At 35.1% G+C, this 51,436-nt stretch carries 54 protein-coding genes and 1 pseudogene (1 of these 55 running past the window's edge); 37 read left to right on the top strand and 18 right to left on the bottom strand.

Annotation, left to right across the window (positions count from 1 at the left end; all coding sequences use genetic code 11):
- Positions 1-69: 69 nt before the first annotated feature.
- Positions 70-357 carry a transposase gene (locus DCS95_RS20485; protein WP_239986604.1) on the top strand — a complete coding sequence of 96 codons (288 nt, stop codon included), beginning with the start codon at positions 70-72 and terminating at the stop codon, positions 355-357.
- Complete coding sequence (locus DCS95_RS05425) at positions 255-1,250, top strand: IS3 family transposase (RefSeq protein WP_244178407.1); 996 nt, start codon at positions 255-257, stop codon at positions 1,248-1,250. The genes DCS95_RS20485 and DCS95_RS05425 overlap by 103 nt, the downstream gene beginning before the upstream one ends.
- Before the next feature lie 137 nt (positions 1,251-1,387).
- Here DCS95_RS05425 and DCS95_RS05420 read toward each other — a convergent pair whose 3' ends face one another.
- The gene (locus DCS95_RS05420) at positions 1,388-1,654 is read right to left on the bottom strand and encodes a transposase (protein WP_116769775.1); all 267 of its coding nucleotides are present in this window, start codon (positions 1,652-1,654) and stop codon (positions 1,388-1,390) included.
- Between the two features lie 47 nt (positions 1,655-1,701).
- Between DCS95_RS05420 and DCS95_RS05415 the strand changes: the two genes are divergently transcribed.
- The 4 genes from DCS95_RS05415 (at position 1,702) to DCS95_RS20475 (ending at position 5,698) form a co-directional block, all read left to right on the top strand.
- The gene (locus DCS95_RS05415; protein WP_116769774.1) at positions 1,702-2,574 is read left to right on the top strand and encodes an alpha/beta fold hydrolase; all 873 of its coding nucleotides are present in this window, start codon (positions 1,702-1,704) and stop codon (positions 2,572-2,574) included.
- A gap of 29 nt (positions 2,575-2,603) precedes the next feature.
- Positions 2,604-3,077, top strand: coding sequence for a DoxX family protein (locus DCS95_RS05410; RefSeq protein ID WP_116769773.1), 474 nt, complete (start codon positions 2,604-2,606; stop codon positions 3,075-3,077).
- A gap of 280 nt (positions 3,078-3,357) precedes the next feature.
- Complete coding sequence (locus DCS95_RS20480) at positions 3,358-4,515, top strand: patatin-like phospholipase family protein (RefSeq protein WP_244178391.1); 1,158 nt, start codon at positions 3,358-3,360, stop codon at positions 4,513-4,515.
- Positions 4,508-5,698: a BamA/TamA family outer membrane protein gene (locus DCS95_RS20475; protein WP_341865183.1), complete on the top strand. Its 1,191-nt coding sequence runs from the start codon at positions 4,508-4,510 to the stop codon at positions 5,696-5,698. Before DCS95_RS20480 ends, DCS95_RS20475 begins: the two co-directional genes overlap by 8 nt.
- Before the next feature lie 388 nt (positions 5,699-6,086).
- Here the strand turns inward: DCS95_RS20475 and DCS95_RS20470 are convergent, their stop codons facing one another.
- The 12 genes and pseudogenes from DCS95_RS20470 to DCS95_RS05355 form a co-directional block, all read right to left on the bottom strand.
- Positions 6,087-6,242: a hypothetical protein gene (locus DCS95_RS20470; RefSeq protein WP_244178390.1), complete on the bottom strand. Its 156-nt coding sequence runs from the start codon at positions 6,240-6,242 to the stop codon at positions 6,087-6,089.
- A 357-nt stretch (positions 6,243-6,599) separates the two neighbouring features.
- Positions 6,600-6,680 (bottom strand): hypothetical protein, encoded by an 81-nt coding sequence (locus DCS95_RS20585; protein ID WP_279629382.1) that lies wholly within the window; start codon positions 6,678-6,680, stop codon positions 6,600-6,602.
- Between the two features lie 145 nt (positions 6,681-6,825).
- Positions 6,826-6,972, bottom strand: a complete 147-nt coding sequence (locus DCS95_RS20580) for a 3-hydroxyacyl-CoA dehydrogenase NAD-binding domain-containing protein (protein ID WP_164674127.1) — start codon at positions 6,970-6,972, stop codon at positions 6,826-6,828.
- 82 nt (positions 6,973-7,054) lie between these two features.
- Complete coding sequence (locus tag DCS95_RS05395; RefSeq protein ID WP_116769772.1) at positions 7,055-8,989, bottom strand: oleate hydratase; 1,935 nt, start codon at positions 8,987-8,989, stop codon at positions 7,055-7,057.
- A gap of 578 nt (positions 8,990-9,567) precedes the next feature.
- Complete coding sequence (locus tag DCS95_RS05390; protein ID WP_116769771.1) at positions 9,568-10,152, bottom strand: DUF6134 family protein; 585 nt, start codon at positions 10,150-10,152, stop codon at positions 9,568-9,570.
- A 321-nt stretch (positions 10,153-10,473) separates the two neighbouring features.
- Positions 10,474-11,487 (bottom strand): alpha/beta fold hydrolase, encoded by a 1,014-nt coding sequence (locus tag DCS95_RS05385; protein WP_116769770.1) that lies wholly within the window; start codon positions 11,485-11,487, stop codon positions 10,474-10,476.
- Between the two features lie 93 nt (positions 11,488-11,580).
- Entirely contained in the window at positions 11,581-12,450 is an 870-nt protein-coding gene (locus tag DCS95_RS05380) for a helix-turn-helix domain-containing protein (RefSeq protein WP_116769769.1), read from the bottom strand.
- A 94-nt stretch (positions 12,451-12,544) separates the two neighbouring features.
- Positions 12,545-12,988: pseudogene (locus DCS95_RS20680) on the bottom strand (transposase); the annotation flags it as partial.
- Positions 12,989-13,385: 397 nt separating this feature from the next.
- Entirely contained in the window at positions 13,386-14,156 is a 771-nt protein-coding gene (locus DCS95_RS05370; protein ID WP_116769767.1) for a hypothetical protein, read from the bottom strand.
- 33 nt (positions 14,157-14,189) lie between these two features.
- Complete coding sequence (locus tag DCS95_RS05365; protein ID WP_116769766.1) at positions 14,190-14,918, bottom strand: MIP/aquaporin family protein; 729 nt, start codon at positions 14,916-14,918, stop codon at positions 14,190-14,192.
- 26 nt (positions 14,919-14,944) lie between these two features.
- Positions 14,945-16,435, bottom strand: coding sequence for a glycerol kinase GlpK (gene glpK / locus DCS95_RS05360; protein WP_116769765.1), 1,491 nt, complete (start codon positions 16,433-16,435; stop codon positions 14,945-14,947).
- Between the two features lie 71 nt (positions 16,436-16,506).
- Complete coding sequence (locus DCS95_RS05355) at positions 16,507-18,120, bottom strand: glycerol-3-phosphate dehydrogenase/oxidase (RefSeq protein ID WP_116770169.1); 1,614 nt, start codon at positions 18,118-18,120, stop codon at positions 16,507-16,509.
- Between the two features lie 196 nt (positions 18,121-18,316).
- Here DCS95_RS05355 and DCS95_RS05350 point away from each other — a divergent pair, with 196 nt between their 5' ends.
- The 3 genes from DCS95_RS05350 (at position 18,317) to DCS95_RS20635 (ending at position 20,668) form a co-directional block, all read left to right on the top strand.
- Positions 18,317-19,090, top strand: coding sequence for a DeoR/GlpR family DNA-binding transcription regulator (locus DCS95_RS05350; RefSeq protein ID WP_116769764.1), 774 nt, complete (start codon positions 18,317-18,319; stop codon positions 19,088-19,090).
- 493 nt (positions 19,091-19,583) lie between these two features.
- A complete protein-coding gene (locus tag DCS95_RS05345) occupies positions 19,584-19,835 on the top strand; it encodes a hypothetical protein (protein ID WP_116769763.1) in 252 nt (83 codons plus the stop codon).
- Positions 19,836-20,452: 617 nt separating this feature from the next.
- Positions 20,453-20,668, top strand: coding sequence for a helix-turn-helix domain-containing protein (locus tag DCS95_RS20635; protein WP_341865177.1), 216 nt, complete (start codon positions 20,453-20,455; stop codon positions 20,666-20,668).
- 193 nt (positions 20,669-20,861) lie between these two features.
- On the opposite strand, the gene DCS95_RS05335 is transcribed toward DCS95_RS20635, so the two are convergent.
- The 5 genes from DCS95_RS05335 to aceB form a co-directional block, all read right to left on the bottom strand.
- Positions 20,862-21,530, bottom strand: coding sequence for a hypothetical protein (locus DCS95_RS05335; protein WP_341865176.1), 669 nt, complete (start codon positions 21,528-21,530; stop codon positions 20,862-20,864).
- A gap of 307 nt (positions 21,531-21,837) precedes the next feature.
- A complete protein-coding gene (locus DCS95_RS05330) occupies positions 21,838-23,010 on the bottom strand; it encodes a pyridoxal-phosphate-dependent aminotransferase family protein (protein WP_116769760.1) in 1,173 nt (390 codons plus the stop codon).
- 12 nt (positions 23,011-23,022) lie between these two features.
- Positions 23,023-23,502: a ribonuclease E activity regulator RraA gene (gene rraA, locus DCS95_RS05325; protein ID WP_116769759.1), complete on the bottom strand. Its 480-nt coding sequence runs from the start codon at positions 23,500-23,502 to the stop codon at positions 23,023-23,025.
- Positions 23,503-23,584: 82 nt separating this feature from the next.
- Positions 23,585-25,219: an isocitrate lyase gene (locus DCS95_RS05320; RefSeq protein WP_116769758.1), complete on the bottom strand. Its 1,635-nt coding sequence runs from the start codon at positions 25,217-25,219 to the stop codon at positions 23,585-23,587.
- A gap of 70 nt (positions 25,220-25,289) precedes the next feature.
- The gene (gene aceB / locus DCS95_RS05315) at positions 25,290-26,879 is read right to left on the bottom strand and encodes a malate synthase A (protein ID WP_116769757.1); all 1,590 of its coding nucleotides are present in this window, start codon (positions 26,877-26,879) and stop codon (positions 25,290-25,292) included.
- 119 nt (positions 26,880-26,998) lie between these two features.
- On the opposite strand from aceB, the gene DCS95_RS05310 reads away from it, so the two are divergent.
- From DCS95_RS05310 to DCS95_RS05175, 28 genes are all read left to right on the top strand, one after another.
- A complete protein-coding gene (locus DCS95_RS05310; protein ID WP_116769756.1) occupies positions 26,999-28,480 on the top strand; it encodes a helix-turn-helix domain-containing protein in 1,482 nt (493 codons plus the stop codon).
- A gap of 307 nt (positions 28,481-28,787) precedes the next feature.
- Complete coding sequence (locus DCS95_RS05305) at positions 28,788-29,174, top strand: DoxX family protein (RefSeq protein WP_116769755.1); 387 nt, start codon at positions 28,788-28,790, stop codon at positions 29,172-29,174.
- 11 nt (positions 29,175-29,185) lie between these two features.
- Positions 29,186-29,764, top strand: coding sequence for a TetR/AcrR family transcriptional regulator (locus DCS95_RS05300; RefSeq protein ID WP_116770168.1), 579 nt, complete (start codon positions 29,186-29,188; stop codon positions 29,762-29,764).
- A 49-nt stretch (positions 29,765-29,813) separates the two neighbouring features.
- Positions 29,814-30,269 (top strand): ferritin-like domain-containing protein, encoded by a 456-nt coding sequence (locus tag DCS95_RS05295; RefSeq protein WP_164674126.1) that lies wholly within the window; start codon positions 29,814-29,816, stop codon positions 30,267-30,269.
- 61 nt (positions 30,270-30,330) lie between these two features.
- Complete coding sequence (locus tag DCS95_RS05290) at positions 30,331-30,747, top strand: organic hydroperoxide resistance protein (protein WP_116769753.1); 417 nt, start codon at positions 30,331-30,333, stop codon at positions 30,745-30,747.
- 11 nt (positions 30,748-30,758) lie between these two features.
- Entirely contained in the window at positions 30,759-31,754 is a 996-nt protein-coding gene (locus DCS95_RS05285; protein WP_208630733.1) for an NADP-dependent oxidoreductase, read from the top strand.
- Positions 31,755-31,789: 35 nt separating this feature from the next.
- Positions 31,790-32,932: an NADH-dependent flavin oxidoreductase gene (locus DCS95_RS05280; protein ID WP_116769751.1), complete on the top strand. Its 1,143-nt coding sequence runs from the start codon at positions 31,790-31,792 to the stop codon at positions 32,930-32,932.
- Positions 32,933-32,959: 27 nt separating this feature from the next.
- On the top strand, positions 32,960-34,120 hold the full coding sequence (locus DCS95_RS05275; RefSeq protein WP_116769750.1) for an iron-containing alcohol dehydrogenase: 1,161 nt from the start codon (positions 32,960-32,962) through the stop codon (positions 34,118-34,120).
- 18 nt (positions 34,121-34,138) lie between these two features.
- Entirely contained in the window at positions 34,139-35,122 is a 984-nt protein-coding gene (locus DCS95_RS05270) for an aldo/keto reductase (protein WP_116769749.1), read from the top strand.
- Positions 35,123-35,145: 23 nt separating this feature from the next.
- The gene (locus DCS95_RS05265; protein ID WP_116769748.1) at positions 35,146-36,129 is read left to right on the top strand and encodes an aldo/keto reductase; all 984 of its coding nucleotides are present in this window, start codon (positions 35,146-35,148) and stop codon (positions 36,127-36,129) included.
- A 23-nt stretch (positions 36,130-36,152) separates the two neighbouring features.
- Positions 36,153-37,640: an aldehyde dehydrogenase family protein gene (locus tag DCS95_RS05260; protein ID WP_116769747.1), complete on the top strand. Its 1,488-nt coding sequence runs from the start codon at positions 36,153-36,155 to the stop codon at positions 37,638-37,640.
- 30 nt (positions 37,641-37,670) lie between these two features.
- Positions 37,671-38,420: an SDR family NAD(P)-dependent oxidoreductase gene (locus DCS95_RS05255; protein ID WP_116769746.1), complete on the top strand. Its 750-nt coding sequence runs from the start codon at positions 37,671-37,673 to the stop codon at positions 38,418-38,420.
- Positions 38,421-38,533: 113 nt separating this feature from the next.
- Positions 38,534-39,220, top strand: a complete 687-nt coding sequence (locus tag DCS95_RS05250) for a type 1 glutamine amidotransferase domain-containing protein (protein WP_116769745.1) — start codon at positions 38,534-38,536, stop codon at positions 39,218-39,220.
- A gap of 120 nt (positions 39,221-39,340) precedes the next feature.
- A complete protein-coding gene (locus DCS95_RS05245) occupies positions 39,341-39,628 on the top strand; it encodes a putative quinol monooxygenase (protein WP_116769744.1) in 288 nt (95 codons plus the stop codon).
- 315 nt (positions 39,629-39,943) lie between these two features.
- Positions 39,944-41,014, top strand: a complete 1,071-nt coding sequence (locus tag DCS95_RS05240) for an NADH:flavin oxidoreductase/NADH oxidase (protein WP_116769743.1) — start codon at positions 39,944-39,946, stop codon at positions 41,012-41,014.
- A gap of 18 nt (positions 41,015-41,032) precedes the next feature.
- Positions 41,033-41,671: an SDR family oxidoreductase gene (locus DCS95_RS05235; protein WP_116769742.1), complete on the top strand. Its 639-nt coding sequence runs from the start codon at positions 41,033-41,035 to the stop codon at positions 41,669-41,671.
- 264 nt (positions 41,672-41,935) lie between these two features.
- Entirely contained in the window at positions 41,936-42,805 is an 870-nt protein-coding gene (locus tag DCS95_RS05230; RefSeq protein ID WP_116769741.1) for a lysophospholipid acyltransferase family protein, read from the top strand.
- A 107-nt stretch (positions 42,806-42,912) separates the two neighbouring features.
- A complete protein-coding gene (locus DCS95_RS05225) occupies positions 42,913-43,356 on the top strand; it encodes a DMT family transporter (protein WP_116769740.1) in 444 nt (147 codons plus the stop codon).
- Between the two features lie 130 nt (positions 43,357-43,486).
- Entirely contained in the window at positions 43,487-44,065 is a 579-nt protein-coding gene (locus DCS95_RS05220) for a Crp/Fnr family transcriptional regulator (protein ID WP_116769739.1), read from the top strand.
- Positions 44,066-44,149: 84 nt separating this feature from the next.
- Positions 44,150-44,956, top strand: a complete 807-nt coding sequence (locus DCS95_RS05215) for an SDR family oxidoreductase (RefSeq protein ID WP_116769738.1) — start codon at positions 44,150-44,152, stop codon at positions 44,954-44,956.
- Between the two features lie 22 nt (positions 44,957-44,978).
- Positions 44,979-46,355: an aldehyde dehydrogenase gene (locus tag DCS95_RS05210; protein WP_116770167.1), complete on the top strand. Its 1,377-nt coding sequence runs from the start codon at positions 44,979-44,981 to the stop codon at positions 46,353-46,355.
- A 46-nt stretch (positions 46,356-46,401) separates the two neighbouring features.
- Positions 46,402-46,827, top strand: coding sequence for a DoxX family protein (locus tag DCS95_RS05205; RefSeq protein ID WP_116769737.1), 426 nt, complete (start codon positions 46,402-46,404; stop codon positions 46,825-46,827).
- 24 nt (positions 46,828-46,851) lie between these two features.
- Entirely contained in the window at positions 46,852-47,703 is an 852-nt protein-coding gene (locus DCS95_RS05200; protein WP_116769736.1) for a formate/nitrite transporter family protein, read from the top strand.
- A complete protein-coding gene (locus DCS95_RS05195; RefSeq protein ID WP_244178389.1) occupies positions 47,687-48,586 on the top strand; it encodes an alpha/beta hydrolase in 900 nt (299 codons plus the stop codon). Before DCS95_RS05200 ends, DCS95_RS05195 begins: the two co-directional genes overlap by 17 nt.
- Before the next feature lie 14 nt (positions 48,587-48,600).
- Positions 48,601-49,383, top strand: coding sequence for an acyl-[acyl-carrier-protein] thioesterase (locus DCS95_RS05190; protein WP_116769735.1), 783 nt, complete (start codon positions 48,601-48,603; stop codon positions 49,381-49,383).
- 168 nt (positions 49,384-49,551) lie between these two features.
- Positions 49,552-50,418 (top strand): SDR family oxidoreductase, encoded by an 867-nt coding sequence (locus tag DCS95_RS05185; RefSeq protein WP_116769734.1) that lies wholly within the window; start codon positions 49,552-49,554, stop codon positions 50,416-50,418.
- Between the two features lie 13 nt (positions 50,419-50,431).
- Positions 50,432-51,334, top strand: coding sequence for an NAD(P)H-binding protein (locus DCS95_RS05180; protein ID WP_116769733.1), 903 nt, complete (start codon positions 50,432-50,434; stop codon positions 51,332-51,334).
- Positions 51,335-51,354: 20 nt separating this feature from the next.
- A protein-coding gene (locus DCS95_RS05175) for an SDR family NAD(P)-dependent oxidoreductase (protein WP_116769732.1) crosses the window boundary here: on the top strand, positions 51,355-51,436 show its start. Its footprint extends 683 nt past the window's final position; 82 of the gene's 765 nt are visible here — the first part of the coding sequence; the start codon lies at positions 51,355-51,357; its stop codon lies off the right edge, out of view.

The following is a 51,436-nucleotide window of genomic DNA, read 5'->3' as shown; positions in this document are numbered from 1 at the left end:
TATGGACTTACTATATTTAACCGGACATAGAGTTAAGAGCGTTTTAGTTATTAAAATTAACTTTGAAAAATGTCAAGAGAAAAAAGAAATTACACTGCAGAGTTTAAGGAAAAAGCTGTAGAACTTAGTTACGCACGTGGTAGCGTTGTCGAGATTTGCAGGGAACTGGATATCCCTACATCTGTATTGAGCCGTTGGCGCAGGGAATCGGATGCCTATGGCAGGAACAGTTTCCCGGGCAAGGGAAACCCCAAATTAACGGACGAGCAACGGGAAATTGCAGAATTGAAGAAGAAGTTAAGGAATGCCGAACTAGAAAGAGATATCTTAAAAAAGGCGATAGCCATCTTCTCCTAGAGCGACAGGAAAAATATAGGTTCATAAAACACCATAAATTTAAATTTCCAGTCGGGAAGATGTGCAAAATGTTCAAGATAAGCAAAAGCGGGTATTACGATTGGTTGGGCAGGGTTCCTTCCAAAAGAGTGATGGAGAACGAGGCCATATCATCTACCATCCGAGATGTTTATGAGGATAGTTTTGGGAGTTACGGGGCACCGAGGATCAAAGCGGAGCTCTGGAAAAGGGGATATTGCATCTCAAGACCTAGGGTAGCTAGGATAATGAGGGCAAATAACCTGTTTGCCAAAAGAAAGCGTAAATTTCAAACTACGACCCACAGCAAGCACAACTATCCAGTTGCACCCAATATATTAGATCAGGATTTTACCGTCTATAGACCGAACCAGGTTTGGGTATCGGATATCACCTATATAAAGACCAAACAAGGCTGGATGTATTTAACAGTAATTATAGATCTGTTCCACCGGAAGGTCGTTGGATGGTCGATGGGCCAAACCTTAAGTACCGGCGACACTATAGTCCCTGCATGGAATATGGCCATTAAATCGAACAATATCACAAAAGAACTTATATTCCATTCCGATAGGGGGTCTCAATACGCCAGTTCCACTTTTACAGATATCCTGAAAAGATATAATGGATCGATAAAACAAAGTATGAGCAGAAAAGGTAATTGTTGGGACAATGCAGTAGCTGAATCGTTCTTTAAGAGCCTAAAGGTAGAATGGGTCTATGAACATAGCTATAACCTAAGGTCAGAAGCCGAACTATCTGTCTTCCAATGGATAGAGACCTGGTATAACAGAAGAAGAATACACTCCTCTTTGGGATATAAGACTATAGAGGAAATTGAAATAGAATTGTATAATCAAAAAATAGCAGCATGACTCTTATCTAATTGTCCACTTTTTTGTTGCAAGTCCACACATCGATCTGTTAAGACCTGTGACCTTACAGGCACGAACAATAGGAATCCCATATTCCTTGATCAGATACTTTACCCGAACTCTCTTGTCGGAAGGTCTTAGAACTTTTTTGACAATACGTCCTTTAGCATCTTATTGTCCAGACTCACATCCGCGTACATTTGTTTTAGTCTGTTATTCTCGTCCTCTAGCTCTTTTAAACGCTTGAGTTGCTGTTGTTCCATACCGCCGTACTTCTTGCGCCAGTAGTAGAATGTGCTCTTATCTATCCCTAATTCCCTAGAGACATCTCCAACGGATCTTCCTTGTTGATTCTCCTTTAGAGCCTTGATAATCTGGCTCTCGCTAAACTTGCTGTTTTTCATCGTGACAGTTTGAATTTAAAGTTAATAAATTCGAATTATCTACTGTCCTGTTTTTAGGGAAGCCTACACGTAGAAAATCAGATACGATAACCACTAAAGCTATCTTATACGTTCATGGTTTCAACGATTATTTCTTTCAGGACCAAATGGCGAAACGTTTTAACAAGGAAGGTTATAATTTTTACGCGCTGGATTTACGGAAGTACGGCCGTTCGTTATTGAATCATCAAAAATTGAATAATGTTCGTTCACTTTTGGAATATGATGAGGAAATAAGTAAGTCCCTGCAAATCATTAAATCAGAAAAGAACAAAGAAGTTATTTTAATGGGGCATTCTACAGGTGGGCTCATTGTAACAAATTATGCAGGGAATCATTTAAATAGCGACTTATTTCAGGGAATTATCTGTAACAGTCCCTTTTATGAATTTAATCTCAATTTCATTGAAAGAAAGATAGGGATTCCTATATTATCGTTTCTAAGCAAGTATTCTCCAAACAAGTTGATTTCAAGCGGCTTTTCAAAACTATATGGCCATAGCCTTCATATTGACAAATATGGTGAATGGAACTATTCGCTTGCTTGGAAACCTCATGACATTCCAAAAGTAAATCTGGGCTTTATCAATGCTATCCACAATGCTCAGAAAAACATTCAAAATAACCTAAGTTTAGATGTACCAGCGCTTGTATTACACAGCAGTAAATCTATATATGAAAAAAAGTGGCCTGAGTGTTTCATGGTGGGTGATGCTATTCTGAACGTCAAACATATTCAATATTACACCAATAAAATCAAAGGTAACGTAATGTCTTGCACGATAGAAAATGGAATGCACGATTTGGTCCTATCCAAAAAGCCAGTGAGAGAAACGGTTTACAAGAAGATATTCGAATGGACCAATAATAATTTTATTTAAAGTATATAACAATTTAAAACAACGTAAGGATGAAAAAAAAAGTAAAAAAAACACTTGTTCAAAATATATTCAGAGTAGTACTGGCCTTCTTCATGATTTTTGCCGGATATAGCCACTTAACGTTCAATCGGATAGATTTTCAGGCCCAGGTACCGGATTGGCTGCCATTAAGTAAGGATTTCGTTGTTATTTTATCTGGAATTGTTGAAATAAGCCTAGGCATGGCCTTACTGTTCTGGACAAAGTACCGTGGAAAAGTTGGATGGGCTTTGGCGCTATTTTTTATGCTGGTATTCCCCGGAAATATCGCTCAGTATTTGGATGGAAAAGATGCCTTTGGGGCATTGGATTCAGATAGAGCCCGATTAATCAGGCTTTTCTTTCAACCAGTTTTAATTGTTTGGGCACTGTGGTCAGCGGGATCATGGAGAGCGTGGAGAAATTCAAAAAAAATAATTGATATAAAAGCCATACAAATTATCAAATATGGGGATATTAATTAAGGTCACTGAAAAAATCCTTTCAAAAATTGGTTTTATTAACATATACTTCAATCTCTTGAGGTACTTTTTCAGTGGGCTCTTTGGTTCTAACTATTTTAATTAGTTTCAAATTCCAAAATCTATTCATACAAATAATATTATTGGTTACATTTAATTAAATAACCTTTCATAATTTATTTCTGAAGATAAAAATTATTCTATTGTCTCGATTTAATTCAAGATTATTGTTAAGATACTTTGTTAATTAGAAATAGTAGCACTCTAAAACAAATACTTTCAAATGCTTAAAAATTTAAAAAAGAACAAAACCCTGTACCTACTGTTATTATGCCTTTGCATACTTTTACCACGAACGCTTTTTGCTCAAGAAAAAAAACCAAAAGTAGCTTTGGTTTTAAGTGGAGGAGGCGCAAAGGGCATTGCACATATTCGCACGCTTCAAGTATTAGATTCCTTACATATTGTTCCAGATTTGATAGTGGGTACTAGTATGGGGAGCATTGTAGGTGGACTATATGCTATGGGGTATTCTGGCGACAGTATTGCGAGTCTTACAAAAAATGTTAAATGGGAAAAACTTTTGGGGGGAGGTGTGTCGCTAAAAAGTGTTGGTGCAGAAGAAAAGAGTGAGTATAATAAATACCTGATTGAATTAGAACTTAAAAAGGGAAAAATCACTACTGGAGCCTATCTTATTAATGATCAAAATTTAAGAGAGTTTATTGCTTTTATTTCCATCCCTAGTTATGAGATTGAGTTATTTGATAATCTCCCTATACCATTTAGGGCGGTTACAACAGATATAATTAATGGAAAAGAGGTTGTCTTAGATAGAGGCTCCCTTGCTTTTGCAATGCGCGCGAGTATGTCAATTCCCGGAGTCTTTTCGCCAATTCGTTATAAGAATACACTTTTAGTAGATGGAGGATTATTAAATAATTTCCCTGCAGATGTTGCTAAAAATTTAGGAGCAGACATCATAATAGGGAGTGATGTAGGAGATAACCCTAAAACTATTGAAAGTTTGAATAATATTAGTTCATTACTATTTCAAGGGAATATGATAAATAGTAATATTAAACGGCCAAAAAACCGTCAAATTTGCGATATACTCATTGACCACGCACCTTATTTAACATATTCTACCGCAGACTTTTTCAATGTGAACGAGATTTATGAAGAAGGTAAGGCCGCTACTAATCAAAATATTGATGCATTGGTAGCTTTATCAATTAAATTGAAAAAATTTGAACAAAAGAGGCATCACCTTCCTATTACAAAAAACGAATTTATATTTGATACCATTGTTTATCATAACATAAGCAAATCTAACTTAGCACTGGTTAAAGCCAGAACAGATTTGCAGCCTAATAAAAAATATTCCATTCAAGAAATTGAAGATGGGCTAGGTAGAGCTATGGGTTACAACAATATTTAAAGATATTGAATTTACACGGTTAAGAGATGACAATAAATTTGGTATCACTTTAAAAGGAGTTGAAAAATCAAAGCATCAAATTAAAGGATCGTTACACTTTGACGGGTATCGTGGGGCTGGAGTTATTGCTAATTATACTGGTAGAAATATTATAGGTGAGGCGTCACGTTCTCTAATTACCTTGGATATAGCAGAGCAACCAAAAGCAAGGTTACAACATCAGAAAAATTTTGGAGGAGACAGGGACTGGTGGTGGAGAACAGAATTTTTTGGTCAGCTTCTTGAACAAAAAATATTTATTGAAGGAGAAAATGTTGACAAGGTCAAATTCCAATATTTTCAATTTGATAATCAAATTAATCGAAATTTAAGCTCGTTAAAAAGCTATGCCGGCTTGGGTGTGAAATATGAATACAGCAAATTAAAGCCAACAATCAATCCCGAATTTAATGACAATATTTTAAGTTTAGAACAATATAATTTTCAATCCTATGAGATATATACACATTTTAAACACAGTAATTTCAACGATGTACTATACCCTACCAAGGGTACTCAAATTCAAGCAATTCTATCAAGGTCATTTCACAACAACGTCCAAGTTAGCTATTCGGACCCTAATATTGCTGAAATCGATGTGGCCGTTAATGACTACACCAAGTTGAATCTAGGCATTGAAGAAAGATTTACTTTTACAGCAAAGTTAACTGGAATTGTAGACCTCAATTCTGGTTTTCTCTTTGAAGACAATACGGAAGAAAATGATTATCTCTTTTCTACTTTTGGTTATGGCGCTAAATATTTTTTAGGCGGAAATATTATAGATCCAAGGAATGACCATTACATATATCCTGGTTTAACGGAAAGCGAGTTAGCAGTTAGTCAATTTATAAAGGTTGGCCTCGGGCTTCAAATAAATACAACTCGTAATTTGTATTTTACACCCCATATAAATATGGCCTCTGTGGGTTTTGGAAATTTTGATGATTTTATTGTCGATGTTTTCTCCACTAAAGGTAAATGGGAAAATTATGATGCCCCCAGTTTTTTGGCTTCTGTTGGTACGATGGTTTCCTTCAAATCACCTCTTGGCCCTGTAAATATTGATCTATCTTGGGTAAATAGCACCAATAACCTTAGATTTTTTATTGGCATTGGATTTCCCATAAATCAATCAAATTGATCAAATATCCCTGTTTAACCGTGCATACGTCCGATTAACTGAAAACATCCTGCATTTTTTAAATATAAATAGCTTAGTTATTTTTTAATTGGTAGAGTTATTTCTCTCAATAGCACATATTAAAAAATTACTGGTTAGGTCCATAGGTCTATATACGAAAAGTAAAATGAACACATCACAAAGGGAGTCTAAAAATGCGCACATAAAGATGTAAACAACTGTGAAACAGAATTTTGCCTAGACCACATGTTAGGGTAATTAGTTTAGAGACCTTGAACTATACGTAAAAGTGTTCATCTATTATATGCTCAATAGCATATTTTGAAGCAAGAGACTGCTTTGAAATAGCAACCAATAAGGCTAATAAAATATTAAAAACACAAGTGTTTTAGGTTAAAAAGTCATCATCTTTATAAGCAGGGTTAGGATATGTATAAAAACCTTCTACGGTTGAAACACCTAATTTATTTGCGTCTACAAAGTTTTCCTTTAAATATTCGGTCATTTTAATTTTTAAAGGATCTTCCGATTCTTCGGAAGCCATTTTATTAATGTTGTACAACGTATTAATTCCTAAAATATCCAAGCAAAAGGACATAGGAGCACCAGAGGGCTTTCATATGAGTTTTATCGATGGTTTGAACCGCTGTTCCTTTATTAACTAAAAGGCTTGTGCCAGAACTTAAAAAGGGTACTAGTAAAGAGTTTAATATATAACAAGGTTGTTCTTTATACAAGGGCAAGGCTTAAATACCTACAGGTTTAGCAAAAGCAACAACATCGTTGTATACCTCAGGGTTTGTTGCTGGTTCGCCCATAATTTAGACGGTATCTTATTTCCAAATATCATTAGCAAATGAAGCGATAAAAATTTGGAAGGTCATCCAGTAACCCTCGCTAATTAACTTGGCAAAAGCTTGGAGTCGGTTGCAAACACGGTTTTTTCTACGGCAACTTTAGCCAGTTTTTTATAAAAATCTATTTTGATGTTTGGGTTTTTAGGTATGGATTCAATTAATATATCGGCATCTTTTTACGGCTTCTGCTAAATTTGATGTACTTTAAATTAGCGAAATCAACCTCTATTTCTGCCTACTAAGCATTTAAATCTCCTTTAAAAACAGTGCTCATGTTGTGAATTTTACTTGAGCCTTTGCTAACATTTCATCATTAATATCATAAACGGTTAAATTAAAATTATGAAAAGCCGCTTGAAATGCTATTTGGTAATCCAAAACGCCACTTCCCGCTACGGTAATATTTTTGTAATTCACATTTTAAAGATTACGTATATATTGAATTTTATAAAAATGGGATTTGATAATAACATCAAGGCCCATTTTTTTTAATTGTTATTTAAAGACTTTTTGCCCACTCTTGAAGTTTTCCAAATTGCTCTGCAATAAAAGAGTCATGATGCTCTTCAGGTTCTTCGTCCATAGGTAAAATATGTTCAAAATAAGTGTTTTTTAAGACACGTTTTAAAATTCCTTCACCAGGAAAGGATTTATAATCATTTAAAGCTTTAGTTGCTTTTAATAAATGGCGAATATCGTATTGTGCACCTGCAATATCTGGCACTTGCTTGTTAGAATTTAATAACTTATAAACTGCAGTTCTGGCAGTTCTCACCGATGACTCTACGGTAAATACAACATCATTTTTAGTTTCTACAAACTGGCCAACAAGTCCTAAATTTTTACATCCGTTAGGTACAATTTCTGGTCTATCGCCAACAGCTCTAGGTAAAAACATAGAGGTAATATAAGGCATAAATGCAGTACGAACAATAGTATTTTCTATTACATTCTCTAATTGATTTTCCAAACCAAGGTGATAACATAATTCAGATAAAATTTCGTTACCTGTACATTGAGGCAAAGTTTTTTGAACATGATTTCCTTGTTTGTCAATATATAAAGCATAAACCCAAACAACTAAAATATCATCTGGTTGTGTAGGATAATGAGGTTGACGGTTAATGGTAAAACTCATCAACCAGTTAGAATCAGTAATGGTTACAATACCTCCTGTAGCTGTTCTTCCTGAATAGGGATCATTTACACAATATTCTTTAAACTTTTCAGTTAAATCTGAAGGGCGACAGGTTAACGTTGCTGATTGCCAAGCTGATTTTTCTATATTACCACAAAATTTTTCAGGCTTTCCAAAAACAGGCGATTTGGCTGCTAAATTTTTCCATAATTTCCAACCATCACTTTTACCACTTTGACTGTTGTCAATAGCTTCAATAGCTGGTTTTGTGTTAGTTCCATACGACGTATCTTCAGTCATAGAACCTGTGGTAACAATTACATAATCGTTTTCTCTTACAGCAATTACTACTTCTTTATTATTTTGTTCAGTAATAATGCCTTTTACAATTTTTTCTTCAGAATTAATTTGAATATCTAAATCTTTAACCAAGGTATCAAACTGAATTTTTACACCTTTGGATTTCAAATGCTCGGTTAAAGGTTTTACAAACGTATCATACTGATTATATTTGGGAAAGACTAAACAAGATAAATCTTTCATCCCATCAATAAGGTGTAAAAAACGGTGCATATATAATTTACACTCTAGTAAACTATGCCAGTTCTCAAACGCAAACATAGTACGCCATACAATCCAAAAATTACTTTGTAAAAAAGATTCACTAAAATAGTCCTGAATGGTTAAGTTATTTAAATCTTCTTTCTTTTTTAATAAAAGCTTTACGATAGCTAATTGATCTTTCTTCTCTAAACCAAACTTGCTAAAATCTTTGACAACGCCTTTATTATGAATTAATCGGGCTTTTGAATAGTTTGGGTCATTGTCATTTAACAAACGATATTCATCTAAAACACTATATGGAGCAGGCATTTCTAAAGCAGGAATATCTTGAAATATGTCCCAAAGATTTTCATAAGTCATCTCCATCTCTCTACCTCCTCTGATGATATAACCATCTTCAGCATTTCCTGCACCATCAAGCGAACCACCTTCTATAGAGAGTTGGTCTAGAAAAACAATATTTTTCCCTGGAATATGTCCATCTCTAATAAAATAATAAGCCGCAGACAAACCAGCAATACCACTCCCTACAATATATACTTTACTGTCTTTAAATGATTTAGAAGGGATACCTTTGTTACGTTGATAGTTTCCCGTTAAATCAGGAAAAGGCATAGGCTTATCTTTTGAATTACTCAATACTTCTTTGCTTGCATCCGGGTCATGCTCTACATTTCCAACATAAATTGATGCGCTTAATATTTTGTCAAATTTTGATGTTATTTTATCCATTTTAGATAGTTTTATTTTTTTGCTCTATACAAATTTATAACTATCTCTAAAACCTAATGTATCCCGAAATTCAGAAATTATATCCTCAAATTTTTGTGTTTTCATTACTTACCAATTAATAAAAATTTCCGAAAATAGAAGTAAAATTAAATTGAAGTTTATTGACAATTTCGAGGACAGATAATTCAAAGTTCTCTAATAAAAATAACACATCTTGCAATAAGGATTTATTTAGGAATTGATGCGGGTTTTAGCAGTCGTGCTTTTGAAAACTTATATTTAGGAGCAAATGTGTTAAATGCCCGGTCGATATCAAATTCCGCGGATGTGCAATGAGGCAAAGAAACATTGCAAAAGGCCTTTGAAATAAACGTCATCCATCAAGAAAGCCGGTTAACTCCCGAGACATTCACCCTCCTTGAACTATGCATTAATATGAAGCTCAGTATTGAAGGCAAAATAAGGACAATCCATAATCAAAAAGTAATTTACTAATTATTAAAGATTAGAATTTAATCCAATAGGCAATCTTTTCTGAAAATAGAAGGATACTCAGTTTTACTAACGCTTTAGGGTATTTATTGGGCAATAATTTTAAAGCTAATAAATCCAGTATCAATTTCTGCTTCCAGTAATTTTCCGCTTTTATATTTGTAGCTACTGGTTTTTCCTTTATGATTAGTTTTTTCATAAAGATGAGAGCTAATTTTTTTTAGATAATGAAAGGTTCCATATTCTTCTGCATATACTTTGGTGATATTTTCAGGTTCTTCAAAAATCAGGTTTACAGTACTATAAGTGATAGTCTCTTTTATTCGGTTTTTTTCTTTATCATTTTCATGAAAAATGTAGACATTCTCATCTGTGTCGGTATATGTATTTGTTTTTTCTTTCTCATTCAAGAGGATTAATACATTGGCATTGAAAAGTGAGTCGTTTTTATAAATCACTTTATAATTATAATCTACCTGTATTTTGGTTAGTATTCGGGTATTAATCTCTGTTCGATTGCTATAAATAATCTTATCGTCTAACAGATTCTTTTTTGCATAAAGAACACCTATATTTTTATTGTTATGAACAATCCTAAAAACTTGTTTTTCGACTTGAGCGTGGAGATTAAATCCCCAAAAAAATAAAAACAGAAGTAAAATTGATCTCATACCTATGTTTAGTTGATAAAATATAATACTATAGTTTTAATTTTCAGTGATGTAAATATATAAAAGAAGATTAAGAATCCCTGTAGAAAGCGTAAATCTAAAGTTCCATTGCGTTCCTATTAATTCTGGAGATTTTTCATAGTAATGTACTTCATAGCTTAAATTTACAGGCAATCTTCCAATTTTTGTGGTACCCCCAAACCCAAAACTAATCGGTATGGACCATCTATTTGAAGAATCCCGTTCCCATTTAGCAACTACTATACGGCTAATTCCTATATTATAAGTTGGACTAATTCGATACTTTTAAAAAGATATTTTTTAACCTTTGTCATATGCTCTATTGAGCTCTGTTTGTAAATTGAGCCACGACTTCATTGTTTTAGTTACAAATTCACTAGCATCCTGCTGTATAAAATGACCACTACCGGGAACGGTAACAAGTGTCATATCTTTTTCTACCCATTCCCATGTATTATTTAAACCATTAGCATTAATTGCGGTATCCTCTAGACCATGAAAAATAAGCAACGGCATTTTGAGTTTTGGCAAAGGATTCTCTTGTGCTTTTTTCCATTCCTCCATATAAGGCTCTCTCGTGTAGTTTGCTTTATAAAAGTTCAGCATGGCATCAAAACTCGACCTTTTGAAAGCAGATACATACTGAATACGAGTAACGGAATCCTTTACCCAAAACGCTAAGTTTTCAGCAGTCATAGGTTTACCAAATAAAATAGTAGGGTCTTCTGCTGTTCCATCTATAAACTTACGGGCATAGCTACTACTTTCTTGTTGGGTCGGGTTATTCGCTAATTCTCTAAGCATTCCGTTGGGATGTGTAATATTTAAAATTATAAGTTTATCTGTCATATCTGGTAGGTTAATAGCAAACTGCCAGGCAACAGCACCTCCCCAATCATGACCTATAATAATTGCTTTCTCCTGTTTAAAATGATGAATCACTGCTGCAACATCTCCTACTAATTTTTTCATAGTGTAATTTTCAACACCAATAGGTTTATCACTCTTATTATAACCTCGTTGATCTATAGCAACTACATGGTATTTTTTTGATAGAACAGCCATTTGATCTCTCCAGGTATACCAATAATCAGGAAATCCATGAATCATTACTACAAGTGGGCCATTTCCTAGTTCGGCATAATGTATATTTACTCCTCCTGAATTAACATAACCATGTTTTACATGTTTTAATATTGTGGTTTCACCTTGGTTTTGTTTGCTGGGAGAGGGAATGGCAAACATACTCAAAACAGAAAAAAACATGGTACCAAGTATTAGGGTGTTTAGTAAACTATTTGTTATTTTATCCATTTTAGATGGTTTTATTTTTTTACAAATTTATCAATACCTCTGAATCTAATATATCCCGAAATTCAGAAATTGTATCCTCAAATATTGGTGGCTTCATTTTTTACCACTTCTGTGTTCTGAAGGAGAGAAAGTGGTTTGCCGTTTAAAAAACCTCCCAAAGGCGGAAACAGAATTGAACCGAAGTTTATAGGCAACTTCAGAGATTGATAAATCAGGGTTACCCAATAAAACAATCGCCTCTTTTAATATGGCTTCATTTATGATTTGGTGAGGTGTTTTACCTATTGTGCATTTAGTGATTTCTATTAGGTATTTATTGGAAATGCATAATTGGTTCGCATAGAACTGAACAGATTTTTGTAATAAAATATTTTCCTGAACAAGTTTCTTAAATTTAAAGTAGAAATTTTTTTGAAGATCTTTACTCTCGATGGTATCAGGAGCTACATTATGATATATTTCTGCAATTTCTAAGAGGAGATGGAATATTAGAGTGCGGATAATCTGGTTGGTAAACTCACCTATTTTTTTTTCTTTATCCTTTAGTTTGTCAATGATATCTAATAGGACTTCTGTGTTTTTTTTTGAAGTATTAATGATGGAATATGAATCATTCTGAAACAGTTCCATTTTTTCTATAATAAAAGGATCTGAAATATTGGACAACAGAAAATTTTTCTTGAAAAACACTAACTGCATGTGAAAGTCATTAGTATCATTAAGAAAATGAACTATTGTTGAAGGTGATGAACAAATAATACTGCCTACACTTATTTTATATTTAATCGTATTAATTTCCAAATCAATTTCTCCTCGAGTACAAATGCAAAAAGCATAGTAGTCCATCCGAAAAGGCTTTTCAGGAAATTTAAAAATAGATTCGCCCGTTGATATGTAAAATGAATTGTCACAATCTATATTATAAAAGGAAAGCGTGTCTTTTAAATTTTCGTAGTTTTTCATTCTAATTTTTACCTCTAAAAACCCAGATACTTGGTTAATATAACACTATACTGTAAAGTGTGTAAGTTAAAAAGAAATGAGGGTTTGACTTTTTTTAAAGATGGAACCTTTTTTCATAGATCGTAAGGAACTGATTTAAAAAAATGCCCCAGTTCGTGATGGGCATGGACGACTTATTGGTCGTCTCCTTTGTTGCCAAATATACGGATTTCATTACCGCATCATATGTCGGGAATGAAAGTTTGTTCTTGTTGTACTTTCTGATTTTTCCATTCAGGTTCTCTATAAGTTTGGTGGTATAAATAATTTTTATGAACTCTATTGGGAATTCATAAAAAGTGTTAAGTTGTCCTATAAGCTTTTGATGATGTCGAAATACTTATGCCTCCATTTATAGCAAAGTCCTCGAACGCGGCTTTTGCTGTGCTTAGGGTAGGAGCATAGTAATAGATACTTTTCATCTCTTTTGTTCTTTTCGTTCCACATATCTTCAGGAATTTCTGTTTTGATGGGCAACACAAATTTGGGTTTTGGACTCCTAGAGCACATACTTGAAGGTAACAGTTAATTCATTAGGTGTCCAAGTTCGTAGAGAGGAGATCCTAGTCTTTGTTTTAATAGACATATAAAAAGACGCGAATGAACTTTAGATATATGGTTGTAAGTTCACCTCTTGTCTTGAACGGCTTTAAAAAGTCACCGTTGAACAAATCTTTTTTCTTTATAATGTGTATATATTTATTGTTAAATAAAAAAATAGCGGGAATAGGTCCCGCTATTTTGTACTTTACACACATTAGGTGTTACTAATCTCTTTAATCATTTTATTTCCTGTTTTTCTTTTGCATTCCCTAATAGAGGCAACATATTGTTAATTTTCAAGAAAATAATCGACTAAAAATGACATCTCGGGCGGTTTGTTTAGTTGAAAATCATTAAAATAGTCTAGCTGCTAATTGTACCCGAGCAAACTTTAAGGAAGGATTCCATAATGTTGTTGCTGAAATAGGTAAGTTATAATCTCCTAATTTAATTGTTTTCGAGGCTGTTAGCCCAATGTTTACCACGTCAAAATTTTCTTCTCCATCTCCATATAAATGAGTATCCCCATTCAATGAAAATCCAGTACCTACAAATCCATTTAAATTGACTTTTGCTTCTTTCACCAATGGATAAGATACTTGAAGGTAAGTAGAATACCGCTGCTCAAAATCCAAATCGTCGGAATATTGAGAATCCCCACTTCCAAATAAAACCAAATCTACTTCTAAAGTTAAGGGGAGGCTTTCTCCAAAGTTGTAAGATGTCCTTAGGTCTAATAAGTGTCCTGAACTTTCCTTGTCATAATCCCAAACATCAGGACTATCAACTCTTCTTGTGTTGAATAAATCCCATAATCCAATAGAGAATCTTTTATTAGCATATTGGACATAATAGTTTATTTCTTTATAAGAAGATCCATCACTTTCATTTGAAAAAGACATTCCTCCCCAAAAGCCTGTCGTAAAACTACAAGATTTGTTTAAAGAAACTATAGTTTGAACAGCTAACATAGGTTTGTCAGTAATTATTATACCTCTCCATAAATGATTTGATTTTAAATCTACGGTAAAATCTAATGGGCTATCTTTAATTTCTGATTGTTGTGCAGAAACCAACTGTATTGATATTAAAGCCACCAAAAGTAGCTGAATTCCTTTTTTCATTTTTAAAATTAATTGAGTTTAATTGTATGTTGATTATAGTACTACTCCATATAAAACTGCTGCCATCACACCTCCAATAATTGGACCTACAACAGGAATCCAGGCGTATCCCCAGTCACTACTACCTTTTATTGGTAAAATAGCATGTATTATTCTTGGTCCCAAATCCCTAGCTGGATTAATAGCATAACCTGTTGTACCTCCTAAAGAAAGACCAATGGCCCAAACTATGAGCGCTACGGGAATTGCTCCTATGGAGCCCATGCCTATTATAGTTTCTGTTTCGTTCTGCTGAAAACTCGCATCAGTGAAGAAAAAGATAGCAAACACAAGAAAAAATGTGCCAACGATTTCACTGATCAGATTGTTTAGGGGTTTTCTAATAGCCGGATCGGTACAGAATACAGCTCTTTTTAGGCCTGTATCTTCGGTTTGCTCAAAGTGGTTTCTGTAAACGATCCAAACGATAAGGGCTCCTGACATAGCCCCTATAATTTCTCCTAGTAGATATATGGGTACTGATTCCCAAGGAAATTTACCTGCAACGGCCAACCCAATGGTAACTGCTGGATTAAGATGGGCCCCACTGTAAGGTCCTGCGATTACTACACCTGCATATACTCCTAATGCCCAGCCTGTGGTAATTACGATCCAACCGCTATTATTCCCCTTTGTTAGGTTCAATAGAACATTGGCGACAACTCCGCCCCCAAGTGTAATTAGGAACATCGTTCCTATAATTTCTGCTATAAATGGTGTCATTATTTAAAATTTTAATTAAATTATAATTATTTAGTCCAATGTTCTAACGCATCAATTGCTTTATACCAGCGTTTAATTCCCTCCTCCGTTTCAGTTCTATCCTGAGAAGGTTTAAAGTGTACGTCCGCTTGCCAAATTTCTTGAATCTCGTCTATGTTTTTCCAATATCCCACAGCAAGACCGGCAAGATAAGCTGCTCCCATTGCAGTAGTTTCAACAACTTTAGGCCTGACAGTTACTGTGTCCAGGACATCGGCTTGAAACTGCATTAACATATTGTTTACAGTAGCACCACCATCTACACGTAACTCTTTGATAGAAATATCAGTATCTGCCTCCATGGCCTTAAGAATATCCATTGTTTGATATGCGATTGATTCTAATGCCGCTCGTGCAATATGAGCATCTGTACTACCTCTAGTTAATCCAAAAATAGTACCTTGTGCATATTGATTCCAGTGCGGTGCGCCAAGACCAGCAAAGGCAGGAACAAAACATACTCCTTCTGAGCTAGTAACCTCATTGGCCAGTTTTTCCACATCAGCTGAAGTTTTTATAAATTTAAGACTGTCTCGCAACCATTGCACTACTGCGCCCCCTACAAATATGCTGCCTTCTAGAGCGTACTGTGTTTTTCCGTCTATTTGCCATGCCACTGTAGTTAAAAGATTATTTTCAGACAATTGAGGTTGGTCTCCAATGTTCATAAGCATAAAACATCCTGTCCCATAAGTATTTTTCACCATCCCTTTTCTAATACACATACTGCCAAATAAGGCTGCTTGTTGATCTCCTGCAATACCTGCTATTGGTATGGATGTTGCAAAAACAGTAGTTTTAGTATAACCATATACTTCACTAGACTGCTTTACTTCTGGTAACATACTTTTTGGTATAGTAAACAGGGCTAAAAGTTCATCGTCCCATTCCATCGTATTAATGTTATACATTAATGTCCTTGAGGCATTAGTAACATCGGTAACGTGTTTTTCTCCTTTGGTAAAGTTCCATATTAACCAAGTATCTATGGTTCCTAGTATAAGATCACCAGCTTCCGCTCTTGCTCTTGCGCCTTCTACATTATCTAAAATCCACTTTACTTTGGTGGCGGAGAAATAAGAATCTATAACCAGACCTGTTTTTGAACGAATTAGACTTGTTTTTCCGTTGACTGTTAGCTCGTCACAGTATGCCGAAGTTCTCTTATCTTGCCAAACGATGGCATTGTAAACTGGTTTTCCCGTTTTACGGTCCCAAACTACAACAGTTTCTCTTTGATTGGTAATCCCTATGGCAGCAATATTAGAGCCATTTAATCCTTTTTTTACTGTTACTTCTGCTGCGATCCCTGCTTGTGTTGACCAAATCTCCATGGGATCATGTTCTACCCATCCCGGTTTAGGAAAGTATTGGGTGAATTCTTTTTGAGCAACAGAGATGATGTTACCTTTTTTATCAAAAAGTATAGCACGTGAACTTGTTGTGCCCTGATCAAGGGCAAGAATATATTTATCCATTTTAAAAAGTGAGTTAGTGAAAAGGTTTAACCCTTTTCGGATTAATGTTAACTAAAAGAGTCGATTGATTTTTATTGTTTTACTTTGGTTCTTTGGGGAATATCAGTCTGACCTAGTACGTAATGACTTGCTATTCTAGAGAACTGTTGCACTTGTTCTTGTTCCCAATTTTTATTTTTGTTAAGTTCTTGCGCTAATAGTTCGGCAACGATAGGTGCGGATTCAATTGCAGCCCGTGCGTCTAAGAATAACATTCTTACTCTCCTTGCCAAGACGTCTTCTACGGTTCTTGCCATTTCAAATCTTGCGGCCCATATAACTTCTGCTTGTATGTATGCAGCATTAATGTGTATTTTCTTTCCCAGTTTTGGGTTTTCCTGTATTAATTTTTGAATACCTTCCTGATCACTACCATATACATATAAATGGTTGCTCCAGTCATTGGTTTCTTTTGCTCCATGTATTTTTAAGTCTTGAGTGATGCATTTCCTTTCAGGTAACATTTTTGCTTTTATTACCTTATCCAAAGTATCTTGGGCCATCTTTCTAAAAGTGGTCCACTTACCTCCTATAACAGATATTAATCCGGAATCGGAAGTCACTATTTTATGGCTTCTTGATATCTCTTTTGTTTTTTCGGATTCATCCTGTGGTGCAGCCAAAGGTCTTAGCCCTGCAAATATGCTAAGTACATCTTTTCGGCTCACTTCTTTAGACAGATAGGCATTAACGTTGGAAAGGATAAAGTCGACCTCTTCCTCCAAAGCTTTTGGTTCGAGACTGTGCTCATCCAATAAAGTGTCGGTAGTTCCTACAATAACCTTATCATGCCATGGCACAAGAAACAAAACTCTACCGTCATCGGTCTTTGGTATCATAATAGCATCGGCGCCAGGCAGAAAAGTATTGTTCAATACCAAATGCACTCCTTGGCTAGGGCGTATCATATTTTTGCCTGTGGATTTATCCATTTTTAGGATATCGTCAGCAAAAACACCTGTAGCATTTATGATCGCTTTTCCCTTTAAGTGGTATGTTCTTTTAGTTTCGGTATCTGTAGCAACGACACCATTTATTGTTCCATTGTGATTTTTTAGTAATTCATTTACCTTAAAATGATTCAATACAGTAGCGCCTCTTTCTATACAAGTTTGGGCAACGTTTACGGCTAGACGAGCATCATCGAATTGACCATCCTGGTAACTAACGCCTCCTTTTAATTTTATCTTGTTGACGGTTTTTATTCTTTTTAATACTTTGGATTTGGAAATAAATGTAGATTTTCCTAGACTATGTTTCCCAGACAAAAAATCGTAAACCTTAAGTCCGGTAGTATAAAAAATTGCATTCCACCAGCTATAATTTGGAATGATAAAGGTTTGGTTCTTTGCCAAATGCGGAGCGTTCTTTAAAAGTAGCCCCCTTTCATACAAGGCTTCCTTTACCAAATCGATATGTCCCTGTCCCAAATAACGTACTCCGCCATGCACAAGTTTTGTACTTCTACTGGAAGTTCCTTTTGCAAAATCCACCTGTTCTAACAATAGAGTTCTGTATCCTCTGGTAACACTATCAAGAGCGATGCCCAATCCCGTCGCCCCTCCGCCAATCACAATTACATCCCAATTACCAACTATTTCTAATTGTTTCGTTATTACACTTCTATTAAATATATTATTATTCATATGCTTCATTTAGTTTCGATAACATAGCAAATATATATAATTATCTTTAATATGAAAATAAACGAAACATAATATTGATATATAATGAATATATTGGTTGTATTTTTAGCTAAATCGTAGATCTAATTGGTGTTTAAATATTGTGTTTTTGAAAGGATAGTTTCGTTTCTTTATATTTGCCCATATTTTTATTCTTATGAAAAGACATCAGACTATACTCGATAAGCTAGACGAGGATAAACATGTGGAAGTTTTAGACTTGTGCATGATATTGGGAGTTTCGGCGGTTACTATTAGGAAAGATTTAAAATTCTTGGAGGAAAAAGGGTTACTATTTAGAACCCATGGGGGTGCTTCGCTAAAAAACCCCTACGCCAATGACAGGTCAATCATTGAAAAGGAGAAGATTTCCGTTATCGAAAAAACGGGAATAGCCAATGCGGCTTCAGCTATTATATCAAATAACGATTCTATAATCATAGCATCAGGAACAAGTGTGCTGGCATTAGCCAAAGCCTTGGATCCTGAGAAGTGTTTAACTGTGGTGACTTCTTCTTTGAATATAGCCTTGGAACTTAGTAGAAATAAAAAAGTAAAGGTCTTGCAACTTGGAGGATTTGTAAGACAAAGTTCATTTTCTGTAATTGGCGATTATGCTATTCAATTTTTGGATAATATGTCCTGTAGTAAGTTGTTTATGGGTGTAGATGGAATTGATTTGGAGTTCGGTCTTACTACATCTAATTTAGAGGAGGCTCGGCTTAATCAAAGAATGATAAACTCCTCCAATAAGCTAATTGTCTTGGCTGATTCATCAAAATTTGGTATAAGGAGTTTTGCTAAAATCTGCCCTTTAAATAAGATTGATTTAATTATAACAGATAAAAATATATCGCAGCAAATGTTAAAAAAACTAGAAGAAAGAGGGATTAGTGTGCAAATTGTTGGTGAAGAAATAAAAAATGACTGAATATTTTTATTACTCTTATAGATTCATAAAGAACTGTTTAGGGCTAGAATGGAATTTTTGTGCTTTTCTTATGTAAACCCTGAGGGATCAAAATAGTTGTTTTAAGCAGTGATATAGTTGTGTATTTAATTGATTATAAAGTAGTTAATTTTTATTTAGCTACACTATGAACTTTTGAAATTTTAAGATATAGTTATTTATTTTACAACAAAAAAAGATTATTAGTTAGGTGAGATTTGTAGTATTTTCTAAGAAATATAATCGATAAAGGCATGTATGCATATATTTGAGATATTCCATGCCCTTAACAATTTTTGAATACAATATAGTACTAAAAATACTTACAACATAATGCTTATGAAAGTTCGAATCAAATTCTTTAAAAAGAATGTTTTTTAACCTATCCATATTAAACATATACCTTTATGAGCTTTCGTAGTTATTCAGAGAGAAACCATTTTAATACTAAAATTTGTATAATTTAAAATATTTAATGTGTATCAGTTTGATTAAAGGCGTCATCGTTAATGATGCGGCCGAATTGGATATGTATTCCTATTTAAAAGAAAATCCTTCAACCAAAAATCATCACTATAAGACCACTTGTGCCGAAGATGAGGACAATAGGAAAGATGCTTCACCTATTTATTTTTTATCGGAGAATGCACCGTCTTTCCTTATATATGTTGGCTCCAAAACCTTTACTTCGATAATTTCACAAAATAAAGACTTCGTCGAAAACTGAATAGGTATCAGCCAGCCACAAAGATAAATTTTCTACCTAAGAAACATATACCGATGATGAACCAATTCTTATTTCAGTGGAATACCCATTATAAAGAAATTCATAGACATCAATAAAAGGGAAAGTAAGGTGGTTGAAAACTATTTCGATAAACAATTTGAACTAAGATATTTTGAGATGAATGTATTTGGTGGGCATCGCCAACCACCATCTTACTTAACTCTATTGGAAGAAATAGCTGCTGACCATTGTTATTCTATAGACCATAGTTTATATCAATTAGCAGAACAAAATATTGGTTGGGTTTTAATTTCAGGGAGGAGGTCAATGATAAACTAAGGAATACCTTTAAACTGTCTTACAGATGGGGAGTAGTTTAATCAGTCTAATATTGATAACTTTGTCAAGATGAGATTATCTCTCAATTAGAGTTATTGCTTAACCGTTCCGAACGTTTTTATCAAAGACAGTTTATCGCTCGAAAAAAATCCAATCACGCCTTACTAGAACAATTTGAAAATCTTTTAAACGACTATTTTAAAAGAGAAAATTTGATAACGAGGGGACTACCTGCAGTTAAGAGCATATGCAGTTCTTTAAACCTATCACCTAATTATTTGAGTAGATTGCTAAAAACATTGACTGGAAAAAGTACGCAGGAATTTATCCACGAAAAACTAATTCAATTGGCAAAAGAAAAACTTTCGACAACGGGATTATCTGTCAATGAAATTGCCTACGGATTAGGATTTGAACATCCTCAATCATTCGGAAAACTGTTCAAGAAAAAAACGGAATTAACACCTTTAGAATTTAGGAAAGCATTTAATTAATAAGTGATTTAAGAACCTCTACAGCTAACGTATATAAAAAATAGCAGTTAAGAGCTAAACTAAAAGTTGGGTACTTTTCTGCTACCTTTGTTTTTCAACTGAAAAATGGTACACACAAATCTGCTACCTTTCATTGTGACAGTTTGAATTTAAAATGGTTAAGGCTGCATACCTAATTGACATATTCTATATATTATAGGCGCACTCCACTATTTTTTATTGAGTTATTGGGCAAATTATCTCTTTCGTATTTATTGTGAATTGTAATAATTGCCAACCCAAAAAGAACCGCTACTAGAATGAGTATAGTATTAACTAATCCACTAACTCCAAATGAAATTCGAATTAAAATCGTCGAGATAATAAAACCGGAGTTTCTGATGATTTTATGAAATTGGTCGGTATAAAAGAAGGTGATTAAAAGCAATACTACATCCACAAGAATTAATACCGTAAAAATTTGGTCAAAAAAGAGGTTGTTGATACTGTCAAATTTCGGAAATTTGTTGGTAGATAGAGACGCTTTTTTAAACCAATCTAGGAGTGTATATAAGGCCATGCCGGAAAATAAAGGCACTAAAATTATCGCAATTAATTTTTTCTTTCTAATGAATCTTTTAAGTATGGGTTTTAAGTTTGTTTTTTGCTCGAATCTTTGTTTGCCTTGCTTTTGAAATTGAAATATCAAATAAAAAAGAAGTAGAGATCCTACTAAATCGTAAGTAAATTGTAGGTCTTCTTTTATTTCGAACCAATTTGAAGAAAGTTCTAAAGACGATAAATCTTTAAATAATTTGCGAATGATAATTAGCGTGATAATCTCATATTGCTTTATTATATAATTTGTAAAAGATTTTGGCAAATAATAAACTAATAGATAAACTTCATAAATAAGAATAAAAGAAAAGGGTGTATAAATTGCAGATATCGGGTTATTAATGAATTCTTGGTTTAACGGGACTTCTATAAAATCGAACTTCGATAGATAGATAGCAGCTAAGTGAATAAAAAAACTCAATATTGCAACATTGAGAATGATTTTTTCAATTTTTCTACGGGTTTTCTCCGAAAGGAATTTTTCAAATAGGAATGGTAGGATGTTCATTAGTCTAATCATACTAGCATACTTTGACTTATTTTAATAATTTGGTATTATTATAATGGTCTAACTAATTAGCTTTTAAGAGCTCATCTTGAAAAGTTTGCAACCCTTTTCCCAACTTAAAAGGATGACCTAATTCAAATAAGGCTCGCTCTAAGGCACCTAATACCGCTATAAGATCGTTTGAGGAGACGGAGCCCATATGACCTATTCTAAAATAGGTGGCTTTTATTTCCGGTAGCAACCCTCCGGCTATAATCACGTCGCTATCACCCATTTTGGCGCGCAATAATACACCATCAATGCCTTTGGGATAGTACACCGCTGTTAAGGTATTGGCGGCTATAGAATTTACTTCTGGTAATATTTCTAGGCCAATCGAACTTGTGGCCGCCCTAAACGCATTGGCCAAATATTGATGTCTTCTTACCCTTTTGACAATGCCCTCCTCACATATAATTTTCAAGCTGGTTTCCAATGCTAAGATTAAATTGACCGACGGGGTACCAAAATAGGAAGGGCGCCTTTCTTCATAAGCTCTCATTACCGGGAGCCAATTGCTCCAATCGGCATAATAATTGCATACAGGTGTTTTTCTATTTTCACAAATCTTAATAGCTCGCTGGGAGGCAACCAACAATGCAAGACCAGGCGGCACGCCAATAGCTTTTTGAGACCCTGTCAAGACGATATCGATTCCCCATTCTTCTTGCCTAATTTCTTCGCCCGCTACCGAACAAACGCCATCTAAAATACTTAGCACTTTATATTTAGTCGCCAATCTAGAGATAGGTTCAGGATGAACCATCACTCCGGTAGAAGTGTCCACATGGGTAAACGTCAGTACCTTGTATTGTTTTTTTTGAAGCTCTTCCTCAATGGTTTCAAGTCTAACTACGCCACCTATCGATGCTTTTAAAAGAGTCGTATTTGCACCATATCGGTCCAAAATATCCTTAAAACGTTCTCCAAAGTATCCTGTAGAAATCACCAAAGCTGAGTCTCCCTTTTCAATAAGGTTGGCGGCTGCCATATCCATAGCTAGAGTACCGCTCCCGGCAACTACAAAGGGTTGTCCGTTAGGAGCCATCCATATTTTTTTCATCAACTCAAGGGTATTTCCGAAAACCTCGATAAAGTTGGGAGCCACATGACTGGTAGTGGCTACTCCCATCGCACGAAGAACTTCCGGTTCGAACTCTATTGGACCGGGGATCATGAGTAATTTTCTATGCTTCATTTTAATTCTATTTTAGTACAACAAATTTTTTTGGCTTAAAATTATTCCGTCCACATCAACATATACAAATTGATTCGGAATAAAGGTGACACCACCAAATTTCACCGGAATATCCTTTTCGCCGATATTCCGTTTAATACTCTTAACGGGACACGTTGCAAGGGCCCTAATTCCAACATCCATCGTGTTGATAAGATCGCTATCGCGGATGCAACCGTTGATAATGATACCGGACCAATTGTTCCGTATGGACAATGCAGCCAATTGATCTCCGATCAAGGCACAACGCAAAGAGCCACCACCATTTATTATGAGTACTTTTCCGTTTCCGTCAGTTTCCAATTGTAGGCGTACCAATGAATTATCCTCAAATAATCTTATCGTGACAATCTTTCCAAAAAACTTTTTTTTGTTTCCGAAGCTTTGAAAAATAGAGTCGCAACAAAGTAGGAGATCTGGGTGCTTATCACATAGGTCTGCTGTTGTAAACATATTTACAAAAAGTGTATTAAATTATAGTATTAAATAGGGCAACACATTTACGGTGTTGCCTTATTAATAAATAGAATAAGAATTATTTATCTAAGACTAATTCTCGTTTTTCAACCTTAGAGTGTTCAGACTTTACTTCAAATTGATTGGATGTATTTTTTTCACCACTAGCTTTTAAAGCTTTGTCTCCTGCAAAAAATGTTTTATGGTCATCACCAAGGTTAGATCCAGCCATTCTTTGATGTTTTACACAAGAAACGTCTTTTCTGATTTCTTGTCGCTGAACACCTTTTACATAAGCCAACATCCCTTCATCTCCAAAATACCCTTCAGTTAAATCATTCATATGAAGTGCGGTAGTATGATAGGTAGGTAGCGTAATTAAGTGGTGAAAAATACCTGCTTCTCTTGCTCCATCAATCTGGAAAGTCTTAATTTTTTGATCTGCACGATGGCATAATTCTGTATTATCGTATTCCTCAGCCATTAAATTATTTTGACTGTAAACTGTCATATTCTCTCCTTCAGCAAGCATTTCTTCATAGGCTTGATTACGGAAATTCAATGTCCAGTTAAACGATGGCGAGTTGTTATAAACCAATTTTGCATTGGGTACAACCTCTTTAATTCTATTTACCATGTGAGCAATTTGCTTCACATTTGGCGTTGGTGTTTCAATCCATAAAAGGTCTGCCCCATTTTGAAGACTGGTAATGCAATCTAACACAACACGATCTATATTTGAGCCATCTTTAAATTTATATAATCCATTTGGTAATCTTACCGGACGCACTAATTTGCCATCTCTTTTTAGCAATACATCATCTTCTCTGGCATCATCAACCGCTATTTCTTCCGCTTCTATAAAAGCTAAGTATTGCGATGCCAAATCTTCAGGTTCTTGACTCACAGGAAGTTTTTGAGTAAGTCCAGCTCCTTCAGAATCTGTTCTTGCAACAATAATTCCGTCATCAATTCCCAATTCTAAAAACGCATATCTAATAGCATTTAATTTCGCAATAAAATCTTCATGAGGTACGGTTACTTTTCCGTCTTGATGTCCACATTGTTTAGCATCAGACACTTGATTTTCAATTTGAATGGCGCAAGCACCAGCTTCTATCATCTTTTTTGATAATAAATAGGTGGCTTCTTCATTACCAAATCCAGCATCAATATCTGCTATGATTGGTACTATATGAGTTTCAAAATTATCAATTTGATCTTGTACATCTTCTCCGTTTTCTAGCCTTCTAAACAAATCATTTAATTCGATAGCATCTGCCTGACGTAAAAAAGCATAGATTTCTGCTATAAGATTAGGAACAGCCGTTTTTTCATGCATTGATTGGTCTGGTAATGGTCCGAATTCAGAACGTAGGGCTGCAACCATCCAACCAGAAAGGTATAAATATCTTTTACTAGTAGTTTTATGATACTTTTTTACCGCAATCATTTTTTGCTGGGCAACAAACCCGTGCCAGCAACCCAATGACTGCGTATAGTTTGATGAATCTGCATCGTAAGCCGCCATATCTTCTCGCATAATAGTTGCGGTATATTTGGCGATATCCAGACCGGTATTAAAACGATTCTGGGTAATCATTCTAGCTGCGCTTTCAGGGTTAATCGCATTCCAAGTATTTCCATACTTTGCTTTAAGATTTTTAACTGTTTCCAATGCAGAACTATAATTACTTTGTGCTAAATTTTTCATAATTTCGTGATACGTTATTCATTAATAATAATTAGATCCTGTTGATTGTTGTCGCAATCGCAGGATTTTTTTATATGTGTTGATAGGCTGTAAGTGTTAAAAATTCTTCGAAGTTTTCTGATAAAACTAGTTTGTCAAAAAGCTCTATTGCTAGTTTAAACTTGGTATTTTTAATTTCATTTTCTCCAATTTCTGCTACAATTTTTTCCACTTCATCATCAAGCAACTCTATATAGAGTTCAATGTTAAATTTTCTGCCGTCTTCTAGTAACACTTCGTTTTTTAACCATTGCCATACTTGGGTTCGCGATATCTCAGCAGTTGCAGCATCTTCCATTAAATTATAAAGAGCTACAGCACCATGACCTCTTAGCCAAGCTTCCAAGTATAAAATACCAACATTAATGTTTTTTCTAATCCCGGCTTCTGTAACCGTACCTTTTGGGAGCTCAACCAAATCGGCTTCAGTTATTTGAACATCGTCACGAGTTACATGTATTTGGTTACTGGTTGTCATATGTTTATTAAACTCCGACATTGCAACATCTACTAAAGCAGGATGGGCAACCCAAGTGCCATCATGACCATTTTTCACTTCACGTTCCTTGTCTAGCCTTACTTTTTCTAAAGCAGCGGCATTAGCTCTTTCGTTATTTTTAATAGGAACTTGAGCTGCCATTCCACCAATAGCAAGGATACCACGTTTGTGACAACGTTGAATTACCAGTTTTGAATACGCTTCCATAAATGGCGTTGTCATAGTAACTTGATCACGATTTGGTACCACAAAGTTTGGATGGTTTCTAAGTTTTTTGATATATGAAAATATATAATCCCAGCGACCACAATTTAAACCTACAATATGATCTTTAAGTTCATAAATGATTTCGTCTAACTGAAAACTTGCAGTAATGGTTTCAATTAAAACGGTTGCTTTAAAAGTACCTTTTGGAACATTTAGATAGTCTTGTGCAAATGTAAAAACCTCATTCCACCAACGCGCTTCTGTAAAATGCTCTAATTTTGGAAGATAAAAATAGGGTGCAGTGCCATTTGCCATCATAGTTTTTGTATTGTGAAACACATAAAGACCAAAATCAACCAAGCTTCCTGAAGTCACTTCATTGTTAATTATGATATGTCTTTCATCAAGATGTAAACCTCTTGGTCTAACCAGTAAAACGGCTGTTTCAGTATTTAATGTATAAGATTTATTTCTTTTAGTATCGGTTAAAGAAATGGTTTTGTTGTTAGCGTCTATTAAATTCTGTTGCCCCTGAATACTGTTTCCCCAAGTAGGTGAATTGCTGTCTTCTAAATCTGCCATAAATGTTTTAGCTCTAGAATTTAGCGCGTTGATAATCATTTTTCGATCTACTGGGCCAGTAATCTCTACACGTCTATCTTGAAGGTCTACTGGTATTTCCTCCACTGTCCAACTGCCTTCTCTAATAACTTTTGTTTCCTTTGGAAATTGAGGAAACTTTCCACTATCAAAAACCTTCTGCTGTACCTTACGATTATTTAGTAAAGTCAATCGTTTGGCATTAAAGTTTTTATGAAGATCTAAAATAAATTCTAATGCAGCATCAGTTAAAATTTCAGGATAGTAATTTTTTACTTCAGAGGCGAACTGAACTTTTGAAAGCGTGTTTTCCATGGTCTTATTATTTTATTTGACAATGTTATAAAAAAGATTTCAAAAATACAAGCGAACGTTCGCTAAAAATTTATTTTCGCAAAATATCCGTGTTCACTAAAAAGCTTATATTTGTATATATGGAAGAGGACGATATCAAACTTATATTCGGGTTAAAGTTAAAGCAGATAAGGACCGACAAGAATTTATCCTTGTTCGGCTTGTCCAAACTTTCAGGTTTATCTAAGTCTTATTTAAATGAAATTGAAAATGGAAAAAAATATCCGAAGACCGATAAGATTGTAATTTTATCGGAAAAACTGGATGTTTCGTACGATGATTTGGTTTCCCTACAATTAGATAAGAATCTTGCCCCTATCGGTGAAATATTACAATCACGGATCCTAAAAGAAATTCCCTTGGAACTTTTCGGAATTAAAGAAAGCGATCTTATTGATATAATTTCCAACGCCCCAGGCAAGGTCAATGCATTTATTACTACGATAATCGAAGTTGCAAAACACTACAGCTTCAATAGGGAGAGTTTTTACCTTTCGTCTTTACGCTCTTATCAACAGTCCAACTACAATTATTTTGATGATTTGGAGCAGCAGGTAGTTAAATTTTGCAAAGCTTACCATATCGATTTAAATAAACCGGTATCTGCAAAGGAACTGGAAGAGATACTTGTTGATGAATATGGGTACAAAATAAATACTTCGGATTTAAAAAAGCACAAGGAACTTTTCGATCTACGTTCAGTCTTTGTTCCCAAAACAAAAACTTTATTGCTTGCAAGCCATATAGATGAAGCGCAGCGAATTTTTATATACGCGAAGGAAATTGCCTATAATTATTTAAATTATGATTTACGCCTCTACACTTTTCCTTGGATAAAGTTTGATAATTTTGAGCAAGTGCTGAACAATTTTAACGCTTCTTATTTTGCCGGGGCACTGGTATTACCCAGAACCGTGATGATAGCCCAGCTAAAATCGCTATTTCAAAAAGATGTTTTTAATAAGTCTGTATTTATAAAGACCATTTCCAATTTCACCAGCTCACCTGAAACGTTCTATCAGCGTTTGACAAACCTGTTGCCAAAAGATTTTAATATTCAGAAATTGTTTTTTTTAAGGTTTGCACATGAGGCGGGAAGTTCTAATTTTTATTTGAACAAGGAATTGCACCTTCCCAATCAGCAATCTCCACACGCCAATGAAACAAATGAGCATTATTGTAGAAGATGGGTTTCATTAAAGGTGCTGGAACAAATTGCCATAAACAAGCAAGACCATATATTTGATTTACAAATTTCTCAATATCCGGATGATGTGTCGTATCTGGTATTTTCCTCCGCGACGAAAGATCCCTTTAAGGATACTCAGTACAGAAGTATTAGTATCGGCTTACTTATAGATAAGCAATTAAAAAGGAAAATTGCCTTTTTGCAGGATATTAATATTAAAAGACAAATGGTAGGGGTTACTTGTGAACGTTGTCCCATTACCGACTGCAAGGAGCGAAAGGTACCTCCTGTAATTTTAGAGAGAACGAAAAAAAATAAGGTGATAGAAGATGTGGTCTCCGAGTTGACGGCGCAATTTAGCAAGCCTATTTAGCATATCTGTGATAAAATTTTAAGTTTTTTCTTATTTACCACATATTAAATTTTTTCAACTTATTCACCTAATTGCTATTTTCTTATGACTGCAAAATAAGTAAAGGTATATGGAATTTTCATGACCAAAATAGCTTTGGTATATGAGAGATAATTGAGAATTCATATTACAAATCAATCTAATGGCTGAAGAGGATTACTTCGAAATAACATCCGCACATTATAAAAAATTGTTAAAAAAATAAACCATGAATGAACGTTCATTCTTTTTTATATATTTGTATTGTAAAACTAAATAAGTTAAGTAAATGAAAAGGTTATTTTGGAACATTGTTAAAATTATTCTTGCGCTCTTTATGATTTATGGAGGTGTACAACATTTTGTGAAACCGAATTTTTATATGCCGTTTGTGCCTTCATTTTTACCATATCCAATAGCTGTAATTTATGTTTCAGGCATCATTGAAATTGTCCTAGGTTTTACATTGTTAGTAAACAAAAAATACGCTAAATTGGCAGCTTTGGGCGTCCTGGTTTTAATGATCTTGTTTTTACCAATCCACATCTGGGACGTGTTTTCCGAAACACCAGCGATCGGTGGTCATGACGCCGCCTTGATCAGACTACCGATCCAATTTGTACTAATTGCTTTGTCTTGGAAAGTCTATAGCATGTTATCAATTAAAAAAGTATAATGAATATCCATATGATTAAGAAAGAAAAAATAACGGATAAAAAACGTGCTCTACTGAACGCTACCCTAACATTGGTTAATGATCATGGTTTTCATGATGCTCCAATGTCCAAAATTGCAAAACTTGCAGGGGTAGCACCAGCTACCATTTACCTTTATTTCGAAAATAAACAGGATCTGATTAATAACCTATATCTTGAGGTGAAGGCATCTTTTAGTGATTGTGCTTTTAAAGGATACGATAATACTATGCCTGTTAAAATAGGGTTTGAAATAATTTGGTACAATATTGCGGACTATAAATTAAATCTAGTAAATGAAGCTGCATTTTTATCGCAATGCGATAATACTCCCATGATAGATGAAGAGATTAGAAAAGAAGGATTAAAGCATTTACAGCCCCTACTTGATTTATGGGAACAAGGGAAGAAGGAAGGTATTATTAAACCTCTTTCAATCTTTGTTCTTTATGCTTATACTATTTATCCCTTGACATTTTTAATGGCGATGCAGGAGAGAGACCTATATACTTTAAATAAAAAGGTATTAGGTGAAACTTTTCAAGTAGCATGGGACGCTATAAAATTGTAATTTTTTTGCTTTAATAAAAGAATGAATGTTCATTTATAAATATGTAATAATGGAAAATAAAACAATCCTTTTAAACGGTTTGCAGGAAATGCTTTCTGCAACTTTCGCTGGTGCTGAACAGCATTTGGTACATGCTACTATTAACGAATACAACGGGTTCCCAAAATTGGCTCAACGTATGCGATCAGAATTTGAAGATGAAATTTCGGATACCAAAATTTTGATAAGCAGAATTTTAGATTTGGGAGGAACACCAAACACGAAACATCAAACCCTACCTATTCATTTGGATGTAGCGAAACAGCTCGAACAAGAGCTCACCGAACAGCTTATTGCAATAAAACGATTGGAAGAGTTAATAGCACTATCTGAAAACGACGGTGCAACCAGAATGGTTTTCGAGGACTTCCTAAAGGACGAAGACTTGCATACTAGATGGCTAAAACAACAAATTAGTTTGATGAAAAACGTCGGTGTTGCAAATTATTTAACAACTCAAATATAGGTAGTAAAACATAGTTCATTAAGGAACAAAATAATTTAATAATCAACTAAAAATAATAATCATGAAAAAATTATATACAGCTAATGCAATTGCAACGGGTGGTCGAGAAGGTCGCGTCAAATCGGATGATGGAGTGTTGGATTTTAAAGTGGAGATCCCCAAGGAAATGGGAGGACGCGGTGGGGCATTTACCAATCCAGAACAACTTTTTGCTGCAGGTTACGCTGCTTGTTTTGATAGTGCATTAAACCTTGTGGCTCGTACACAGAAAATAAAGCTAAAAGATACTAAAGTAATTGCATCCGTCAGTATAGGACAAAATGATGATGGAGGTTTTTCGCTTGCTGTCGATCTTTCCGTATCCATTCCTGAAATAGAAAGAGAAACTGCACAAAAATTACTTGAACAGGCGCATCAAGTGTGTCCCTATTCCAATGCAACCAGAGGCAACATTGAAGTTAATTTAAGTTTAGTATAAAAATTATCAACATGAATAAAATAATCCTTTTAAACAATCGCCCTACTGGAAAACCCCAAGCCTCCGATTTTAAATTCACAGATGAAAATAAGCCTGAGATAGCCAAGGGGGAAATTCTTCTGAAAACTAAATTCGTATCGGTGGATCCGTATTTGAGAGGACGAATGAGTGATGCAGAATCGTATGTGGAGCCTTTCAAATTGAATAAGCCTATTTCATCTGGTTGTATTGCCGAAGTTGTCGAGTCCAAAAATGAATCCTTCAAAAAAGGAGACTTTGTATCTGGTTCTTTAGAATGGAAAGAGTACCAAGTTTCAAACGGTAATGGACTTTTAAAAATAGATGCGTCGATAGCCCCATTATCCACTTATTTAGGAATTTTAGGAATGACTGGTTTAACCGCCTATTTGGGGTTAACGGAAATTGGATTGCCAAAAAAAGGTGAAACCATAGTGGTGTCCGGTGCTGCTGGTGCGGTAGGTAGTGTTGTTGGTCAAATTGGAAAAATACTGGGTTGCCACGTAGTTGGAATTGCAGGTACTGATGAAAAAGTTGCGATGTTAAAATCAAAATTTGATTTCGATGATGCCATCAATTATAACACAACTAAAGATATAAACAAAGCAATTGCCACTGCTTGCCCCAAGGGAGTTGATGTTTACTTCGACAATGTTGGGGGTGATATTTCAGATAATGTACATGCCAACATTAATAGGTTTGGTAGAATTATCGTTTGCGGAGCCATTTCTGCCTATAATGAAATCTCTGTGCCAATAGGCCCTAGGGTAGAACATTTTTTGATTAGGAAAAGTGTACTCATGCAAGGTTTCATCATTGGAAATTATGCGGAAAAGTTTCCGGAAGGAATAAAACAATTATCAAAATGGCTTCAGGAAGGAAAGCTGTCCTATACGGAAACTATTGTTGAAGGTTTTGATACAATCCCCCAAGCATTTATAGACCTTTTTGAAGGAAAAAATACAGGTAAAATGATTGTAAAAATATAGTCATAACATGATTGAATTATTTAAATAAAAAAAATATGAATTCAAATTATAAAAATATATTTTCTCCTTATTCTTTTCCCGTTTCTGGTGTAGAAATCTCGAATCGGATAGTACTAGCTCCCATGACCACCTTTTCTGGTAATGATGATGGAACAACTACAGATACCGAAGTGGCCTACTATCGTGAACGGAACGAATCGGCTGGGCTTTTAATAACCGCTTGTGCCTATGTAATAAGTCATGGTAAAGGTTTTCATGGTCAGATAGGTGCCGATTCTGATGCATTAATTCCAAGTTTGAAAAGGATAGCTGATGCTTTGAAAGCAAATGGGAATAAAGCTGTACTTCAAATATATCACGGGGGAAGAATGTCTCCTCCCGAAGAACTCGTTGATGGACAATCTATAAGTGCTAGTGCTGTAGCAGCCGTGAGAGAAGGTGCACAAATTCCTAGAGAAATGAAGGCAACTGAAATAGAGGAAACAATTGTAGCTTTTGGTGAAGCTACCCGTAGGGCAATAGAGGCTGGTTTCGATGGGGTAGAAATACATGGAGCAAACACGTATCTTTTACAACAGTTTTTCTCGCCCCATTCCAATCGTAGAACAGATAAATGGGGAGGAGATTTGATGAAGAGAATGACTTTCCCTTTAGCAGTAGTTGATGCTGTAATAAAAGCAGCAACACTTTCATTGCATCCATTTCTTGTTGGATATCGAATTTCACCTGAGGAAATGGAAAACCCTGGTATCACAATGGAAGATACACTTCATTTCGTGCAAGCTCTTTCAAAAAAACAATTAGACTACTTACATATTTCTGTGATGGATTTTTGGGCAGGTTCAATGCGGGATAAAAAAGATACAGAGGCTCGTGCCTTACTAATTGCAGCTAAAGTAGGTCATATACTACCCGTTATTGGTGTAGGTAGTATTCACACTCCAGAAGAAGTAGAAAGAGTTCTTTCTGTTAACATTCCATTGGTAGCAATGGGCAGAGAACTTTTAATGGAACCACATTGGTTGACTAAAGTAAAAAACAATGAAGTTGATCAAATCAGTACAGAACTGGATGTAAGTGCTCAAGATGTATTGAAGATACCTACTCCTCTTTGGAATGAACTTATTTCGAGGACAGGTTGGTTACCATTAAAAAAACAATCAACAAGATCTATTTAATTTATAAATATCTAAAACAGAAGTAACATGAACAATTTTGAATTTAAAAATCCAACAAAAATATTATTTGGCAAAGGCCAAATAGAGAATCTATCAAAAGAAATTCCCGAAAACTCAAAAATACTAATGCTTTACGGAGGTGGAAGTATCAAGAAGAACGGAATCTATAATCAGGTAAAAGAAGCTCTTTCAAATTATGAAGTGGTGGAATTTGGCGGAATTCCAGCTAATCCAGAATACAGCGTCTTGATGAAAGCCTTAAAACTGATCAAGAATGAAGATATCGACTGTTTACTGGCTGTTGGAGGAGGGTCTGTCATCGATGGTACAAAATTCTTATCGGCAGCTGCCCTTTACAAAGGCGATACCCCTTGGCATTTATTGACCGAAAATAAACCTATAACCGAGGGAATGCCTTTTGCTACGGTTTTAACCTTGCCTGCTACCGGTTCTGAAATGAATTCCGGGGCGGTCATCACAAGGGAAGAAACAAAAGAGAAATTGGCCATGGGAGGACCAGGTCTTTTTCCTGTATTCTCAATTCTTGACCCGCAAGTAATACAATCCATACCGAAACGCCAGTTGGCCAACGGGATTACAGATGCTTTTACTCACGTTTTAGAGCAGTATATGACGTATCCTACAGGAGCATTATTGCAAGATCGCTTTGCTGAAAGTATTTTACAAACGTTGGTAGAAATTGCACCTGCTATTATGAAGGACCCAACGGATTACAAAGCGGCATCCAATTTTATGTGGAGCTGTACAATGGCGCTGAACGGACTAATCCAACAAGGAGTTCCTGGGGATTGGGCAGTACATGCCATGGGACATGAATTAACGGCATTGTATGGCATTGATCATGCAAGAACATTGGCCATTGTGGGTCCAAACCATTATCGATACAATTTCGAAAGTAAAAAAGTGAAATTGGCACAGTATGCAGAACGTATCTGGAATATTGAAGAAGGAACAGTCGAGGAAAAAGCCAATATAGGAATTGAAAAAACCGAAGAATTTTTTCACTCTTTAGGAATTGACACTAAGCTTTCGGAATACACCGATGACTATTTGGAAACGGGAAGGATTGTTTCAAAACGCTTTACAGATCGTGGATGGACTGGCCTAGGAGAACATAAAACTCTATCCCCTTCCGATGCCGAAAAAATCATAGAAATGAGTTATTAACATTTTAACCTAGAAAAAATGAAAACAAGAACAATTGGAAAAAGTGATTTAAAAGTATTTCCCATTGGCCTGGGAGCCATGGGCATGTCGGAATTCTACGGAAAAACTGATGAAAAACAAAGCATTAATACATTACATAAAGCATTAGATATTGGAGTCAATTTTATTGACACAGCAGATGTTTACGGTATAGGAGCTAACGAAGAGCTTCTTCGAAAGGCCTATAGTGACCGTTGGAATGATTTGGTGCTGGCTACAAAGTTTGGATTTGTACGAGATAAGAATAAACCGGAGGTGAGAGAACTAAGTGGTTCACCTGAGTATGTAAAAAGTTCTTGTGAGGCAAGTTTAAGACGATTGGGTCGTGATGTAATCGATTTGTATTATTTACATCGTGTGGATCCCAATACGCCTATTGAGGAAACAGTTGGAGCTATGGCAGAACTGGTTAAAGAAGGAAAAGTTAGATATATAGGGCTTTCAGAAGTCTCAGGCGATACGCTAAGGCGTGCCAATGAAGTTCACCCTATAACCGCGGTGCAGACCGAGTATTCCATTTGGTCTCGTGATGTAGAGAAAACTACAATGTCCGTTATTGAGGAATTGGGTATTTCATTGGTGCCTTACAGCCCATTAGGCAGAGGTTTTCTATCAGGAAAAATCAAGGATACATCAGAACTATCCGAGAATGATTTCCGACATACCGTGCCGCGTTTTCAAAAAGAATTCTTTGAAAGCAATAAAACACTTTTAAACCGAATTGAGCAGTTAGCTGATAAGAAGAAAGTAACACCTGCACAATTGTCTTTAGCTTGGTTATTACACAAAGGAGAAAATATAATTCCTATTCCCGGTACCAAACAAGAGAAATACTTGATTGAAAATACCAAAGCTGTTGACGTAGAGATTACTCAAAATGAGATGCTGTATTTAGATGATACATACAGTACGGTGGCTGGCGAACGCTACAATGATATGGGAATGAAATTTACTAATTTATAGTAGTTTTTTTTAAACCAAAAAAGGTGAAAACAAGAACAATTGGAAAAAGTGATTTAATAGTATTTCCCATTGGCCTGGGAGCTATGGGTATGTCTGAATTCTATGGGGAAACTGATGAGAAACAAAGTATTAGAACTTTGCACAAAGCATTGGACATTGGAGTCAACTTTATAGACACGGCAGATGTTTATGGCATAGGTGATAATGAAAAATTATTGCGTAAAGCCTATAGTGACCGTTGGAAAGATTTGGTGTTAGCTACAAAGTTCGGGTATGTGAGAAATAAGGAAAACCCTGAAGGACGACAAAGAAATGGTTCACCTGAGTACGTAAAAAGTGCTTGTGAAGCAAGTTTAAAACGATTGGGGCGCGAAGTAATCGATTTGTATTACTTACATCGTGTAGATCCCAATACGCCTATTGAGGAAACAGTTGGGGCAATGGCAGAGTTAGTGAAAGAAGGAAAAGTTAGATATATAGGGCTTTCAGAAGTCTCAGGCGATACGCTAAGGCGTGCCAATGAAGTTCACCCTATAACCGCGGTGCAGACCGAGTATTCCATTTGGTCTCGGGATGTAGAAAAAACAACAATGTCCGTTATTGAGGAATTGGGAATTTCATTGGTGCCTTACAGTCCATTAGGAAGAGGTATTTTAACAGGTAAGATCAGCGACACCTCAGCATTATCCAAGAATGATTACCGGCATACGGTGCCTCGCTTTCAAAAAGAAAACTTTGAAAGTAACAAACGACTTTTAAGTAGAATTGAGCAGCTTGCTGATACTAAAAAGATAACACCTGCACAATTATCTCTGGCCTGGTTATTAAATAAGGGAGAAAATATAATTCCTATTCCCGGTACCAAGCATGAGAAATACTTAATTGAAAACGCGAAAGCTGTTGACGTTGAACTTACTCAAGATGAGATGCAGCATTTAGATGATACTTACATTTCGGTGGCTGGCAAACGCTACAATGATATGGGAATGAAATTTACAAACTTATAATAAGATCTTAAAATACAGAAAAAATGAAAAATGAAATATTAGATGCAGTTAACCCTGCATCGCAACAGATATTTGAACATGTAGAGAGTACGCCCAAAAGCAAACTTCCAAAAATGGTAGAAAAGGCTGCGCAGGCTCAAAAGAAATGGGCGGCACTAACCTACAAAGAACGAGGTATATATCTAAAAAAATTAAAAAATCTCGTTATCGAACGAGCTGAAGAAATAGCAGAAACCATCTCAAAAGGTATGGGAAAACCTTTGGTAGAATCATATTTGTTTGGTGTTAACCTAGTGGCAGAAGACCTAGAAGAATATAGTGAAAAAGCAGGAATATATCTGGCGGATGAAGATGTACCAACACCAGAATATCTTGGAGAAAATAAAAAAGCGCTTGTACGTTATACTCCTCGTGGAGTGGTAGCCGTTATTGCTCCATGGAACTTTCCGTTTGGTCTAGCAATGTCCCCTGTAATCACAGCCCTAGCGGCAGGAAATTCAGTGGTTTTAAAACCAACGTCTGCAGTTCCGATGATAGGAAAGGTAATTGAAAAACTGTTCAACGATACATTTTCTGATTTTGATGGCTTGGCACAAGTTGTTCATGGAAAAGGTAGTTTGGGAAGTGATTTAGCTACAACCAAAGGGATAGATTTTGTTGCCTTTACAGGTTCTACACAAATAGGTCGTCAACTTCAAAAACAATTGGCAGAAAACTTAACACCTTCTTTGTTAGAACTTGGAGGTAGTGATCCTTTAATTGTTACGGATGATGCTAACTTAATTCGTGCTGCAAAAGCTACTGTATTCGGCCGTTTTTCCAATAACGGACAGATATGTGAAGCAGTAAAACGCGTGTATGTTAATGAAAAAGTTGCCGATGCTTTTATTGCAAATGTTAAAAAGGAAGTCGAAGTACTTACCTCTGGGGAATACACCACACCTTCAAATGATGTTGGTCCATTGGCTAATGGCAGGGGTGTCAATACCATGAAGGAGCAATTACAAGACGCATTGGACAAAGGTGCGGAACTAATTGCAGGTGGTTTCCCTGAGAATGACGATACTTTATTCTGGCCAGCAACGGTTTTGACTAATGTAAATCACAGTATGCGTGTTATGCACGAAGAAGTGTTCGGACCAATATTGCCAATTCAAATCGTAAAGGATGATGAAGAAGCCATTGCATTGGCTAATGATTCTGAATATGGTCTAGATGCTTATGTGTTCAGTAGTAATATGGAAAGAGCTCATAAAATAGCAAATCAGTTACAGGCAGGTTCTGTAGATATTAATGAAGTATTGGTTCATTATGCGGTATCGGGAATACCATTTGGAGGTGTGAAAAACTCTGGAATCAATCGTTATCACGGAAAAATAGGTCTGCAGTTATTCGCGAATTATAAAGGTATGGTGATAGACAGTGGAGAGAAAGATACTGAAGCACTTTGGTTTCCATATTCTGAAGAAAAACTACAAGGAGCTAAACAGCTTTTGGAACAATTGAAATAAAACAATGATTAATAACTAAAATTAAAAGAAATGAAATTAAAAAATAAAGTGGTGTTTATAACTGGAGGAGCTTCGGGAATAGGTAAAGCTTCCGCCATCGCCGCAGCAAAAGAAGGAGCTACTGTAGTCATCGCCGATTTGGCAAGCTCGAAATACGAAGAAACTTTGGTGGAAATTGAGTTTAATAAGGTGCAAAGTTTATTTGTACCAATTGACGTTGCTAATGTCGAAAGTGTAAAAAAGGCAATTCAAACTACTGTTGAAAAATTTGGCAGATTGGATGTAGCTTTCAACAACGCCGGTATTGCGGGCTCTTATTCTGATATTCATGATCTGGAAGAGGAACAATGGCAACATATTATAGATGTTAATCTTACCGGTCAGTTTTATTGTATAAAATACGAACTACAACAATTTCTAAAACAAGGGGGAGGTATCATTGTTAATATGGCTTCTATAGCAGGATTAAAAGCAGAGAACGGTTTGATCCCTTATACCGCGGCCAAACATGGAATGATGGGCCTTACCAAAAACATAGCGGTTCAATATGGAACACAAAACATTCGCGCCAATGCAATATGTCCCTATTACATAGAGACTCCCTTGTTAAATGATCTACCAGCAGAACTCCATTCCCAATGGGTCAATGGAACACCAATGAAGAGGTTGGGAGAAGCTGAAGAAGTGGCGAAGGCGTTTATATACCTTGCTTCAGATGATTCAAGCTATTGCAATGGAACTCATATTTTATTGGACGGGGGAGCCTTGGCCAGAATATAAATTAGAACATCCTTGTTGCATTACCATTACCCATTCCGGCAAGTTCGACAAGAATGTTTTCACCGAAACAATTATCAAATAGATATAATTAAATCAATAAAAATAACACACAAATGGAAATATTAATCGTATTGACATCCCATGCATTATTGGGAAATACTGGTGAGAAAACCGGATTTTGGATAGAAGAATTTGCAACACCTTATTATTATTTAGTAGATAATGGCGCCAACGTTACTTTGGCTTCACCTGATGGAGGTCAACCTCCTATCGATCCTACCAGTGATAAACCGGAAAATCAGACAGAATCCACCAAACGGTTTAAAAATGACGAGGCATTACAGGAAAAACTAAGTAATACGATTAAACTGTCCGAGATATCTGCCAAGGAATATGACGCAGTATTCTATCCAGGTGGTCACGGTCCTTTATGGGATTTGGCAGAGAGCGAAGTTTCGGCGAGGTTGATCGAGAGCTTTTATAACGCCAATAAACCTGTCGCCTTTGTATGCCATGCTCCTGCAGCCCTGAAAAATGTAAAAAATATTTCGGGGGAACCACTTGTAAAAGGAAAAAAAGTAACTGGATTTACAAATTCAGAGGAAGAACTGGTTGGTCTTACCGATGTTGTACCTTTTCTTATTGAAGACATGTTGAAGGAAAAAGGAGGTATATATAGCAAATCAAATGATTTTGAGGCCTATGCTTTGGAAGATGGATTGCTCATCACAGGACAAAACCCAGCCTCATCGCAAAAAGTCGCTGAACTATTATTAACCAAATTGGAATCTAAAAAATAGGTTTTCTGGTCATTCTCTGATGTAAACATCACAGGAGTATCTTCCTTCCTTTTCTATGAAGAGGAAGGAGGATCGACTAGAATACGGACTCATTAACAAATTAAAAAGAATTTATAGTTTATGATAAAAGTCTTAGCCAAGAATTTTGCTAAAGAAAATAAAATTGATAAAATTTTAGAACTGGCAAAGGAATTAGTGGAAAAAACAGTTAAAGAAGTAGGATGTATCAAGTATGAAATGTATCAAAATAAAAAAGAGCCAACAGAACTAATAATGTTAGAAGAATGGGAAACAGAAGAAGATTTAAACAATCATATGTCTTCTGAACATTTTATAAGAATAGTTCCTCAGATGGCTGAATATTTAAGAAAAAAGGCAGAAATTAATATCTACAAAAAAGTCATTTAGACTTTTTATAGAATGAAAGTAAATAAAACATGCCTATTGCTGCTTAAAGTATAGTACAAGAAAGATATAAATAAGGCCAAGTGTTTTTTTATTTCTAATATATATATTAAAAAATAGAATTTCCAGGTAGGTATAAGTCTTATTAGGCTTCGATATTCGGATTCTTTTGCTAAAAGATACCTCCTATATTATTATTATTATTATTATTATTATTTAATCAATTGATCGCCAAAATCAGCTTTTATACTCGTAGGAAAATTTGTTTTAAAATCGATTTCTACTTTGGTTAAGCTTTCCACTAAAACTAAAAATGATATGTCAAAATTATATTCGTCCTATACCCTGAGAGGTTTGGAATTGTCCAACAGAATTGTAGTATCACCAATGTGCCAATATAGTGCAGAAAATGGCTTGGCCAATGACTGGCATCTTGTACATCTAGGTTCGCGTGCGGTTGGAGATGCCGGCCTCGTTTTTACGGAAGCTGCGGCAGTTTCACCAGAGGGAAGGATCTCACCATCAGACCTAGGAATTTGGTCGGATGAACATATAGAACCCTTAAAACGAATAACAACTTTTATTAGAGGACAAGGTGTATCATCAGGTATCCAGTTGGCCCATGCCGGTAGAAAGGCTAGCTGCCTACCTCCCTGGGAAGGTGGGCAGCAAATTAGCCCTTTAGCTGGAGGTTGGCAAACTGTTGCCCCGACGCCGATACCATTTTATGAGGATGACGTAACACCGATAGAATTGTCGATCGAAGAAATACAAGCCATCATACAATCATTCGTAAATGCTGCGAAAAGAGCAGTGACCGCTGGATTCGATATCATTGAAATACATGCTGCACATGGGTACCTCTTGAATCAATTTTTATCTCCCCTAACAAATAAAAGAAAGGATAAATATGGTGGTTCGTTTGAAAATCGCATGCGTCTATTGATCGAAGTAACTATAGGTATCCGCGCTGTAATACCGCAGGAAATGCCTCTTTTTGTACGCATATCCGCCGAAGAGTGGGCACCTGGAGGTCACACCATGGAGGAATCCTTGGAAGTTGCAAAGTTGTTAAAAACTAACGGAGTCGATTTAATAGATTGTTCCTCTGGAGCAGTGGTAAGGCAGCAAAATATCCCAGTTAAAGTAAACTATCAAGTTCCTTTTGCCGAAAGAATCAAGAAGGAGACTAACATCGCGACCGGTGCTGTAGGTTTAATTACGGATATCTTTCAGGCCGAGGATATTTTGGACAAAGATGAAGCCGATTTAATTTTTATCGGTAGGGAGATGTTACGAAATCCATATTTCGCACTACTCGGAGCTGATCAAATGCATATCATACCAAATTGGCCAAAACAATATGAAAGAGGAAAACCTAGAAAATAATTATTAAAATCGAAAGAAATGAATAATAAGAAAAAAAATGTTTTGGTTGCCGGGGCTAATGGTACCACAGGAAGGATTATCATCGATATACTTCAAAAATCAAATACCTATATACCAGTTGCAATGGTTCGCAAACAAGAGCAAAAAGAGCGTTTTGAAAGTGAACATGTTACGACGGTACTAGCCGATATAGAAGAGGACTTGAGCCAAGTTGTCACTCAAATTGACAAAATCATTTTCGCCGCTGGGTCAAAAGGCAAAAACGTAGTTGGTGTAGACCAAGAGGGAGCTAAACGATTAACCGATGCTGCAAAACAAGCCGGAATCGAAAAATTCGTTATGTTAAGTTCAATGGGAGCCGATAATTCGTCACAAAATAAAGAGCTTGAAGCCTATTTGAAAGCAAAACAAAACGCCGATGAGCATTTGCGTGCAAGTGGTTTGGAATATTCTATCGTTAGACCAGGGCAATTGACAAATGAAGATGGCAAGGGTAGAATCGAGCTCGGTTCCAAATTAAAAAAAAGCGGTAGCATTTCAAGAGCTGATGTAGCAAAAACCTTAGTTGAAGTTTTGGATAACGACGTTATGCAAAATCAAACTTTTGAGCTTTTGGAAGGTGAAACTTCTATTGAAAATGCAGTTCGATTAAATTAAGGATATACTAATGACACTTAGATTAGCCTCTATGTTTTAATACATTAAACCAAGAAGAATATCAAATTGATTGTAAACCAATAGGATAGATTACAACAAGTCATTCTTCAACAATCTAAGCGAGTTAAAGGTTAATCTTTCCAAGCCTTGTTAATAAAATTTTAGAAAAGGAATTTAATTTTTAATGAAGCTAAACTCCAACTCCAAGGAATGCGATAATAATAAATGTGAACCAAGTTAAATGCGTATTCACTAATTAAAAATATGAAATTTTCTAAGACCATAAAATATTTTCCGTTTTATATGCTTTCGGTGTTGCCTATGCAAATACTGTATTTTTTATCCGATTGTGCTTACTATTTTATATACTATATGATACAATATCGAATAAAAGTGGTCCTCGACAATCTTCGTAAAGCATTTCCTGAAAAAAGTGAAGAAGAAATTAAAGATATTTCCAAACGATTCTATCGTCATTTTTGTGATATCATTTTTGAATCCATTAAAACATTGACGATATCTAAGGAAGAAGCTAAAAACAGATTAAGTCTCAATAATCCTGAAATTATTGAGGATTTACTAGAAAATGGTAGAAATATTCTATTGTACGCAGCCCATCAAGGGAATTGGGAGTTGCTTGTATATTTACCTTTGATGTTGACTTATCCTTCAAATACATTCTACCGTCCCCTAAACAATAGTTATTTCAATGGGCTTGTTCTTCTAATACGAGAGCGGTTCGGTGTACGATGTGTTGAGGAGTTCAAAGGATATCGGACAATAATTGCACAAAACAATAATCCAGTGCCAGTAATGAATTGTATCATTGGTGATCAAAGCCCAAGAAGGAAAAGTGCCATCCACTGGTGTAATTTTTTGAATAGGAAAACAGCTTTCTACCTTGGAGCTAACATCATTTCAAAGAAAACTAATGATGTTGTTCTCTTTCCTAGATTCAATAAAATTAAAAGAGGACATTATCAACTCTATTTTGAAATGATCGAGGAATTTCCATCACATTCGGAAGGATATAACATTGTGGTTGAATATGCGAGATGTTTAGAAAACACCATTACCCAATCCCCGGAAATGTGGCTTTGGAGTCATAGGAGATGGAAGCTAAGTGAGGCTTAAAGGGAGGATAAAACCCTTATTAAATAATATTGCCATTAGATTAGAAGAAAGTCCAATGGTAAAGAAACAATGTCAACAAACTCATTAAACTTTAAAACTTAGACGAAATGGAAAAAATAATTTGGATTGTAATGGCGTTCATTGCGGGATCATTTCTCCCCATACAATCTGGTATGAATAACAAACTGGCTAAAGCGGGTGGTAGCCCTGTCCATGCCTCAATGATATCATTTGCCATTGGTTTATTGGCATTGGTAATCTATATTATTTTAACTTCTCAAAATGTATCTTGGAGAGGAATAAAAGACGCCCCAACTTATGCTTGGATAGGCGGAATATTGGGAGCTTTTTATGTTACAATTATTGTACTAGCCTTTCCTAAGATAGGACCTGGTTTAACATTTGGGTTAGTAGTTTCCGGACAGTTGCTTATATCCATGTTGATGGAACACTTTCAAATAATGGGAGCCCAACAAATATCAATTAGTATTGGCAGAATTATGGGTATACTATTAATCATTGTGGGAGTAATAATTATGAAGAATTTTTGAGATGACATTTCCTCTGACAAATTATAAAAATAATAGGAGAGAAAGTTTATATTCAATGTTTGAAGATTGTTAAAGCCTTCTTTAAGTTATCTAGTTATGGATTAACTCAAGATAAATTAATTTAATAAGAATGAATAATCAATTCAAAAAGATACATCAAGTTATTTCAAGTTACATTGAAATTAATAATGAAGAATGGATTTCCTATTCTTCAAAATTTCGGGTAAAAGAAATCAGAAAAAAGGAAATAATCCTTAGCCAAGGAGATATTTGCCGTGATGTGTTTTTTGTGGTTAATGGGCTGTTAAGGGTTTTTTTTGTGGATAACAATGGAGAAGAAAAGACTTTTCATTTCTCTTTTGAAAATACGTTCTCTACCGACTATGAAAGTTTTCTAAAGAAAATTCCATCAAGCTATTCTATTCAAGCATTGGAAGATACAACTGTCGTTTTAATGTCGTTTGAAATGTTGCACGATGGTTATAAAATTCTTAGGAATGGAGAGAAACTTGGCAGGTTACTTGCCGAAGAGTATTTCTTTATTTTCAATGATAAGATTCAAGCTATTTACACCCAAAGCCCAATTGTGAGGTATAACAATCTCACTAGAAAGTTTCCGAATATTCTACAACGGATTCCCCAGCACTACATTGCATCTTATCTTAATATTAGTTCTGTACATCTCAGCAGATTAAAAAATTCTCAATAGTAAAATAAAACTGATAACAAATGTTATCGTCATTGGACTATTAGCCCTTTAACTTTGTCTTTGTAATAATCAAACTTTATAGAGATGAAAAAATTGGAAGATAAAACAGTTTTAATTACAGGAGGAGCATCTGGAATTGGCAGAATAATGGTTCGTTTACTATTAGAACGAAAAGCCAAAGTTATCATCTGGGATATTAATCAAGAGAGTATTGATGACACACTATCGGAATTCTCGGACAAAGGAAAGGTTTATGGCTACAATGTAGATGTCTCCAATGTTGAACAAATACAAGATACCGCTAAAAAAGTTAAATCAGAGATAGGTGTTGTTGATGTATTAATCAATAATGCAGGAATAATAGTTGGTAAATATTTCCACGAGCATACGGTATCCGATATTTCAAAAACAATGGAAATTAATGCAAATGCACCAATGTTTATCACAATGGAATTTCTTAACGATATGTTGAATCAAAATTCAGGACATATTTGCAATATTGCTTCGTCTGGCGGAATAGTTTCAAACCCTAAAATGTCTGTTTATTCAGCGAGTAAATGGTCACTCATCGGTTGGTCAGATAGTTTGCGTTTGGAGATGAAGCAAATGGATAAAAGAGTGAATGTTACCACAATAATGCCTTACTACATCAATACGGGAATGTTTGATGGTGTAAGATCGAAGATTCCAATTCTTGAACCAGAAGCTGCAGCACTAAACATTGTTAAAGCGATTGAGAAGAATAAAAAATTAATAAGTATCCCAGGCTATATCTACAGATTTACACGTTTCGGTCAAGGAATAATGTCGATTAATATATTTGATTGGTTTGCAGGAGATGTTCTCGGAATTTACAAAACAATGGAGCATTTCACTGGTCGTAAAAAATAGTAACATTAGAGAAAGCATAAAAATGGAAGAAACATCAAGAGATATTATTGTCCAACATATTGAAAGTCAAAGAGATTTTTTCTCAACCAACAAGACAAAAGATATTAGTTTCAGGCTAAAGCAACTTCGTAAACTCAAAAAGGCAATTCAAAAAAATCAAAAGAAACTTGAAGATGCTTTATGGGAAGATTTGCATAAATCGCCTGAAGAATCTTACTTAACTGAAATAAGTATTGTAACAGGTGAAATCGATAATCATATAAAACATTTAAAGGAGTGGGCAAAACCTAAAAGAGTTTCAACACCTATACATTTATGGCCTTCTTCAAGTAAAGTAATTTATGAACCACTTGGATTGTCCCTTATTGTAGCACCTTGGAATTATCCTTTTCAGTTATTAATTAATTCCTTGGTCGGTTCAATTTCGGCCGGTGGTTGTAGTATTCTAAAACCATCGCCAGATGCACCAACAATTGGAAAAGCGATGCAGGAAATGATTGAAGAAACTTTTGAGTCGAATTATATTGCAGTTGTTCAAGGCGGTAGAGAAACAAATACAATCCTGTTTAATGAACGCTTTGATATTATTTTCTTTACTGGTAGTTCAAAAGTTGGGAAAGTCGTAATGAAAGCAGCAGCAGAACACTTAACACCAGTAGTATTGGAATTAGGTGGAAAAAGCCCTTGTATTGTTGATGCAGATGCAAACATTGATGTTGCAGCAAAGCGTATTGCTTGGGGCAAATTGATAAATGCAGGTCAAACTTGTATTGCACCAGATTACCTTTTTGCTCATCATTCTATTAAAGATGAGTTATTGGATAAAATTGCCAAGAATATTAAAGAAATGTATGGAAATGATATTAAAGAAAGTCGATTCTATCCACGTATTGTAAATCAACGAGCAATGGATCGCTTAGAAAAGTTAATGAATCAGGGAGAAATACACACAGGTGGAGAGGTCGACGAAAAAGAAAAATTTATTGCACCTACAATTATTGATAATGTAAATCCTGATTTTCTGATTATGCAAGAAGAAATATTTGGACCAATTTTACCAGTATTGACTTTTGAGCATATTGATGAAACTATCGAATACATCAATAAAAATGAAAAGCCATTAGCTTTTTACTATTTTGGAAAAAATAAGGATGCCATAAATGTTTTAGCAAGAACAACATCTGGTGGTGCTTGTATTAACGACACCCTGATGCATATAACCAATCATAATTTACCTTTTGGTGGTGTTGGCAATAGTGGACTGGGAAAATATCACGGAAAAGAAAGCTTTTTAGCTTTTAGCAATCAAAAAGCAGTTGTTTCCACACCAACGTGGATAGATTTACCTTTAAAATATGCGCCTTTTAAGTATTTTAATTTAATAAAGAAAATTGTTTGAGTGGTTGAGACACTAAAATAGTTGGATAATAGGGAACGATAAAATTATGAATAAACAAGTAGAAACAACGGTAACACAGAATATTTTTAGGATTCTATTGGCACTTTTTATGATTTTTGCGGGGTTTAGTCATCTTACTTTTAATAGAATCGACTTTCAATCTCAAGTACCTGATTGGATTCCAATAAGTAAAGACCTGGTGGTCATACTATCAGGAATAGTAGAAATGGCATTAGGTATTGGTTTGGCTTTTTGGAAAACCGAACGAGTAAGGTTAGGATGGGCATTGGCTATATTTTTTATTTTAGTCTTTCCTGGAAATATTGCCCAATATATGGATAGCAAAGATGCCTTTGGTTTATTAAATTCTGATAGAGCAAGATTAATCCGTCTATTTTTTCAACCCATACTAATTTTATGGGCTCTATGGTCTACCGGAGTATTTAAACTCTATAGAAAAAAAAATAATTAAAGCCTCTTTACTTAAATAAGGCAAATGAAAACAGAACAAAAAGACCAAGAAAAATACCAACAACAACTGGAAAAAAAATCCAGTGAAGTAAGGGGTGCCAAGAAATATAGCGACATTCTAAGTCGCGTAATCCACGACGGAGAAGAGATATTCAAAATAAAAAATAAAGCAATGTTTCTCAGTGCTGTTATTGCTGGTCTTGAAATAGGTTTCAGTTATTTTCTTGTCTGTACCCTCTATTATTTATTAGGCGGTACTTTGGAAGTTCATATTATTTTCAAACTTTTTAGCGTGGTATATCCAGTGGGCTTTATCCTGGTCATTCTTGGCAAGTCTGCTTTATTTACCGAGCAGACTTCTGTCCTGGCTCTTCCAGTACTAAATGGGCAACGTACTATTTGGGAGTTGTTACGTATTTGGAGCGTTGTTATTATAGGAAATGTTATAGGAGGCATAATATTCGCGGTTTTCATCGGTATCCTTGGTCCACAATTAAATCTTTTTACGCAAGAAACCATGGTAGAGATAGGCAGTCATGTTATCTCTCAGGATTCATGGGTTCTTTTGATGAGTGCGGTAGTAGCGGGCTGGTTAATGGGGTTATTAACCTGGCTATTGAACAGTACCATGAATTCTCTTACCCGAGTATTCCTTATAATAATGATTACAGGAGTTATAGGGTTTGGGGGATTTCACCACAGTATTGTTGGAAACATAGAGGTCTTTGGAGCTTTCTTACATTCCGATACCATTTCCTTTTTAGACTACCTGTGGTTTCTTATACTGGTATTGCTGGGTAATGGAATTGGAGGCGCAGTGGTGGTAGGGCTTTTTAAATACCGAATATTCGAATCAAATTATGCAGAAAAAGAATGAACTTTTAGACTACAGGAAAATTCAACTAAATATATTTATAAATAATAACATGATCAAACTATCCAGAATTATAGCACCTCTCTTTTGTATCTTTTTATTTGCCAGTTGCGCTTCTAAAAAAACAGGAGACCTTTCTTATCTTAAAAGCTCTAAATCTTTATTGGAATCTTTTCCAGAATTAAATGTGTACCAGCCTACAAAATCTAAAAACAACCCAGTTGTTATTTTCATTCACGGTGGTTATTGGGATGAAGGGAATAAAGATATTTACGGATTTCTGGGGCGCAATTTTGCTAAAAAAGATATTGTAACTGTTATCCCTAATTACACTTTAAGCCCTGATGGTAATTATGATACAATGGCAAAAGAGGTTGCAAAAGCTATTCAGTGGACTTATGATAATATTGAAAAATACAGTGGAAATCCCGATCAAATATTTTTAATGGGGCATTCAGCAGGAGGCCATTTGATTGCTCTAGTTAGTACGAATCCCAAATATTTGAAAAACACAGACTTGGTTAAAGGCGTCATCCTTAATGATGCGGCTGGATTAGATATCTATTCCGAACTAAAAGAAAATCCTCCAACCACATTTCATCATTATAATACTACCTGGACAGCGGATGAAAACAACTGGAAAGTTGCTTCGCCTATTTATTTTTTATCAGAAAAAACACCACCGTTCTATATATATGTGGGCAGCAAAACCTTTTCTTCCATAATTTCTCAAAATAAAGACTTTGTCAAAAAATTGAATAAATATCAACCCACTGTAAAGATAAATTTCCTCCCCAAAAAACATATACCGATGATGAGCCAATATTTATTTCCGTGGAACAAGCATTACAAAGAGATCACTGAATTTATAGACCTTCATAAATAAAGAAAAAGTGTAAAATGAATAAAAACCGTTTCGATAAGCAATTTGAACTCAGATATTTTGAAATGAATGAATTTGGTGTGGCATCGCCAACCACCATTTTAACGCTATTGGAAGAAACGGCTGCTGAACATTGTTATTCTATAAACCATAGTTTATATCAATTAGCAGAACAGAATATTGGTTGGGTTTTAATTTCTGGGTTGATGCAAATGGAGCGATATCCCAGTTATAAAGAAAAGATTACCATTACAACTTGGCTCTCAAAATACTCAACCATTAAAGGTTTTAGAGAAAATATAATATATGATGAACAAAATAATATTATAGGAAGAGCCAAAGGCTTATGGATTTTTTTTGATACTATTAAAAGAAGACCAGTTCAAATATTTGAAGATATAATTTCAAAATGGTCTTTCTGTAATGAAGAAAGTATTGATTATAATATCTCTAAAAAAATTAAGGCAGTTGAAAACTCAGATTATGAACTGGACTTTAAAGTCAATAGATATGATACTGATATTAATAAGCACTTAAATAATATTAGATATTTACAATGGGTTATTGAGTCGATTCCTGACGAAATTATTGATAATTATTATTTGTACTCTATAGATGGTAGATTCATTGCAGAAGCACATTATAATCAATCAATTGTTTCTTTGACTAAAAATGACGCAATGGATACAAAGGATAAATCATTCATACACACTATAAAAATAGAAGGTACTGATAAAGTTTGTGCAACTGCTAAATCAACTTGGAAGAAAATAGAAACACAAACACACAACAATACATAAACAGCATTAAAACGACCGTCAATATTAACCGTTAGCTGTAATAAAAAAAAATTCGTGCTAACCGACAAACCAAAGTCAAATATCCGATTTGGCTGACATAAAGATAGATTTGACTACATAAATATCTTGTTTCTATTTGACCTTTGTACTTCATAAATCAAATAGAAAATGAAAAATATATTAGTTACTGGAGCAACAGGAATTTTAGGTACTGCTTTTATAAAAAGCCTACTCAAACAAATGCAACCAAATCAAATTTCGGTAATAACTCGAAAGGAGGAAAAACGAGCCGAATTAGAAAAACAAGGATTTCAAGCATATTTAGGAGATTACAACGACACCACAGCACTTGAAAAGGCAATGAACGGAGTAGATACTGTGTTATTGATTTCTTCAGGCGACCAAGGCGACAGAATGCAAGAACATAAGAATGTTGTGAATTCTGCAAAAAAAATGAAAGTAAAGAACATTGCCTATACAAGTCGTTCTTTAGTCAATAGAGAAAGACTTTCAAACAAGCTGATGGAAGAACATTTTCTCACAGAAGATTACATCAAACAAAGTGGTTTAAACTACATTATTTTTCAAAATGCCTTATATATGGATACCATTCCCGTTTTTGTTGGACAAGAGGTTTTTCAAAAAGGAATTTTTATGCCAGCAGGAAATGGTAAGGTAGCATTTGCCTTACGAGAAGAACAAGCAGAAGCAATGGCAAATGCTATGTTAAATGAGCCATTCGAAAATCAAACTTATAAATTTACAGGCAACGAAGCATATTCATTCTATGATGTTGCCAAAGCGTTAACAGAACTGTCAGGAAAAGAAGTGAAATACAATGCTGTAGAAGTAGCTGATTTTAAAAGCAATATGATGCAAAAAGGTTTGCCTGAACCAATGGTTCAAAAAATAGTCGATTTTAATGTCGATATCAAAAATGGACAAGAAGCGACAGTAACAAATGAATTGGAAAATGCGCTTGGACGCAAGCCAATAGCTCTTAAAGAAGGATTAAAACAATTATTCAATCTATAAAAATTTAAAAAAAATGAAAATCACACTTACAGGCTCGTTGGGTCACATTGGAAAACCACTAACCCAAGAATTAGTACAAAAAGGACATTCAGTTACGGTTATAAGCAGTAATTCTGAAAAACAAAAAGACATTGAAGCTATGGGAGCTATTGCAGAAATTGGCTCTTTAGAGGATTTAGATTTTATTACTTCAGCATTTACAGGTGCTGATGCTGTATATTCTATGGTTCCACCTGCTAACTATTTTGACCAGACCCTTGATTTATTAGGCTACTATCGTAGACTAGGGAGTAATTACGCACAAGCAATTAAACAAACAGGAGTAAAAAAAGTTGTTAATTTAAGTACTATAGGAGGGCATTTGGATAAAGGAAATGGAATACTTCGAGGCGCTCATCACGTAGAGAACATTCTAAACGAGTTATCTTCAGATGTTACAATTACACACATTCGCCCAACTGAATTTTATTACAATTTATTACCGCAAGCTCATACGGCAAAAGCAAGCGGATTTATCGCATCTAATATTGGTGGAGAAGTTGTTAATGCGTGGGTATCGCCATTAGATATTGCAAGAGCGATTACGGAAGAAGTCACATCGTCACTTACAGAAAGAAAAATACGCTATGTAGCTAGTGAAGAACTCACTTACAATGAATTGGCGGTTATTTTAGGTAAAGCAACAGATAACCCAGATTTGAAATGGTTAACCATTACCGATGAACAAATGCAAAATGGTTTAGAAACTGCGGGAATGCAACCAAAAATTGCAGCAGGTTTAACAGAAATGTGTGCATCCATAAACAGCGGTTTACTGTACGAACATTACAACCTAAATAAACCAATGGAAATGGGTAAGGTCAAAATGAAAGATTTCGCAAAGGAATTTGCCCAAGTTTATAATGCCCAAAGCTAAAAGAACTAAAAAACTAAAAAATATCAAATAAAACAAAAATTGCCTTGGTAACCGGCGGAAGCCGTGGATTAGGAAAAAGTATGGCTTTAGAATTAGCAAAAA

Origin of the sequence: Maribacter litoralis (assembly GCF_003075045.1) — a bacterium.
Lineage (GTDB): Bacteria > Bacteroidota > Bacteroidia > Flavobacteriales > Flavobacteriaceae > Maribacter > Maribacter litoralis.
The sequence above is the reverse complement of the archived record's forward strand: the minus strand, read 5'-3'. Positions and strand labels throughout refer to the sequence as shown.

Bases quoted from the DNA above. Each gene is read 5' to 3' on its own strand.
- DCS95_RS05390 (WP_116769771.1), bottom strand. From the start codon at position 10,152: ATGAGATCAATTTTACTTCTGTTTTTATTTTTTTGGGGATTTAATCTC.
- DCS95_RS05270 (WP_116769749.1), top strand. From the start codon at position 34,139: ATGAAAACAAGAACAATTGGAAAAAGTGATTTAAAAGTATTTCCCATT.
- DCS95_RS20485 (WP_239986604.1), top strand. From the start codon at position 70: ATGTCAAGAGAAAAAAGAAATTACACTGCAGAGTTTAAGGAAAAAGCT.
- DCS95_RS05420 (WP_116769775.1), bottom strand. From the start codon at position 1,654: ATGAAAAACAGCAAGTTTAGCGAGAGCCAGATTATCAAGGCTCTAAAG.
- DCS95_RS05180 (WP_116769733.1), top strand. From the start codon at position 50,432: ATGAAAATCACACTTACAGGCTCGTTGGGTCACATTGGAAAACCACTA.
- DCS95_RS05305 (WP_116769755.1), top strand. From the start codon at position 28,788: ATGAAAAGGTTATTTTGGAACATTGTTAAAATTATTCTTGCGCTCTTT.
- rraA (WP_116769759.1), bottom strand. From the start codon at position 23,502: ATGTTTACAACAGCAGACCTATGTGATAAGCACCCAGATCTCCTACTT.
- DCS95_RS05225 (WP_116769740.1), top strand. From the start codon at position 42,913: ATGGAAAAAATAATTTGGATTGTAATGGCGTTCATTGCGGGATCATTT.
- DCS95_RS20480 (WP_244178391.1), top strand. From the start codon at position 3,358: ATGCTTAAAAATTTAAAAAAGAACAAAACCCTGTACCTACTGTTATTA.
- DCS95_RS05230 (WP_116769741.1), top strand. From the start codon at position 41,936: ATGAAATTTTCTAAGACCATAAAATATTTTCCGTTTTATATGCTTTCG.
- DCS95_RS05410 (WP_116769773.1), top strand. From the start codon at position 2,604: ATGAAAAAAAAAGTAAAAAAAACACTTGTTCAAAATATATTCAGAGTA.
- DCS95_RS05235 (WP_116769742.1), top strand. From the start codon at position 41,033: ATGAATAATAAGAAAAAAAATGTTTTGGTTGCCGGGGCTAATGGTACC.
- DCS95_RS05240 (WP_116769743.1), top strand. From the start codon at position 39,944: ATGTCAAAATTATATTCGTCCTATACCCTGAGAGGTTTGGAATTGTCC.
- DCS95_RS05285 (WP_208630733.1), top strand. From the start codon at position 30,759: ATGAATAAAATAATCCTTTTAAACAATCGCCCTACTGGAAAACCCCAA.
- glpK (WP_116769765.1), bottom strand. From the start codon at position 16,435: ATGGATAAATATATTCTTGCCCTTGATCAGGGCACAACAAGTTCACGT.
- DCS95_RS05210 (WP_116770167.1), top strand. From the start codon at position 44,979: ATGGAAGAAACATCAAGAGATATTATTGTCCAACATATTGAAAGTCAA.
- DCS95_RS05295 (WP_164674126.1), top strand. From the start codon at position 29,814: ATGGAAAATAAAACAATCCTTTTAAACGGTTTGCAGGAAATGCTTTCT.
- DCS95_RS20470 (WP_244178390.1), bottom strand. From the start codon at position 6,242: ATGGCTTCCGAAGAATCGGAAGATCCTTTAAAAATTAAAATGACCGAA.
- DCS95_RS05260 (WP_116769747.1), top strand. From the start codon at position 36,153: ATGAAAAATGAAATATTAGATGCAGTTAACCCTGCATCGCAACAGATA.
- DCS95_RS05380 (WP_116769769.1), bottom strand. From the start codon at position 12,450: ATGAAAAACTACGAAAATTTAAAAGACACGCTTTCCTTTTATAATATA.
- DCS95_RS05245 (WP_116769744.1), top strand. From the start codon at position 39,341: ATGATAAAAGTCTTAGCCAAGAATTTTGCTAAAGAAAATAAAATTGAT.
- DCS95_RS05370 (WP_116769767.1), bottom strand. From the start codon at position 14,156: ATGAAAAAAGGAATTCAGCTACTTTTGGTGGCTTTAATATCAATACAG.
- DCS95_RS05385 (WP_116769770.1), bottom strand. From the start codon at position 11,487: ATGGATAAAATAACAAATAGTTTACTAAACACCCTAATACTTGGTACC.
- DCS95_RS05355 (WP_116770169.1), bottom strand. From the start codon at position 18,120: ATGAATAATAATATATTTAATAGAAGTGTAATAACGAAACAATTAGAA.
- DCS95_RS05220 (WP_116769739.1), top strand. From the start codon at position 43,487: ATGAATAATCAATTCAAAAAGATACATCAAGTTATTTCAAGTTACATT.
- DCS95_RS05190 (WP_116769735.1), top strand. From the start codon at position 48,601: ATGAATAAAAACCGTTTCGATAAGCAATTTGAACTCAGATATTTTGAA.
- DCS95_RS05195 (WP_244178389.1), top strand. From the start codon at position 47,687: ATGCAGAAAAAGAATGAACTTTTAGACTACAGGAAAATTCAACTAAAT.
- DCS95_RS05200 (WP_116769736.1), top strand. From the start codon at position 46,852: ATGAAAACAGAACAAAAAGACCAAGAAAAATACCAACAACAACTGGAA.
- DCS95_RS05290 (WP_116769753.1), top strand. From the start codon at position 30,331: ATGAAAAAATTATATACAGCTAATGCAATTGCAACGGGTGGTCGAGAA.
- DCS95_RS05350 (WP_116769764.1), top strand. From the start codon at position 18,317: ATGAAAAGACATCAGACTATACTCGATAAGCTAGACGAGGATAAACAT.
- aceB (WP_116769757.1), bottom strand. From the start codon at position 26,879: ATGGAAAACACGCTTTCAAAAGTTCAGTTCGCCTCTGAAGTAAAAAAT.
- DCS95_RS05310 (WP_116769756.1), top strand. From the start codon at position 26,999: ATGGAAGAGGACGATATCAAACTTATATTCGGGTTAAAGTTAAAGCAG.
- DCS95_RS05250 (WP_116769745.1), top strand. From the start codon at position 38,534: ATGGAAATATTAATCGTATTGACATCCCATGCATTATTGGGAAATACT.
- DCS95_RS05280 (WP_116769751.1), top strand. From the start codon at position 31,790: ATGAATTCAAATTATAAAAATATATTTTCTCCTTATTCTTTTCCCGTT.
- DCS95_RS05275 (WP_116769750.1), top strand. From the start codon at position 32,960: ATGAACAATTTTGAATTTAAAAATCCAACAAAAATATTATTTGGCAAA.
- DCS95_RS05320 (WP_116769758.1), bottom strand. From the start codon at position 25,219: ATGAAAAATTTAGCACAAAGTAATTATAGTTCTGCATTGGAAACAGTT.
- DCS95_RS05330 (WP_116769760.1), bottom strand. From the start codon at position 23,010: ATGAAGCATAGAAAATTACTCATGATCCCCGGTCCAATAGAGTTCGAA.
- DCS95_RS05365 (WP_116769766.1), bottom strand. From the start codon at position 14,918: ATGACACCATTTATAGCAGAAATTATAGGAACGATGTTCCTAATTACA.
- DCS95_RS05215 (WP_116769738.1), top strand. From the start codon at position 44,150: ATGAAAAAATTGGAAGATAAAACAGTTTTAATTACAGGAGGAGCATCT.
- DCS95_RS05255 (WP_116769746.1), top strand. From the start codon at position 37,671: ATGAAATTAAAAAATAAAGTGGTGTTTATAACTGGAGGAGCTTCGGGA.
- DCS95_RS05300 (WP_116770168.1), top strand. From the start codon at position 29,186: ATGATTAAGAAAGAAAAAATAACGGATAAAAAACGTGCTCTACTGAAC.
- DCS95_RS05205 (WP_116769737.1), top strand. From the start codon at position 46,402: ATGAATAAACAAGTAGAAACAACGGTAACACAGAATATTTTTAGGATT.
- DCS95_RS05185 (WP_116769734.1), top strand. From the start codon at position 49,552: ATGAAAAATATATTAGTTACTGGAGCAACAGGAATTTTAGGTACTGCT.
- DCS95_RS05345 (WP_116769763.1), top strand. From the start codon at position 19,584: ATGTGTATCAGTTTGATTAAAGGCGTCATCGTTAATGATGCGGCCGAA.
- DCS95_RS05395 (WP_116769772.1), bottom strand. From the start codon at position 8,989: ATGGATAAAATAACATCAAAATTTGACAAAATATTAAGCGCATCAATT.